Below are 56,841 nucleotides of genomic sequence, written 5' to 3'. Positions count from 1 at the left end.
CGTGTCCGGGTAGAACAGCGTGAGCGACAGGCCCTGGTCCACGTGCTGGGTGGCCACGGCGTACGTGTCGATGATCTTCTCCGGCCCGATCTCGTAGGCGTCCTGGAAGTATTCGAGGTTGTCGTTGTCCATGTAGGCAGCCGGGTAGTACACGCGCCCGAGCTTGCCTTCCTTGCGGATCTCGATCTTCGACACGATCGGGTGGATCGACGACGTGGAGTTGTTGATGTACGAAATCGAACCTGTGGGCGGCACCGCCTGCAGGTTCTGGTTGTACATGCCGTACTTCGCGACATCGGCCTTCAGCTGCTCCCAATCGGCCTGTGTAGGAATGTGGATGTCCGCGAACAGCTCCTTGACCCGGTCAAACTCGGGCGCCCACTCCTTCTCCGTGTACTTGTCGAAGTACACACCGCTGGCGTAGTCCGACTTCTCAAAGCCCTCGAAGACCTCCCCGCGCTCGCGCGCCAGCTCCATCGAGGCCCGGATCGCGTGGTAGGTCACGGTGTAGAAGTACATGTTCGTGAAGTCGAGCGCCTCGGGCGAACCGTAGAAGATCCGCTCGCGGCCGAGGTACCCATGCAGGTTCATCTGCCCCAGGCCGATGGCGTGCGACATGTCGTTGCCGCGCCTGATCGACGGCACCGAGTCGATGCTGGTCTGGTCCGACACGGACGTCAGTGCCCGGATCGCCGTGCGGATCGTGCGCGCGAAGTCGGGCGAATCCATTGTCTTGGCGATGTTGAGCGAACCGAGGTTACACGAGATGTCCTTGCCCACGTACTCGTAGGACAGGTCCAGGTTGTAGGTGGAGGCCTCTGAGACCTGCAGGATCTCCGAGCACAGGTTCGACATGGTGATGCGCCCGTCGATCGGATTGGCCCGGTTCACCGTGTCCTCAAACACAATGTAGGGATAGCCGGACTCGAACTGGATCTCCGCCAACGTCTGGAAGAAAGTGCGGGCGTTGATCTTCGTCTTCTTGATCCGTTTGTCATCCACCATCTCGTGGTACTTCTCGCTCACGGAGATCTCGGTAAACGGCACGCCGTACACCCGTTCCACGTCATACGGCGAGAACAGGTACATGTCCTGGTTCTGCTTGGCCAGCTCAAAGGTGATGTCCGGGATCACAACGCCGAGCGAGAGGGTCTTGATGCGGATCTTCTCATCCGCGTTCTCTCGCTTCGTGTCGAGGAAGCGCATGATGTCGGGGTGATGGGCGTGGAGGTACACCGCGCCCGCTCCCTGGCGGGCGCCCAGCTGGTTGGCGTAGGAGAACGAATCCTCGAGCAGCTTCATCACCGGGTTGACGCCGGAGGACTGGTTCTGGATCTTCTTGATCGGCGCGCCCTGTTCGCGCAGGTTGGACAGGTTGAGAGCGACGCCGCCGCCGCGCTTGGACAGCTGTAGCGAAGAGTTGATGGCCCGCGCGATGGACTCCATGTTGTCCTCCACGCGCAGCAGGAAGCAGGACACGAGCTCGCCGCGCGCCACCTTGCCGGCGTTGAGGAACGTGGGGGTGGCCGGCTGGAAGCGGCCGGTGATGATCTCCTCCATGAGGTCCATCGCCATCTGCTCATCCCCGCGCGCGAGGTAGAGGGCCACGATGCACACGCGGTCCTCGAAGCGCTCCAGGTAGCGTGTGCCGTCGAAGGTCTTCAGCGTGTAGGAGGTGTAGTACTTGAACGCTCCCAGGAAGGTGGGGAAGCGGAACTTGTGGGCGTAGCAGGCCTTGAACAACGACTTGATGAACGCGAAATCGTACTGTTCGATCACTTCCGCCTCGTAGTAGCCCTCGTCCACGAGATACTTCAGCTTTTCCTCCAGGTCATGGAAGTAGACCGTGTTCTTGTTGACGTGCTGAAGGAAGTACTGGCGGGCGGCCTGACGGTCGGCGTCGAACTGAATCTTCCCGTCGGCGTCGTAAAGATTGAGCTGGGCGTTGAGCGCGTGGTAGTCCAGCGCCGGGTCGAGGCTCTCCTCGCCCGTGTCCGTCAAAGTTGCGTCCAAAATTCTTCCAATCCTTTGCGAACCACATCGACATCCCGCGGGGTGCCGAGCAGTTCAAACCTGTACATGTGTGGGACCTTCGTTTTCGCGGAGATGATGTCCCCCGCGAGGCAGTAGGCATCGCCGAAGTTCGTGTTGCCTGCGGAGATGACCCCGCGAATGAGGGAGCGGTTCGCTTCGTCGTTCAAGAACTTGATCACCTGTTTCGGCACCGCACCCTTGGTGTTGCCGCCCCCGTAGGTGGGGGTGATGAGGACGTATTCCTCGGTGACGTGTAGGAACGGATCCTTCGCATATAAGGGAATGCGCTCGGCTGGGAAGCCGAGCTTATCCACGAAGCGCTTCGTGTTGTTGGTGACAGACGAGAAGTAGACGATGTGTACCATCGCACACCCGGCGCGTTCGGGGCGACCGTAGCCGCCCCGAACGGTTAGGCCGACACTTCCGCTGCGGCGGTAGCGAGCGCCTTGATCTTGTCCGGGCGGTAGCCCGACCAGTGGTCGCCACCCGCGAAAATGACGGGTGCCTGCTGGTAGCCCAATGCCTTCACGGTCGCCAGCGCGTCCGCGTCCTCGAGAAGATCGACCTCCTCGAATTCGAGGCCGTGCTTCTTCAGCGCCCGCTTGGTGGCGGTGCACTGCACGCACGAGGGCTTCGTGTAGACGGTAATGGCCATCGCATTTCTCCTACTGTGCTGATAGATCGATACGGGAATCAACACTACACCTAGTGGCCGACAAACGGTTGACCACTAGATCATGTGTTGGCGGCGTGTCGGGGCGCGCCCCGCGCCGGCATGCGGATTTCCCCTTGTGGGAAGCTTGGCCGACGTCACGCTACGCATAACATCACACTTCGCCTTACCCACGTGAGGCTCCACAGCCAACGACGACGACCCGCCTCCGCCAGCCACGCACCCATCGTCCCACCCGCCTCCGACAGTTTATTTTGTCCACGAATCCACCGGCCTGTGGATAAAGTTGTCCCCGTTATCCACGGTTGTGAGCAGTTCTATCCACGATTGTGGACAGGTGCCCGCTGTTGTGCGCTCCGATGTCCGAAAAGTCCGCTCTCCGGCGTCGGCGTGTCGTACATCCATCCCGGCGTGTCGGCGGCGTGTCTGCCCACGCCGTCCACCTGCACACTCGTCCACCTGCACACTCACCCCCCACCCCGCCTAGGGCTGATGTCCTTGAATAAGTCCATTTTTATGTGGAAAATGGGACGCATGGACACGACCTTCGAAGATCAACTACGCGACGCCGGGCTGCGCGTTACCCGCCCGCGCCTGTCTGTGCTCGAAGAACTCGAGGCCTGCCCGCATTCCACGGCCGATTCGGTCCGCCAGGGTGTCACCTCCCGGCTCGGCTCCGTGTCCACGCAGGCAATCTACGACGTCCTGCACGCCCTCACCGAGAAGGGCCTGCTGCGGGAGATCGAGCCGCACGGTTCGGTCCCGCTCTACGAGCTGGCCCGCCACGATAACCATCACCACCTCGTGTGCCGTGCGTGCCGCACGGTGGTAGACATCCCGTGCGTCGTCGGTTCGGCGCCGTGTCTGGAGCCCTGCGACACGCACGGTTTCGCCATTGACGAGGCCGAGGTGACGTTCTGGGGCTACTGCCCCGATTGCGAACAGGCCCGTATCGCACAAGCGGAATCAAACGCTCAATAGGCTACAATGGGCTTCGTCGAAAGGAAGCCCATGAACAAAATGAACGTCGAGTCGTTCAACCTCGACCACACGGCTGTCGCCGCGCCGTTCGTGCGCATTGCGGACGTGAAGAGGTTGCCACACGGCGATGTTCTCACCAAGTATGACGTGCGGTTCTGCCAGCCCAACGTGGCACACCTGGACATGGCCGCCGTCCATTCCATTGAGCATTCCTTCGCCGAATACGCCCGCAACCACGCCGATCACGTGGTCGACTTTTCGCCCATGGGCTGCCAGACCGGCTTCTACCTCATCCTCGCCGCTGAGCCCGACGTCGACGCCGCCATGTCCCTCATCGAGCGCACTTTCCGCGACATCCTGGCCGCCACCTCCGTGCCGGCCGCCAACGAGGTCCAGTGCGGCTGGGGCGCCCACCATTCGCTTGAGGCGGCCCAAGCCGCCGTCGCCAACATGCTCGCCCAGCGAGACCTGTGGGGAGAAGTATTCGCATGACCAGCATTAACGCCATCATCGTCGCGGCGATGGTCGAGGAGATGAAGCCGTTTAACGAACTCCTTCCCGACTTCACCACCTCGCCGATCGCCACCCCGTTCGGCTCGGCATTCCTGGCCCGCAAGGGCCGCTCTGCCCTCCTTTTCCTCACCACGGGCATCGGCTCTGCCTGCTCCGCCGGCCTCCTGTCCTGGGCGCTCGCCAAGTACGAGCCGCGGGTGATCGTGTCGGTGGGCTCGGCCGGCGGGCTCGATTCCGATATCGCGATCGGGGACATCGTGGTCGGCACTCGCTACGTGCACGGCAACGCGGACGCCACCGCGTTCGGCTACGCGCCCGGCCAGATCCCGGGCCAGCCGCGCTACTTCCAAAGCACGGAGGCGCTCGTCCTTGCCGCGCACGCCGCCAGCCAGGCGGACCGCCGCACGCACGCGGGCCTGGTCGTCTCCTCGGACTCGTTCGTCACCGAGGCCAACGTCAAGGACACGCGCGACAAGTTCCCGGGCGTCCTCTCCGCTGACATGGAATCTCACTCGCTGGCCCTCATCGCCCACGCCTTCGGCATCCCGTTCGCGTCCGTGCGTTCAATTTCCGACGTCGTCGGCGCCACTACTGCCAAGAAGCAGGCCCAGACCTTCAACGCCCAGCTCGACGACGTCGCCCTCGCAGCCGCCAAGACCGTGCTCAACTTGCTCTCCCACACGTCCGTGTTGGACATCGAACGCTCCGGGCACGGGCCAGCCCAGCATTTTTCCAAGGCGTCACTCCAGTGCGCGCTCTACCTCATGCTCGCCAACGCGCACGGCCTGAGCCCGGCCACGGGCGAACTACCCGAGGTGCTCGAGGCCGCAGACAAGCACCTGGACGCGCTCGACCCGTCCAAGCGCAAGGAGGCGCTCGGCCTCATGCTAGCCGGCTACCAGTTCGCCGCCGAGAAGCCGACCGCCCCCCTCACCGCCAAGGACTACGACACGCACCGTACCGACTTCATCACCCACTACTCGAGCTCCGGCGCCGGTTTCCTCTGGCCGCCCACATCCCAAACCGTGATCAAGCGATTCAACGGCTACTGGAATGATGCCCTCACGTCGATCGGCCTCAAGCCCCGCCGCGGTCGGAACCGCGGCGGGCTGAAGTTCACTACCGACGACTACCTGTTCGCCATCCGCTCCTACCTCATCGACGCCCAGCGCACGCGCCGCCAGCCCTCCTTCAACGCCTACAGTACGTGGCTGAAGGTCTCCGGGCAGGCCGGCAAGCTACCCTCCGGCGCCGCGATCCGGCAGCGCTTCGGCTCCTGGAAGGAAGCGCTCAACGCCGCCGCGATCGACACGGACTGAGCGATCGGCGTCGTGAACCTAAGCGACGTCGAGCTGGCGCAGCACGAACGCGAGCTCGCGAGCGCGCCGCTCCCACCGGGCGTAACGCCCGGAACCGCCGGCGTGGCCCGCGACCTTCTCGGTGTGCTGGAGGATGATCCCGGAATCGTCGGCCACCACCTCGCGTAGCTCCTGGACCCACTTGGTGGGCTCGAGGTAGGACACACGGACGTCATTGAGCGAGGTGACGGCAAGGATCGCGGGGTAGCGCTCGGCGCGAATGTTTTCGTACGGCGAGTAGGAGGCCATGTATTCGTAGACCTCCTTCGCCGTGATCGGGTTGCCCCACTCCTCCCATTCGCCGGCCGTCAGTGGCAGCTCGGGCTTGAGGATGGTGGTCAGGGCGTCGACGAACGGCACGCCCGCCAAGATCACTCGGTAGAGCTCGGGGGCCAAGTTGGTCACCGCGCCCATGAGCAGGCCGCCGGCGGAGCGGCCCTCCGCGGCAAGGCGCTCACCGTCCACGAGTCCCGTGTCGATGAGGTGGCGGGAGGCGGCCACGAAGTCGGAGAACGTGTTCTTCTTCTTGAGCAGCCGCCCGTCTTCGTACCACTGGCGGCCCATCTCACCGCCACCGCGGATGTGGGCCACGACGTAGACCACCCCACGGTCCAGGAGCGGCAGGCGCATGGGGGTGAAGTACGGGTCGTCGCAGATCTCGTAGGAGCCGTAGCCATAGATGAAGCCAGGGTTGTCGCCGGCGCGGTCGAGGTCGGCGCGGTGGGCGATGGTCAGCGGGATCTTCACCCCGTCCTCCGCTTCCGCCCATTCCCGATACTCGACGTAGGCCGCCGGGTCGTAGCCGGGCACTTCGAGGGTCTTGAGCGTGGTCAGCTCCTTATCCTTCACGTCCCAGTTGAGCCAGGTTTGCGGCTGGATGAGCGATTCGGCGACGACGTCGATCCCGGTCGTCTCCCACTCGTAGTTCGCGCTGATCTCCACGGTCATCGTCTCAGGGATCGGGAGCATGTACGGCTTGTCCCAGCCCTTGGCCGTGCGCTCGATGATCCGGATCTCGGTTCCGCCCTTGGCGCGCGTGTGCAGCGCCGCGAACGACTTGAACGCGGCGACCTCAAGGAAGCGCTCGCCGGCGGCCGGCTTGACGAGGCTCGTCCACTCGGCGACATCGCTGGGTCGGACCGGGGCGGTGGCCAGCTCAAAGCCAGGCTCTTCGGCGTTGTGGATGATGAGCAGCTCGTCGCCTGCCACCTCCGCCGTGTAGAACACGCCCTGCTCTCGCTCGCGCACGACGAAGCGCTCATCCGGGTCCGTGGTTGAGACCAGGTGGACCTCGGTCGTCTCGGTCGACGTCGACGTGATGACCAGCCACTTCCCATCCCGCGAGGAGTCACACCACAGGCCAAAGGACTCGTCGTCCTCGCGCAGGATCAGCTGGTCCTCGTCCGGGTTCGTCCCCACCCGGTGGAGCCAGATCTCGTGGTGGCGCCATGCCTCGTCCACCCTCGTGTAGAACACACCGCTGGAATCTGCGAGCCACGCCAGCCCGTAGCCGGCGCCCTCTACGGCGTCGTCCACCACCACGTCCCCGTAAATCTGGTGAATGCGCAGGTTGAAATGCTCGGCCCCGGTGGTGTCGACCGCGAGCGCGAACAGCCGCCCGTCCGGCGACACATCCCCCGAGCCGGTGGCGAAGTACTCCTCGTGGGCGCCGAGCTGGTTGCCGTCATACACGCAGGTCTCCCCCGCGAGCCGCGCGCCAGGCTTCGGGCGGGTCAGCTCCGCCTTCTCCGTCTGCTTGTCCGCGCCGTTGAGCGGCACACGGAACAGGCCACTGTATGGGCGGCCCTCCCATGTGCGGGTCCAGTACCAGTAGTCGCCCTGGCGGACCGGCACCGAGACGTCGGTCTCCTTCGTCCGCGCCGCGATCTCCGCCACGATCTGCTCGCGGAGCTCGGCCTGGTCCGCCGTGTTCTGGTCAAACCAGGCGTTCTCGGCGTCGATCAGGGAATGGGCCTTCTCCTCGTCCTCGCGTAGCCACTCGTAGTGGTCCGTGAAAGTGTGGCCGTGGAAAGTCCGCTCAAAGGGGATGCGCTCGGCGCGGGGTGCGCCCTCGTTGATGTTCATGACGCCATTCTAGGGGTTCGCCGGGCCGGGCTGTGACGAAGGCTCCACGAACGGCACTTTTCGTGCCCGATGAGTAGGGTGGGGTCCATGGAACATGACATCGTGGTACACGTGTGGTCCGACATCGCCTGCCCGTGGTGTTGGATCGGCAAGCACCGTCTGGAAAAAGGCATTGAGGAATCAGGGCAAAAGGTAGCCGTTGAGTACCACGCCTACCAGCTTCAGCCCGATGCCGCGGCGGCAGTCCCCTTCGCCACCTCCCTGTCGATGAAGGACTTCTCCGCCGACGAGGTCACCGAGGTGCTCACCTCCACCACCGAGCTCGCCGCCGACGAGGGCCTGGCGATTAACTGGAAGAACGTCACCGAGGTCAACACGTTCCTCGCACACCAGCTCGTCTACGCCGCCAAGGCCCGCGGCGAAACCCTCGAAGAAGCCGCACTCCTCGGGGCGCGGGCAGTGGAGCGCCTCTACTTCGCCCACTTCACCGAGTGCCGCAACCTCGCCGACACCGACACCCTCATCGAGATCGCCGCCGAACTCGGCCTCGACCCCGACGACGTCTCCGACGAACTCGAATCCGGCGAGCATTCCGACTCCGTACGCGCCGACATCGCCAGCGCCCGCTCACTCGGCATTGAGGGCGTGCCCTTCTACGTAGTGGGCGGGAAGTTCGGGATCTCTGGCGCCCAGCCCGCCGACGTGTACGCTGATGCGATCAAGCGCGCCGTGGCCGAAATGCAGGTGTCCCACGCGCAGGAAGTCCCGCTCGAACAGGGGTAGTAGCACGCGCGGCCAGCGGCCGCGCGTGCCCCGCTCCTAGGCGTGCAAGTTCGTCTGCTCGACCGCCAGGCGGTCGGCCAATTCATTCGCCGCGTCCCCGGAATGGCCCCTCACCCATTCCACGTCGGTACGCCCCGTGCGCGACTCATACAAATTCACCATCTTCTCAATCAGCTCCCGGTTGAGCACAGGCTTACCGTCCGCCTTCTTCCACCCGCGGCGGCGCCACCCCGGCGCCCACTCCGTCATCGCCTTAATCACATATGACGAATCCGAGCGCAGCAGCAGGTCCGCCTCCGGCCCCGCAAACTCCAGCGCCGAAATCATCGCCGTGAGCTCCATGATGTTGTTCGTAGTCTGATGCGCACCACCCGCAGCCGTGCGCCCCGAATACTGCTCCACCCACGCCCAACCGCCCGGGCCCGGATTCCCCGAGCACGAGCCGTCAGTCGCAATCACCAGGTCATAGCCCGCCTTGGGCCGTCCAATCTCAGTCATGCCCCCATCATAACGAGCGCCTCCGACAACTCTTCCCGCGCCCACCCGCAGGCGGCCGTGCAACCCCGCGCGCCCGTTGTCGTGAAACGCCAGCCCGCGCGTCGTCGGCACGCCCCCACAGTTCCAGCGCGCCGCGAACTCGGGTAACCTGGGGGTATCAAACTGAGGAAGGTACGATGCTCCAACTCGACGACTATAAGGACGCAATCAAACTCTCGGAGCCATTCCCCGAGCCCAAAGACGACACCCGCTCCACCTACGACCTGTTGATGACCGCCCTCGGCGGCCTCAACCACAAGCACTACACTGGCACCGGCTCCATCGCCCACCTCTCCACCGACGACGGCCTGCTGCGCTGGCTCCAAGCCGAACTCGCCCTGCGCGAACCCGGCCCGCTCAACCCCATCGCCTCCCGCGCAATCAACACCCTGCTCTACAGGCAGGTCGGCGAACACGGCCGCGTCGAAGCCAAGAACCTCCGCCGCATCCACGACCTGCTCCCCGAAAACGACTTCGACTCCTCCACCGAAACCGTCCTCTTCCGCGGCGACATGCGCCAACTCGTCATCGACGCCATCGTCAACACCGCCCTGCCCACCCTCACCGGGTGCCGCATCCCGCTCCATGGCTGCCTCGACTCCGTCCTCCACGCCCAAGCCGGCCCTTGGATGCGCAACGACTGCGCGACCATCATGGAACTACAGGGCACCGACGTCGAAGAGCCCGGCCAAGCCAAGGTCACGCGCGGCTACCGCCTCCCCGCCAAATACGTCATCCACACGGTGGGGCCCTCCGTGCGCGACGGGATCATCGCCGACGACGACGTCGACATCCTGTACAACTGCTACTGGAACGCGCTCGAGCTCACGCGGCAAATGCCCGACGTGAGCTCCATCGCCTTCCCTGCCATCGCCACCGGCTACAACGCCTTCCCTATCCGCAAGGCGGCCACCATCGCCCTCGACGCGGTCAACACCTGGATGGACAAGTACGGCCAATGCCTCGACCTCATCGTGTTCTCCGTGCACTCCGAGTCCGACGCGCTCACCTACGCTGACGTCATCAACACCTGGATTGACGACTAGGGCCGGGCGGCGAACAGAGAAAAGTGCGGGCCGGGTGGCCCGCACTTTTTCTGTCAGCCTCTTAGGCGGCGGCCTCCATGCGGTCCTTTTGGATAAAGCCGAACACGGTCAGCGCCGGCGGGTTTGGATCAGCCGATAATACCCCCGCCGAGTGGCTGCTACCCGGGGGCGCCGACACAACTCGTGAACCTGAGGCCCACCAGGCCCCTATAGCAATCGTCAGCCGATATATTCACGACTTCTGTCGGGCAGACCGGCGGGACCTTGGTGCGCGGCGCCGATAATCTGGTCAGCCGGGGCGGGCAAAGAAAAAGGCCGGTTTCCCGGCCTTGTTGGTGCTCGAGGGGGGAGTTGAACCCCCACGCCCTCACGGGCACACGGACCTGAACCGTGCGCGTCTGCCTATTCCGCCACTCGAGCAAGCGAAAGACAGCCTACACGCACATGCGCTCCCTCTCCAAGTCGCCGCCGCCGACTATGCCGCGTTTCTCACTTTCCATCTTCCGCCGCCGCACTCGGCCCCGGCCCCCGCCCCCGCCAGACCCACGTGTCCGCCAGCGCCCCACCCCACACCCCATGTCCGCCCACCGCGCACACCGCACTCCCAGGCTGATCCACTTGGATCTCAGAACGAGTAGCCTAGGAAATGAACTATCGATTCAGCTGCGTCGGTGACGGCGAGAGTGCGAAAGGATGACGATGGGCGCATTCGACAGGATTGAGCGCGGGATGGAGAACGCGGTCGAGAACGTGTTTTCGCGCGCGTTTCGCTCGGATCTGAAGCCGGTGGAGTTGGCATCGGGCTTGAAGAAGTCGATGGATGATCGGGCGGCGGCGGTCAGCCAGGAGCGCGTGGTGGTGCCGAACGAGTTTGAGATCCTGCTGTCGGAATCGGATTTCCACAAGTTGGAGGAGTGGGGTGAGGACGCGATGCGCGACGAGCTAACGGATATCGCCACGGCCCACGCCCGCAACCAGGCGTACACGTTCCTGGGCCCGATCAAGATCACGTTCAATTCCACCCCGGAGTTGTCGCGCGGCAAGCTCCTGGTGCGCGGCCGGTCGAAGCGCGGCCCGGCGGCCCCCGCTACCATGCCGGAGGCCTCGCCGGAGAACCCGATCATTGAGGTGGCGGGCGAGCGCTATTTGCTCACGGGCGCGGTCACGGTGATTGGCCGTGGATCATCGGCGGATATCACTGTTGACGACGCCGGTGTCTCCCGCCGCCACCTCGAGCTCCGCGTGACCCCGGGCGGGGTCATCGCCACGGACCTCGACACCACGAACGGCACGTACGTGGAGGGCCATCGGATCACGGCGGCCACTCTCCTGGATGGCAACACGATCACGATTGGCCGCACGCGCATCATGTTTTGGACGAGCCCGGAGATGCTATGAGTGCCCTGGTCATTGCGCTTTTCCGCTACGGGTTCCTCATTCTCCTGTGGCTGTTCGTCTTCGCTGTGGTGCTCACGGTGAAGAAGGACGTGCACGGCACGCGCGTCACGTCCCGCACCCCGGGCCGCGCTTTCAACCGCCCCGCCTCCCGAACGACGCCGCAGCCCCGCCGTTCGTCCACCCCCGCGCCTAGCGCCTTAGCGCACCCGCACCTGGTGGTGAGCGGAGGATCCCTAGCCGGCAGCACGATCCCGCTGTCGGGTTCGATCACGGTGGGCCGCTCCCCGGATTCGGCGCTCGTCCTTGACGACGGCTACACCTCGGCCCGCCACGCCCATTTCTACACGGATGGCCACGATTGGTACGTGGAGGATCTGAATTCGACGAACGGCACGTGGGTGGGTGGCACCCGCATTTATGAGCCGACCCGCCTGGGCTTTGGCACGCCCGTGACCATCGGTAAGACAACCCTGGAGTTACGCCAGTGAGCATTTCTTTCCGCTGCGCAGCAGCTTCCGACGTCGGCCTGATTCGCAAGTCCAATCAGGATGCCGGTTATGCCTCCACGAATCTCATCGTGTTGGCTGACGGGATGGGCGGAGCGGCTGGTGGCGATGTCGCGTCGTCAGTGGTGGTGGCGCACTTGGCGGAGGTGGATGATAGCCATCAGGCCGAGGACCTCCTGCCTCTGCTGACGGCAACGCTCGAGGACGCGCACGCGGACCTCATTCAGCGCTCGGCGGAGACGACGTCGCTGGCGGGCCTTGGCACCACGTGCATCGCGATTTTACGCGCGGGCAACAAACTCGGCATGGTCCATATTGGCGATTCGCGTGCGTACCTCCTGCGGGAGGGCACGCTGACTCAGGTCACGCATGACCACACGTTGGTCCAGTACCTCGTGGATCAGGGGGAGATCACGCCGGAGGAGGCGGAGAATCACCCGAAGCGCAACGTGATCATGCGCAACATCGGCGACACCCCGGAGCCGCTGGAGATCGACCGTTCGATCCGCGAGGCCATCCCTGGCGACCGCTGGTTGCTGTGTTCGGATGGTCTGTTCGGCGTTGTGTCGAAGGAGCGCATCGCGAAGACCCTCACCGATTACCGCGACCTGGAGGCGTGCGCGAACCGCCTGGTGGACCTGGCGCTGGCCGCCGGCGCGCCCGATAACGTCACGGTGGTGTTGGCCGATGTTGTCGACGACGACGTCGCCCCGGCCCCGCCCCTCATCGTGGGTTCGGCGGCGGTCGATGCGCATAAGCCGACGCGTGGCACGGCGTCGGCGGCGGGGAAGCTGGCGCGGTGGACGCCGGGTGAGACGGATGAGGCGGGCGAGGTCGAACCGGAGCGACGTAGCCCGTGGGCGCGGATTGCGGCCACGATCGCGGTGCTCGGCATTTTTGCGGGCTCCCTGTTTGGCGCGTATGCGTGGACCCAGACCCAGTATTACGTGACGCAAGCGGGCGGGAAGGTGGCGATTTTCCAGGGCGTGCCGCAAAAGCTCGGCCCGCTCACCCTGTCCCATTTGCATGAGAAGACGGACGTTGAGGTGGTGAGCCTTAAGGCGGTGGCCCAGGCGCGTATTGCCGAGCCGATCACGCGCGGGTCGTTGGAGGAGGCGCGGACGGTCGTCGCGGATTTGTCGGCGCAGGTGCGCGAGCCGGACCCGATCGTCGGCGAGCGCCCAACCCCTGAGCCGTCCGCGTTCCCGACGACGGGCACGGAGCCTTCGCGCGATCCGTCCGGAGATCCGTCCGGCCAGACACCGGCCCCGACGACGACGCCCGCCCCGACCAGCGGCACCACGGTCCCGGCCCCCACGGACCCACGGGAGGAGAGGCAATGAGCGTGGTGACTCAGAAGACCGCCCGGACGGGCCGTTTCCGCGAGCTCCTTCTCCTGATCCTGGCGCTGGCGGCGTGCCTGCAGGCGTGGGTGATCGTGCACCACAGCGTGAGCGTGGAGGAGGTCTCGGCGCTTCCAGAGAATTTCTGGATGGTGGCGGGCGCGGCCGCCAGCCTCATTTTCGTGGCTCACCTCGTGATCCGTTGGCGGGCGCCGTGGGCGGACCCGGTGTTTTTCCCAATCGCGGTGACCCTCACGGGCCTGGGCCTGGTGATGATTCACCGGATTGACTATTCGCTGGTTGCCAAGGGGAACGCTCCGCTTGTGGGCGGGCAGTTCATGTTGGCGGGCGTGGGCGTGGTGCTCATGGTGGCCACGGCCGTGGTGGTCCACCATCGGGCGCTGCGCCGCTTCACGTTCATTTCGCTCGCGCTCGGCACGATCCTGTTGCTTTTGCCGATGGTGCCGGGCCTTGGCGTGTCGATTTACGGCGCCCGCATTTGGATTCAGGTGGCCGGTTTTTCCTACCAGCCGGCCGAGCTGGCCAAGATCTTCTTCGCGGTGTTTTTCGCGGGCTACCTGGTCAGCCAGCGCGACAACCTGGCGCTTGCCGGCAAGAAAGTGCTGGGCATCCAATTGCCGCGTGCACGCCACTTCGGCCCCCTGCTCGTGGGTTGGATGGGCTGCATGGGCATCCTCGCGATGGAGAAGGATTTCGGCACGGCTCTCCTCTTCTTTGGCCTGTTCGTGGCGATGCTTTATGTGGCCACCGAGCGCGTGTCGTGGATCGTGATCGGCGGGATCCTCACCACGATCGGCGTGTATTTCCTCGTCCAGATCATGCCGCACATTCAGGCCCGCTTCGACATCTGGCTCCACGCCCTCGACCCAGAGGTTTACAACGCCAAGTACGGCTCGTGGCAGATTGTCCAGGGTTGGTTCGGGATGGCGTCGGGCGGGTTGCTCGGCACGGGCCTCGGCCGCGGGTATCCTGGCAACACGTTCGCCGCGAACTCCGACCTCATCGTGGCGTCCTTCGGGGAGGAGCTGGGCCTCATGGGCCTGCTCGCAATCTTCTCGATCTACCTCCTCCTTGTTCAGCGCGCGTTCAAAACCGCGCTCGACCTCCGCGACGGCTTCGGCAAACTCCTCGCCTCCGGCCTCGGCTTCACCGTGGGCTTGCAGTGCTTTATCGTGGCCGGCGGCGTCACGGGCATTATCCCGCTGACGGGCCTCGCGATCCCGTTCCTTTCCCTCGGCGGCTCGGCGCTGCTGACGAACTGGATCATCATCGGCCTGCTCATCCGCATGTCCGATGCCGCCCGCCGCCCCGCGTTGCCCTCCTCCGCGCCGTTGCCGTCGCTGCCCGATTCTCCCGACGACGACTGGCCCAATTCCGACTGGCCCTCCGCCTCGCGTAACACCGAGGCTTCCGACGACGCCGGCGCGCCCGGCGGTCCTGCCGATAGCGCTTCCGACGCCGACCGCTACCCCACAGAGGTGGTCCGATGAATCCGCCGCTACGCAAGCTATCGGTCGTCGTGACGATCATGTTTTTGACACTCATGGCGGCGGCGACGTCGTTGCAGTTCTTCCGAGCGCCCTCGTTGAATGCGGACGCACGCAACGCCCGCACGCTATATAAGGAGTATGGGGTCAAGCGCGGCCCGATCATCGTGGCGGGTGAGGCGATCACGGGGATCGAGAAGATCGACTCTCCTTATAATTACCTGCGCACCTACCTGCAGCCGGAGCTGTATGCGCCGGTCACGGGTTATTTTTCGGTGATTCATAACGCGATCACTGGGATCGAGCGGGCGGAGAACGGGATCCTGGGCGGATCCGATTCGCAGCTGGCCACCCAGCACTTGCAGGAGTTGCTGACGGACGCGGACCCGGAGGGCGGGGCCGTCTCGCTCACCATTAACCCGGCTGCGCAGCAGGCCGCGTGGGATGCACTTGGGGACAGGCAGGGCGCCGTCGTCGCGATCGAGCCGTCCACGGGGAAGATCCTCGCGCTTGTCTCGAAACCCACGTTCAACCCGAACCAGATCGCCTCGCACAACCGCGAGGAGGCGACCACCGCGTGGGAGACCCTCAACGCGGACCCGGCCAAACCCCTGCTCAACCGGGCGATCGGGGACGACCTCTACGCACCCGGCTCAGTGTTCAAGCTCATTACCGCTGCTGCCATGATCGAGAACGGGCTGACCGCTGACTCCGGCGTCGAGGCCCCCTACACCTACTCTCCGCCCGGCACGTCGCACGAGATCTACAACCCCGGCCAGCGCCAGTGCGGGGACGGCTCGGGCACGGTGCCGTTGCGCGTGGCGTTCACCCAGTCGTGCAACACGGCCTTCGCGATCGGCGGCCTGAACCTGGGCGCGGAGAAGATGCGCGCCATGGCCGAGGCGTTCGGCTTCGGGCAGGACCTCGACATCCCGCTGTCCGTCCGCCCCTCACAGTTTCCCGAGCCGGCCGACGACGCCGCTCTCGCCATGGACTCCTTCGGCCAGCGCGACATCCTCGCATCACCAATGCAGATGGCTATGGTCGCGGCGGCGGTGGCCAACGACGGGCGCCTCATGACCCCCTACCTCGTGGACCAGACGTTCACCGCGGACCTCGGGGTACTGTCCACCACCGCGCCCACCACGTTCTCCAACCCGATCTCGAAGAGCACCGCCGAGCAGATGCGGTCGATGATGATCGACGTCGTAAACAAGGGCACCGGGTCGTACGCCGCGCTGAACTACGTGCAAGTGGCGGGCAAGACAGGCTCGGCCGAGGTCGGCGCCGGGGTGGAGCCGCACGCGTGGTTCGCCGGGTTCGACGCGACGGACGATCCGAAGGTGGCGGTGGCCGCGCTCGTCGTGAACGGGGGCGACGGCGGGTCCAACGCCGGGCCGGTCGCACGGGCCGTCATCGACGCGGTGGTGGGCCAATGAACTGTAATCGTTTCGTGACCTCACTAGTTGGCAATCACGCGCCGATGTGGGGCAGTATGTTTGAAGGTGTGAGGGAAAGGAAAGTTCGGCATGGCTGACGTACCCCGTATCCTCGGCGACCGCTATGAGGTCGGCGACCTGATCGGCCGCGGAGGCATGGCTCAGGTGCACTTGGGCTACGACACGCGGCTTTCGCGCACGGTCGCCATCAAGGTGTTGCGCACCGACCACGCCCAGGATCCCACCTTCATCGCGCGCTTCCGGCGCGAGGCGCAGTCCGCCGCCGCCCTCAACCATCCCTCGATCGTGGCCGTGTATGACACGGGCGAAGAGACCGTCATTTCCGAATCCGGTCGCACCCTCTCGCTTCCCTACATCGTCATGGAGTACGTCAAGGGCCGCACCGTCTCCCAGCTGCTGAGCAACGGGGACGCCCTGCCTATTGACGAGGCGGTGCAGATTGTCGTCGGGATCCTGTCGGCGCTCGAGTACTCGCACCGGGAGGGCATCGTTCACCGCGACATCAAGCCGGGCAACATCATGTTGACCCCGGACGGCAAGGTCAAGGTGATGGACTTCGGCATCGCGCGGGCCGTGGCCGATTCGTCGGCCACGATGACGCAGACAAACTCGGTGGTGGGCACCGCCCAGTACCTGTCGCCGGAGCAGGCGCGTGGCGAGGTTGTCGACGCCCGATCTGACCTGTATTCCACCGGCTGCGTCCTGTTCGAGCTGCTCACCGGTCAACCGCCGTTCCGTGGGGACTCCGCGGTGGCGGTCGCCTACCAGCACGTGTCCCAGCAACCGCCGGCGCCCACGTCGATCGCGCCGGACATCCCCGAGTCGCTCGACAGGGTGGTGACGAAGTCGCTGGCCAAGCGCCGCGAGGACCGCTACCAGAGCGCGGCCGACATGCGGGCCGACCTCCTGTCCGCCATCCGTGGCGGGGAGGTGAGTGCTCCGGCCGTCGGCTCGTGGCAGACCCAGGTGATGTCCGCACCCACGCAGGTTTCGACGCCGCCCACGCAGGTCTCAACGCCGCCCACGCAGGTCGCGTCCGTGCCGCCGTCGCAGGTGACGAAGACGTCCACGCAGACCTCGATCCCGCCCGCCGAGGAGCGCTCGCGGAACACGCTTTTCATCGTGCTCGGCATTATTTTGACCATCCTCGCCATGTCCGGAATCGGGTACGCGATCTACAACGCCAACCGCGCCCCCGAGGAGCCGACCGCCACGGTCGCGCAGACCACCGTGCCGGATCTGACCGGCATGAACGAAAGCCAGGTGCGGGCCGCGCTCGAGGAGCGCAACCTCGTGCTCAACGTGGGCGACCCGGTCGAGGATGACAAGATCCCCGAGGGGATCTACGTCTCCTCCAACCCGCCGATCGCCGGCACGGTCAACGAGGGCGACACGGTCACCGTCCACTTCTCCTCCGGCGTCGGCTCGGTGAAGGTTCCCGACGTCGCCAACGGCGTCTACACCCAGGACCAGGCGAAGGAGATCCTAGAGAACGCAGGCCTGCGGGTGGGGCGGGTCGACATCGAGGACGTGCCCGGGCTGGCGAAGGACACAGTGTCCGCCACCTCGCCCGAGGCCGGCAACACCGTCAAGCGCGGTAGCCAGGTCAACCTGGTGGTCGCGTCCGGTGACGTGGTGCTGACGGATGTGCGCGGGATGAACATCGACGACGCCGAAGCCCTCCTCGCCAACGACCTGCGGATTCAGTCGATCTCGATCTCCGAGGTGGAAACCGACCAGGCCGAGCCCGGCACCGTGCTATCCATGAATCCGGCCGCCGGGAAGGTGCCATACAACCAGCGCGTCGAACTGGTGATCGCCAAGGAGATTGTGGCGCCCCCCACCACGGAGCCAAGCGAGCAACCGAGTCAGGATCCGAGTGAGCAACCCACTGATCCGGCACCGACGGACGAATCGAGCAAATAGGAATCAGCGCGGCCAAGCAAAGCTTGGCCGCGCTACTTTCTTGGCGTGAAACTGGGCGAGGCGGACCCCGCCGGGGTCACTCGCCGACCGTGTTATCCACTAAGTGAGTGTTTTCCATGACCCACGGGTAGGCATACTCAAACAGCAGGTAGACCACGCCAAAGATCAGGGCAAGGGCCTCCAGGACCTTCAGCCATGTCGGGCCCGGAAGCATGCGCCAAATCGCTCCGTACATTAGTTCGCTCCTTCCACCGCGGGGGTCGCCGGGTCAACAAGCTCCTTCGGCAGGCCATCCTCACGCTTCGTCCAGTAATCGAACTCGGCGTGGACAATCCAGCGTTCATTCGACACGAAAGGCGGGTGGCACGTGGTGATCGTCAGCAGGCGGCGCGTGGCCTCCGACACCGGCATGCCATTCTTCAGCGAATCAAGTGCCATGAACGGGTCCGGCGCGATCGTCCACACGTCCGTGGGCGACACGATCTCATCCGCGATGATCTTGTATACGTAGAAGGCGTCCGCGGTCTCCACCACCACGGCATCGCCCTCCTTCAAGTTCTGCACGTTCATCATCGGCGCGCCGTACGTCTGCCGGTGGGCCGCCGTCGAGAAATTACCCACCTCGCCCGGGAACGCCGTATCCGTATACCTGCCGAACGAACCCTTATCGAGCACCGTGGTCAAGTCCGTGCCGTTCTGGATCGTGTAAGCATACTCGTAGCCAAATGCCGGGATACGCATGATGCCGATCGTCTCACCCACCCCCATGGGCCCCGACCACTCCGGCGGCGGGCCCGGCTGCGGCTCCGCAATCCCGTCGTCAGCAACCTCGCCGTACTCCTGACGCAACGTGACAATCGCGGCCTGCTGCTCACGGTTCGCTTCAATATCCGTCCACCAGATCTGCCACACAATGAACAGCCCAATGACGAGCCCAGCAGTGATCATCAGTTCCCCAATGACACCAAGGATACGGCCGAACAGGGATGGTTTACGCCGTGCTTGGTCCGCCTTCATATCATCTCCTCGAATTGACTGGCTCAAGCATAGTGTATTTCATCCCTCCCACCTTCCCCAGATGCGAAAACTAACCCTGTGGATGATTCCCGTTTTTCCTTTTATCCGTATAGGATTTGGGGGTACGTTCCGCATAGAAGGATGAGCGATGCCCGAATCGAAGAAGCGCAAGAAGGTCGTTGAGCGCAGGATTGCCCAGCAGCACGCCCAGGAGAACCGCAAGGCCGCGGCCCCCGAACAGTCCCCGCGCTGGTGGGTTCCCGTCATGGTCGGCCTCGCCGTGCTCGGCCTGATCATCATCGTCATCGCCTACATCACCGGCGGTCGCTTCCCGATCCCCGGTCTGTCGAACGGTAACATCAACATCTTCGTGGGCATCGGCTTCATGCTGGTGGGCTTCCTCATGACGATGGGCTGGAAGTAGCGCGCTCACTGACCGCCCAGCCCGGCGCAGGCGTCGGGGGTTACTAACTGGTAAGTCTGGGCCCACAAAGCTCGGTTTTCAGCACGGAACCTTTCAGATTCACGAGTTAGCTTCACGCCCGCCTAAATAACATTCATGTAATTCTCCACAGGCCAAGCCACAGCTGAGGACAACTCGAATTACACTCATGTAATTCTCCACAGGGTAAACCACACCTGGGGATAGATGAGGCTAAAAATGCAGGGGAGGTAACGCGGCGTCGTTGCCGCTAAATCCACAGAACGAGGGCCGTCAGCACCGGCACCAGCAGGCCGGCGGCGACCTCAAGAACAGTGCGCTTACGCCTCGCCGGGAAGCTCTCGCGGATGGATATCCACGCCCAGGTCAGCAGCGCGCCCACGATCAGCCCGCCCACGTGCGACTCCCACGAGATCCCTGGAACCACAAAGCTGTAGACGAGGTTAACGCCCAGGATCGTGAAGATTCCCGACATGTTCGCATCCACCTTGCGCGAGAGAATGACGAGCGCGCCAAACAACCCGAAGATCGCGCCGGACGCACCCACCGCGCCCACGTTCCACCCTCCGGTCAAGTTCGCCACCCCATACACCGCGGCGTTACCCGCGATCGCGGACAAGAAGTAGAGCGCCAGGTACCTCACCCTGCCGAGCGCCGGCTCGAGCACCCGCCCGAGCAGCCACAGGGCATACATGTTGAGCACCAAATGCCAAAAGCCGCTGTGGAGGAAGGCGGACGTAATGAAACGGTACGGCTGCACCTGTGCGAGCGGAGGGTAGAACATGAGCTCCACCCCCACCTGGGGTTGCAGCCGCTCCACAAGAGCCATGATCCCACACGCCACGATGAGCACGGTCGTGGCAGGGGCAGGATTACGACGCCGAACGGCCATCCGCCTCCGGAAACCGGGAATTTCGCGATTGTGGTCCGACATCCCGGACCTTTCGGCGTCGTACATCTGCTAGTCGGCGACCGTCACCGAGTTAATGACCACGTCCTCCACCGGGCGGTCCATCGGGCCGGTCTCAACGGCGGCGATGGAGTCGACGACAGCCTGCGAGTCGGCGTCGTTGACCTTGCCGAAGATGGTGTGCTTGCCCTGCAGCCACGTGGTGGGGGCAACCGTGATGAAGAACTGCGAGCCGTTCGTGCCGCGGCCGCCCTGCTTGCCGGCATTGGCCATGGCGAGCACGTAGGGTTCGGTGAAGTTGAGCTCGGGGGCGATTTCGTCGTCGAAACGGTAGCCCGGGCCGCCGGTGCCGGTGCCGAGCGGGTCGCCGCCCTGGATCATGAAGCCGGCGATGACGCGGTGAAAAATGACGCCGTCGTACAGCGGGTCAGTGGTGGGTTCGCCCGTGCGGGGGTTGAGCCACTCGCGCTTGCCGGTGGCAAGCTCGGTGAAGTTCGCGACCGTCTCCGGAGCGTGCTCCGGGTAGAGGTCAATCTTGATGTCTCCGTAATTTGTATGCAGTGTTGCTTCCATAGGGCTAATCCTCCCACACCCGCGCAGGTCGGGCCGGTTTTCTCCACGCATTCATTTGGGTACACCGCTATCGGCGAAATTTACTCTGTCAACGAAAAGGGGCCCTGTTTGCCGAGGTAATTCGGCTAGCGTCCTGCGAAACGGAGCTCTACGTGGAAAGATAAGGGTTACGCGCGGCACAACGCCGTCCAGCAGTGGAGGTAAACATGTCTTTGTTCAAGAAGAAGAGCACGAAGGAGAAGGTGGCCGACCAGGTTGAGCCGCTGGCCGAGCGTGCGGCAGAGGTTGGTAGCCAGCTTGGCTCCCTCGTGAAGGATTCGGTGCGAGCCGCGGTCAATTGGGCGGAGCCGCTTGCCGCCGACGCGTACGAGAAGGCCGCGCCCTACGTCAAGGACGCTTACGACAAGGCTAACGACGCCGCCCCCGACGCGTACGAGAAGGCCGCGCCCTACGTCAAGGACGCTTACGACAAGGCTAACGACGCCGCTCACGACGCCGCGGAGAAGGCCCGCCCGCTCGTCGCCGATGCGACCAGCCGGTATGAGGAGACGTCGGCGCTGGTGCGGGAGGACTACCTGCCGCGTGCCAAGCGTGCTGCTCACGCCGCCCTCGAAGAGGCAAAGTCCGGTTCTGGCGACCTGGCCACGCGCGCGAACGCTGTGGTCGCGGCGTCGAAGAAGGAGCTGGCCAAGCCGGAGAAGAAGCGTGGCCTGCGCAAGTGGGTTGGCTTCCTGGCCGTTGCTGGCGCGGGCGCCGTTGCAGCGTACGTGGCGTGGGCGCGCTCGAAGCCGGTGCAGGACCCGTGGGCCGAAGCCTACTGGGAGGACGTCTCGGTGCCCACGGATGAGTCGGCTGCCAAGCCGGAGGATTCCGAGACCCCTGCGAAGGATAAGGTCGAGGAGCAGGCCGCCGCTCATGAGGTCATCCAGGAGGAGGTCTCGGAGGCGGAGCTCAAGGAAGAGGAGCTGAAGGAGAAGGTGGCCAAGACTCGCGAGGAGGAGGCCGCTGAGGCAGCGGGCCTCATCGACGAGGACAAGGAAGACTAGTCCGAGCCAGATTCCGGTCAGCTAGCCGCTGACGGGGATTGAGACACAGCCTATCTGTTGGGGGCGGGGTGCGATACGCACCCCGCCCCCAGATGTTTCGGCCGCGCTGAATGGCCCGGGATCCTGGGTTTGTCGTGCTTAGTGCGTGGACGCCTTCAATTACCGAGACGCCGTTTCCATGGGTATCCAACTCGATATCCGAAAAACGATGATGGTGGCTTTTCGTTGATATTTAGCGGAATTCATTTGTGGAGCCTACGGGACTCGAACCCGTAACCCCCTGCTTGCAAAGCAGGTGCGCTACCAATTGCGCCAAGGCCCCTTAAAGATCAACCGGGTCGGTCACTTGCTGCCACGTGGCTTGACGCTGCATGTTCTTCTGAACCTGGAGGAACACGATGTAGCCTCCCAGGCCGGCCAAACATACCAGAGCAAACCTCTTCATCGTGACCTTCCTCGATTAACGAGTGGGCGTACGTGGACTCGAACCACGGACCTCCACATTATCAGTGTGGCGCTCTAACCGACTGAGCTATACGCCCCGTTCCTAACGGATGCCGAATTAGGTTAACTCATTCTCCCGCACTTCTCCAAACCGGATATGACCTGAGCGCTCGACGTCACATTTCTGCCGCCGCGTCCGCCAACCGCTGGCCGGCCCACCGAGCCGCCCGCGAGCGAGCCACCCGGGCTACTCGTCAGTGACAGTGATTCCGAGCCCGCCGACCAGCATAGCCACCACGTTGTAGAGCAGTGCCATGACCGTGCCGAACAGGGTCATGAGCACGACCTCAATAACGCCCACCACCACGGCGAACGAGACGACGCGCCCGAACTGCATGAACTGACCCAGCTCGAGCAGCGGCGCCGAGTTCAGCGTCACGAGCAGCTCGTCGATACGCGCCCACACGTGCATGGCGTCAAGCGTGAACCACAGGAGGATCGCGGCGATGACGATCATGATGCCCACACCCACCGACACGAGGAAGGACAGCTTGAGCGCTGACAGCGGGTCGATGCGCGAGATAGTCATGCGGACGCGGCTGATGCCAACGTCCAGCCGCTCCTCCGCCGCGTCGACGCTATCGGGGGTATGCGTGGTCTCGGTCATGAGAGATCTCCGTCGTTGATGTTGCTACTGGTATGACGCTACCGCTTTTTGCGCGCCCGCTCACCCTTCTTGGGGCTGATTGTCGATCTGGTCCGACGACGCCGTTGCCCCGCCCGCGTCCACAGGCGCGGCCACGTCCTCATCGGCTGCGACCGAGTCGCCGGATCCGACCGTCTCGCCCAAGGCGACAGTGTCCGCGGAATCGGCGGAATCCGAGCTGTCAGCGCTGTCAACGCTGTCCGACTCGAAGACGGGCGCCATCGCGAGCACGCGGTCGCCGCTATCGGGGCGGACGAAACGCACGCCCTGGGTGTTGCGTCCGGTGAGGTTGACTTCGTCCACGCGCGAGCGGACCACCTTGCCGCCCTCCATGATCACCACGACCTCGTCCCCGGGCTTGGTGATGAGCGCGCCCACCAGCTCGCCGCGGTTTTCAGCCACCTTGGCCACACGGATGCCGAGGCCGCCGCGGTTCTGGGGCCTGTACTGGTCTTCGCTGGTGCGCTTGGCGAAGCCGCCGTCGGTGATGACGAAGACTTCCGAGTCCTCGCGCACCACTTCCATGGCGAGCAGCGAGTCGCCGTCGCGGAACTTCATGCCGCGCACGCCCGCAGTGGCGCGGCCCATGGGCCGGAGCGAGGAGTCGTCGGCTGTGAAGCGTAGCGACTGACCCTGGCGGGACACGAGGATGAGCTCGTCGCCTTCGTTGATGAGCTGGGCGGAGACCACCTGGTCGGTGGAGCCGTCCACGTGTTCGCGCAGGTTGATGGCGATGAGGCCGCCGGTGCGGGCCGAGTCGTAGTCGGCCAGCTTGGTCTTCTTCACCATGCCGTCCTCTGTGGCGAGCACCAGGTAGTCGGCTTGGTCGTAGGTGCGCAGCGTGAAGGCGGAGGCGATCTCTTCGCCCGGCTGCAACGCGAGCACGTTCGCCACGTGCTGGCCCTTCGATTCGCGCGAGCCCTCGGGGATCTCGTATCCCTTGACCCGGTAGACCCGGCCGAGGTTCGTGAAGAACAGGTGCCAATCATGTGTTGAGGCGATCCCCATGTGCTCCACGACGTCGTCACTGCGCAGCGTCGTCCCCTTGACGCCCTTGCCGCCGCGGCGCTGGGCGCGGTACTCGGAGACCTTGGTGCGCTTGATGAAGCCCGAGCGGGTCACGGTCACCACTATCTCTTCCTCGGGGATGAGGTCCTCCACGGTCATTTCGCCGTCGAAGGGGAGGATGATGGTGCGGCGGTCGTCGCCGTAGCGGTCCACCACCTCGTTCAGTTCCTCGGAGATGATCGCGCGCTGGCGGGCGGGCTTGGCCAGGATGTCGCGGTAGTCCTCGCACAGGGCGAGCTTCTCGTCCCGCTCCTCGACGATCTTCTGCCGCTCGAGGGCGGCCAGGCGTCGCAGCTGCATGGCGAGGATATGGTCGGCCTGGATCTCGTTGATCGCGAGCAGTTCGATGAGCCCGGTGCGGGCCTCCTCCACCGTGGGCGAACGCCGGATGAGGGCAATGACCTCGTCCAGCATGTCGAGCGCCTTGACCAGGCCCTCGAGGATCATGAGGCGCTCTTCGGCCTTGCGCAGGCGATAGGCGGTGCGTCGGCTGATGACCTCTACCTGGTGCTGCACCCAGTAGTGGATGAATCCGTCAAGCGAGAGGGTGCGCGGCACGCCGTCGACCAGCGCGAGCATGTTGGCCGAGAAGTTGTTCTGCAGCTGGGTGTGCTTGTAGAGGTTGTTGAGCACCACCTTCGGCACGGCGTCCCGCTTGAGCACGACCACGATGCGCTGGCCCGCGCGGCCCGAGGACTCGTCGCGGATGTCGGCGATGCCGGACAGCCGCCCGTCCTTGACGCCCTCCACCATGCGGTCAAGCAGGCGGTCGGGGTTGACCTGGTAGGGCAGGTCGGAGATGACGAGCGACGTGCGGCCGTTGACCTCGTCAATCTCCACCTTCGCGCGCTGGGTGATCGTGCCGCGGCCTGTGCGGTACATATCCGCGATGCCCTTGGTGCCCAGGATCGTGGCGCCGGTGGGGAAGTCGGGGCCGGAGATACGCATCATGAGGTTGGCGAGCAGCTCGTCGCGCGTGGCGTCCGGGTGCTCGAGGTACCACTGGGCTCCCGCGGCGATCTCGCGCAGGTTGTGCGGCGGGATCGAGGTTGCCATGCCCACCGCGATGCCCTCCGAACCATTGATCAACAGGTTCGGGATGCGGGAGGTCAGCACCACGGGCTCTTGGACGGAACCGTCGAAGTTGGGCTGGAAATCGACCGTATCCTCGTTGATATCGCGGACCATCTCGACAGCCAGGGGAGCCATCCGCGCCTCGGTGTACCTCGGCGCGGCCGCACCCAAGTCACCCGCGGTACCGAAGTTACCCTGGCCGGCCACCAGCGGGTAGCGCAGGTTCCACGGCTGGACCATGCGGACCATCGTGTCGTAGATGGCGGCGTCACCGTGCGGGTGGTAGTGACCCATGACGTCGCCGACGATCTTCACCGACTTCGAGAACGCCGAATCGGGCCGGTAGCCGCCATCCCACATCGCGTAGATGACGCGGCGGTGGACGGGTTTCATGCCGTCGCGCACATCGGGCAGGGCGCGCCCCACAATGACCGACATGGCGTAGTCAAGGTAGGAGGTCTCCATCTCGCGCTGGAGGTCGACATCCTTGATGCTGCCGTGTTCAAAGTTCACAGTATTCTCACTCACGATTAATCCTTAGATGTCGAGGAATCGCACGTCACGGGCGTTGCGCTGGATGAAGCTACGGCGCGAACCCACGTCCTCACCCATGAGGATAGAGAAGGCCTCGTCCGTGGCGGCGGCCTCCCCGATGTTGACCCGCTTGAGCGTGCGGGTTTCGGGATTCATCGTGGTGTCCCACAGCTCCGAATCATTCATCTCGCCCAGGCCCTTATAGCGCTGAATGCCCTGGCCCTCGGCCTTGGGTAGCTTCTTGCCGGCGGCCATGCCTTCCTTCAGCACCGCGTCGCGTTCGGCGTCGGAAAACACATACTGGTGCGTGGCATTCGTCCACTTGATACGGTACAGCGGCGGCATCGCCAGGTAGATGTAGCCGGCCTCGATGAGCGGGCGCATGTAGCGGTAGACGAGGGTGAGCAGCAGGGTGGCGATGTGCTGGCCGTCCACGTCGGCGTCGGCCATAAAGACGATCTTGTGGTAACGCAGCTTGTCGATGTCGAACTCCTCGCCCACGCCCGTGCCGAACGCGGTGATGAGGTTCTGGATCGAGTCGGAGCTGAGCGCCCGGTCGAGCCGCGCCTTTTCCACGTTGAGGATCTTGCCGCGGATCGGCATGATCGCCTGGTGGCGAGGGTCGCGGCCGTTGACGGCCGAGCCGCCCGCCGAATCACCCTCCACAATGAAGATTTCGCACTCTTCGGGGTTACGCGACGTGCAGTCCTTGAGCTTGCCCGGCATCGACGCCGACTCCAGCACCGACTTGCGACGCGTCGCCTCGCGCGCCTTCCGCGCTGCGATGCGCGCCTGGTAGGCCTGCGTGGCCTTGCGGATGATTTCCTTCGCCTCCGACGGGTTCATGTCCAACCAGTCGGAGATGTGGGCGTACGTCTGCTGCTGGACGAAGGTGCGGGCTTCCGTGTTGCCCAACTTCGTCTTCGTCTGGCCCTCGAACTGCGGCTCGCCAAGCTTGACGGAGATGACGACGGCAAGGCCCTCGCGGATGTCATCGCCCGAGAGGTTCGGGTCCTTCTCCTTGAGCAGGCCCTTGTCACGCGCGTACTTGTTGATCACCGAGGTCAGCGCCGTGCGGAATCCCTCCTCGTGCGTGCCGCCTTCGGTGGTGTTGATCGTGTTAGCGAAGGTGTGGAGGGTCTCGGAATACGACGCGGTCCACTGCATGGCCACCTCCACCGAGATCTTCTTCTCCTCGTCCTCAGACTCGAAGTAGATCGGGTCGGTGTGAACGGGTTCGACCTTCTTGGTCTTGACGATGTGGCGCACGTAGTCGAGCAGGCCGCCGTCGTAATGGTAGGAGACCTCGAGGTGCGGGCGCTCCTCCGCCGCGAGCGAGTCCTCCGTGCCCACGACCTCCTCGCCCTCCGGAACGGCCTGCGGCCGCTCGTCGATCAGGGTGATGCGCAGGCCCTTGTTGAGGAACGCCATCTGCTGCAGGCGGTGGCGCAGGGTCTCGAAGTCGAACGTGGTGGTTTCGAAGATGTCGCCGTTGGGCCAGAAAGTCTGCGTGGTGCCGGTTTCGGTGGTGGGCTCACCCTTCTCCAAGGGCGCCACGGGCACGCCGTTTTCGTAGGAAATCCGCCAGACGTAGCCGTCGCGCCGGACCTCGGTATCCATGCGCGTCGACAGCGCGTTGACCACCGACACGCCCACACCGTGCAGACCGCCTGACACGGCGTAGCCGCCGTTGCCGAACTTGCCACCCGCGTGCAGCACGGTCATGACCACCTGGACGGCTGGCAGGCCCTCCGTGGGGTGAATATCCACCGGGATACCGCGGCCGTTATCGGCCACCCGGCACCCGCCGTTCTCCAGCAGGGTAATTTCGATGTGATCGCAGTAGCCGGCGAGCGCCTCGTCCACCGAGTTGTCAACCACTTCGTAGACCAGGTGGTGCAGGCCGCGTTCGCCGGTGGAGCCGATGTACATGCCCGGGCGCTTCCGGACGGCCTCGAGCCCCTCAAGGACGGTGATGTTCGACGCGTCGTACGACTGGTCCTCCGAGACCGCGCCGATCCGATTATTTTCAGCCACGCTTGGCAACTCCTCTACCTGTGGTCTACATCTCTAAATAAGCCCTAGGATCGCCTGGAAGGCATTGAGGCCCGTTTGGGTAGGTATCTACACCATGAGACCAAAAACCAATTATAGCGCGTTTTGGACGCAAAATCTCGCCACATGTCCTCCCACAGAGGTTCGAAACTCGTGAGCGTGGCCCGTGGACATCTTTCCGACGACGCCGTCCCCCGGCAACCGCCTCTTCACCCGTAGGTGTCCCGCGGTCCGCGCCCTGGCACCGAGTAGCGCCCGTGCTTCCACGAGCGCGCGAACGGCCCGCCCACCACGATCTCTTTCACGACGCCGGGGCCCAGCTCCTCCTCCAACCGCTTGTCGAGGAAGGCCGACAGCGCGCGCATCTGCGTCTGCCACGACGTCGACCCCGCCCGCAGCGTCAGCACCCCGTCCTCGAAGCTCTCCACCTGGCAGTTGTTCGCGATTGCCTCCCCGACGATATCCGGCCAGCGCGCCGCCATCGATCCAATCTCCAGCTGTGTGCCCCACCCCCGGGTTTTCACGAGGTGGTCAAACACGATGCCGAGCGGCTTCGGGTCCCGCTTCGAGGGCCGCGAGCCGGAACCAACGTCTTGCCCGGGGATGGGGACCACCACGTCCTCCCCGATTTGCTCGGCCTCCCGCTCAATCCGCGCCGCCATCCGCACACGCACCCAGCCCTGGGCCTCGGCCATGAGCCGTGCCCGCTCGAGTGCCTCGAGAGGCAGCTCGTCACCGTACTTTTCCGCCGCCGCGCGCTTGGCCTGCGCGATCCTATCCATCGCTGCCCACGCTATCCGCGCCACCGTCCACGTCACGTCCCACGTCAGCGTCCGTCACGACGCCGCCCGGCGCGCCTTCGCCGCCAGTACGGCCGCCGTCGTCGAGCCGCGTCGCCTTCCCGCGGGTCACCGCAAACCGGATCCCGCCGAGTGGCGGCAGGTCGTCTCCCACGGCGGCGGTGACGAACACCTGCTCGGCGTTGGCGATGATCTGGGCCAGCCGCAGCCGGCGCCGGGAGTCAAGTTCGGCGAAGACGTCGTCGAGGATAAGGATCGGCTCCTCGTGCTCGGCCCAGTCCCCGGACTCGTGCCCGCGCAGCAGGGCCCACGAGCCGAGCCGCAGCGCCAGCGCATACGACCACGACTCCCCGTGCGACGCGAATCCCTTCGCCGGCAACGTGCCGAGTGAAAGCTCAAGTTCGTCACGGTGCGGCCCCACCAGGTTCACCCCACGTTCGATCTCCGCCCCGTGCCACTCGCGCAACGTCTCGCGCAGCTTCGCCTCGACGGCCGCCGCGTCCCGCAGCTCCGTTTCGTGTTTCACGACACCGTCCGCCAGCTCGGTGCCGTCCTCTCCCGCGAGCTGTGCGGCGGTGGGAAGGGCCCAGTTCCGGCGTTCGTCGAGATTAGCGGCGTAGTCGATGCGGGCGACGTCATTGCCACCCGACACGTCGGCGTAGTAGCTCGCCACGTGCGGGCGCAGGCCAGCGATGATCTCGGCGCGGGCGGCGATGATCTGCGCACCGTAGCGGGCGAGCTGGTCGTCCCACACCTCGAGCGAGGATTCGTCGACCACCCCGCCGCGCCGCCGCGTTTTTTGTAGGGCCTTGAGCAGCGCGCCGCGCTGGCGGAGCACCCGCTCGTACTCGGCCTTGACCGAGGCCAAACGTGGACGGAACTGGATCATGAGGTTGTCGAGGAATCGGCGCCGATCCGCGGGATCTCCCTTGACCAGGCTCAAGTCCTCCGGGGCGAACACCACGGTCCGCACGATCCCCAAAAGGTCCGCCGGGCGGGCGTTGCCCCGGTTGATCCGGGCGCGGTTGGCCTTGCCGGTGATAATCTCCACCTCGACCATCGTCTCCGACTCCCCGCGCCGCACCTTAGCGCGCACGACCCCGGCGCCCGCGCCCTGCCGCACGAGCGCGGCGTCGGCAGCCACCCGGTGCGACGAAAACGTGGCCAGGTACCCGATGGCCTCCACCAGGTTCGTCTTGCCCTGGCCGTTCTCACCCACGAAGGTCACCACTCCGGGCTCGAACTCGAGCACGACCTCGCGGTAGGACCGGAAGTCGTTGAGGGCCAGATCGGAGATGTACACCTAGTTTTGGCCGAAAGTCCGAATCGGCATGAGGAGCAGGCGGAAGTCGTCCTCCACGTTGCCATCCTTGTCCTGGGAGGTCACCACCGCCGGCTTGGTGGGGTGGGTGAACGACAGGCGCACGGTCGGCTCGTCAATCACCGCGAAACCTTCCTGCAGGAAGATCGGGTTGAAGGCCATCTTGATGTCCTCGCCCTCGAGCGTGGCGGGCAGGACTTCGGAGACCTGAGCGTTGTCGCCCTGGCCGGCCTCGAGCATGACCTCGCCCTCGGAGAATGACAGGCGCACGGCCGCATTCTTCTCCGTCACCAGACGCGAGCGCTTGATCGCGTCGAGGATCTCCAGGCGGTCGAGCTCGACGTGACCGTTGACCTCGGTGGGGAACAGCGAGCGGACCTGCGGGTATTCGCCATCGATGAGCTGGATCGTGTTCTGGCGGTTGCCGGCCGAGAAGCCGATGAGCGCGCCCATCCCCTCATCCTGGAGCGAGATCTCCACGTCCGACACGGTGCCGAGCGCCTTCGCGACGTCGAGCAGGCGCGAGGCGCGCACGAGGATGCGGGTGGAGTAGTCGGAGTGCACCGGGGCCCACGCCAAATCGCGGATCGCGAGCCGGTAGCGGTCGGTGGCCATGAGGGAAATCTGGTCGCCCTCGATCTCGATGCACACGGAAACGAGCATGGGTAGCGTGTCGTCATTCGAGGCAGCGATGGTCACCTGCGAGACGGCCTTCTCCCACTCCGCGCCATCCACCTTGCCGATCACCGGCGGCATCGCCGGCAGGTCGGCGTAGTCCTCTGCGGCCATGGTCTTGAGAGTAAAGTGCGAGCGGCCGCAGGAAATGTCAAACTTCCCGCCGTCCCTCTCGATTTCGATCGGCTGATTGGGCAGGGAGCGCGAGATCTCGGCGAGCAGCTTGCCGTTGACCAGCACCTCGCCCGGCACCATCACGTTCGCCGTGTTGATAGTAATTTGCGAGGAAATGTCCGAATCGCGTGCGCCCATCGTGACCGTGCCGTCCTCCTCGGCCACGATGTGAATGCCGGCAAGGACGGCGTTGGCCGGCCGGGAGGGGATCGTGCGCGATGCCCAGGTCACGGCGTCAGTAAATTCCTTATGATCGACGCTAAATTTCACCGTCAAACCTACTTTCTATTATCTGGCTCCTACTTTAGCGATCCGACCCCGCGTGCGCCCATTCGTTCGAGCAGTCGGTGGCCAAGGTCGTCATTTCGGAAGTTCATGGGTAGTAGATGTAGTAGCCTTTGTGGATTTCGTGGATAAGTCCATCTTCGCTCGATCCCTCGCGCTTTCATCCCTGTGGATATCTGTGGGATTACCCTGTGCCTATCTTGGCGCCGGTGTGGATGGGACACTTTTGAGTGTCATATGCTCGCAGTTTTCGGCCACTTCTCCACACGTTTCGAGCAGAAACTGGCTCGGTTAATCACACATGATGTGGACAGCGAGCGGCGAGCGCAGCTACCTGTTCTCGGATAGCTGGGCCTGTTCCTTGGCCGCCTGCTTGATGCGCGAGGTCAGCTCGGCGACCTGGTTGTAGATCTCCTGCTTTTCCGCCATGAGGCTCTCGACCTTGCGCAGTGCGTTGAGCACAGTGGTATGGTCGCGGCGGTTGAAGGACTCGGCGATCTTCGGCAACGACAGGTCGGTCATTTCCCGGCACATGTACATCGCGATGTGGCGTGGCTGGGTGAGTGAGCGGGTCCTCGTGGGCGACTTCAGGTCCTCGGCCGTGATCCCAAAATAGGAGGCCACCTGGTTCATGATGAGCGCCGCAGTCACGGTGAACGAGCTCGGGTCGCTCATCATGTCCTTCAGCGCGCTTTCGGCCACGTCGAGCGTGACCGGCATATTGAAAAGTCCGGCAAATGCGGTCACGCGCCGCAGTGAGCCCTCCATCTCGCGCACGTTCGTGGTGATGCGCGAGGCAATGAATTCGAGCACGTCGCGTGGGACCATGAGCTTTTCGGAAGCTGCCTTCTTCTCCAGGATCGCGATTCGGGTCTCGAGGTTCGGCAGGTCGATGTTCGCCACGATTCCTGACGCAAAGCGCGAGATCATGCGCTCCTCGAAGCCGTCGAGCAGCCGGGGCGCCACGTCGGAGGTGATGACGATCTGCTTGTTCGCAGTCGCCAGCGCGTTAAAGGTATTGAAGAACTCCTCGAGCGTGCCCTCCTTGTGGGAGAGGAACTGGATGTCGTCGATGAGCAGGATGTCCACCGATCGGAAGAGGTTCTTAAAATTGTGACCCTCTTTGCGCATCATGGCGTTGATGAACATGTTCGTGAATTCTTCTGAGCTCGTGTACAGCACGCGCGATCCGGGGAAGAGGCTGAGGAAGTAGTTGCCGATCGCGTGAAGGAGGTGGGTTTTGCCCATGCCCGAGTCGGAGTAGAGGAACAGGGGGTTGTAGGTGGAACCCGGCGCCTCCGCGACCGCGAGGGCAGTGGCGTGCGCGAAGCGGTTTGACTCGCCAATCACGAAGTTGTCAAACGTGTAGCGCGGGTTGAGGTTCGCGATCGACTGGTCCTGATTCTTCTCGATCCGCGGCAGCATTGTGCCCAGCCCGGACGGGATGTGATGCACCGGTTCGGCTTCGGCGGGCTTGTCAGCGACGTCGTGCGAGGAGGGTCCGAACAGGTCCGGCGACGACGGGCTGCCAGTTGCATCCTCAAAGTCCGTCACGGGCGGGAAACCGTGCGCCACCTGGAGGTTCGATGATTCTTGTTGGGTTCCCGACGCCGGCATCCCGGTTGCGCCCGGACCTGCGGGATCGGCTGGGGCGTCGTTGTCGACCACATGGAGCTGGCGCTCGGGGGCCTGCCACTGCGGGACGGGCTGGTTCGGTGTGGTTTGCTGTTCGGTGAGCGAGGGGTCTACGGAGATGACCAGGCGCACGGACCGCCCGAGGATGGCCGAGAGCTGGTTTTCCATGATGGTGGACACGTGCTCGGCAATCCAATTTTTCACAAACTCGGAGCCGACGCCGATCATGAAGATGTCGTCCACAGTGGCGAGAGGGTGTGCGAGGCGCACAAAGGCCGCCTGGGAGTCGGAGAGGTCGCCCTGGGCGCGGAGGAGCTCACTGGCCGCTGTCCATGCATCGCGTGCAGGTGAGCCGTCCATCATTTCTCCGATCACTATTTTTTCTGGGACTCTTCATAGTAGAGGATAAAATGTGGAAAGTCAGATTAGTTATCCACAGGCTTGTGCACACGTGTGGATATTACACTGTTGTAATTCACAGGCCCAAATGGCGTGTTCACGCGCGAAAGTTTTAACCTTTAGGGGAAGGAAAAATGTGGATGATATTAATAAATGGAATTACTCCAGTCTGGGCATTCTTGGGGTCTTGAGATATCCATCACCGCCCCGCGCGCGTTCCTTGACCTTTCGGCTAATTCTTCAGTAAATTCGATAAGTCATGTGTGCTTTGCACACGCGCTCCGCATGGAGTGTTTTCGTTATCCGATCTAGTTTAGGTGGTCACCCATGACTACGAAGCGCACTTTCCAGCCGAACAACCGTCGTCGCGCCAAGACCCACGGTTTCCGCAAGCGCATGTCCACTCGCGCCGGACGCGCCGTCCTCGCCGCACGTCGCCGTAAGGGTCGCGCCAAGCTCTCTGCGTAAATGCTCTCTGCAGCGAACCGACTGCGCAGGCCGGAGGACTTCCGCTTCGCCTTCCGCTCGGGGTTACGCAGCGCAAACAGATACGTCGTCGTTCACGTCGTGAAGGGCGAACCGCAAGCCGGCCCTCGGGTCGGCTTCACTGTTAGTAAGAAGGTGGGCAACGCCGTCGTACGAAACAAGGTACGCCGGCGTCTTCGCCATATTATGAGGGACCACCTCGACGTCGGTGCGGAGCTCGTCGTCGTGCGCGCGCTACCCGCCGCGGCGGAGGCGAGCTACGAGGAGCTGACCCGGGCCGTCGTCGTGCAACTCGAACGTGCGGGGGTGACGCGTGGCTAAGGGCGTCTCTCGCGCGCTGCAAGCCGGCATCCGCTGGTACCAGCGCAGCATTTCCGCAGGTCAGCCCAGGCGGTGTCGGTACCAGCCGACATGCTCGGCCTACGCTTTCGAATCAATTGAAGTTCACGGCGCGATTAAAGGTACACTTTTAAGTATCTGGCGGTTGCTGCGGTGTAATCAATGGTCGAAGGGCGGGGTGGACTGGGTTCCCGAAAAGGGAAAGTGGCCCACCAAGCCGTTAGGCTACAAAGAACTCATCGCACTGCGCGAACAGCAAGAACACGACCATCAGGCAGATAGCCATGGCGATGGTCACGACGCTTAGGAGCGTATAGGTGGATACCATCCTCTTCCCCCTCATGTGGGTCATTTCCTACATCATGTACGGGATTCACACCGCACTGACCGCGATCGGGATGCAGGCGGGCGCCGGGCCCGCGTGGGTACTGTCGATCGTGGGCCTCACGATCATCATCCGCATCCTCATCATCCCGCTGTTTAATAAGCAGACCAGGGCCTCGCGCGCATCGCAGGAGCTCGCACCCGAGATCCGCAAGATCCAGAAGAAGTACAAGGGGCGTACCGACCAGGTCTCCCAGCAGCGCCAGCAGGAAGAAATGATGGCGCTCTACCGCGACCACGGCACGTCGCCGTTTTCGGCCTGCCTCCCGGCGCTCATCCAGATGCCGATCTTCTTCTCCCTTTTCCGCCTGCTCTACGCGGTTTTGCCGATTTCCACCGTCTCGTACCAGCGCCCGTCGATTGGCCCGATCAACCAGGCCGTGGCCCAGGAGATCGGCGAGTCTACGGTCTTCGGCGCCCCGCTCGTGTCCTCGATCTCGACGGCGAACAGCTTTTCCCTGCCCACGAACGTCATCGTGGTGGCCGTGGTGCTCATCGCCCTCATGATGGCCACCCTGTTCTTCTCGCAGAAGCAGATCATGACGAAGAACCTGCCCGAGGACTCGCAGGACCCGGACAACCCGGCATACAAGATGCAGAAGTATATGCTTTACGGCATGCCGTTGATCTACCTGTTCTCCGGCTCGGTTTTCCAGGTGGGCGTGCTCGTGTACTGGCTGACCGGAAACATTTGGAACATTGGCCAGCAGACTTGGCTTATCACCAAGAACCCCGCGCCCGGCTCGCCGGCCTATAAGGCCCGCCAGGAGCGGCTGCGCGCCAAGCGCATCGCCAAGGGCCTGCCGCCGGAGGAAGAAGAGTCGGCCACCGAAGTGTCGGTGGGTCAGCGCGAACAGCCCCTCGGCAAAAAGCGCTCCAAGAAGGCCGCAGCGAAGGGCGTTGAGCCCGCCGCCGACGTCGTGAACGGCGCCGCCGCCGACATCGCCGAAGAAGAGTATGAGATTCGGGGACTCGACGGACTCACCGACGCCGAGCGCGCCCAGAAGCGCTACGAGCGGCGGATGGCCGAGCGGCAGCGGTCGAAGACCAAGAAGAACAAGAAGCAGCAGGCCAAGCAGCGCCAGCAGAACCAAAAGAAGCGCAATTTTTAGGGGATAAAGATGAGCGAAGATACTTCCAAGCTTGATCAAGAAGGCGACATCGCTGCAGACTACCTCGAGGAGCTGCTCGACATCGCGGACCTCGACGGGGACATCGAGATCGGTGTCGAGGCCGACCGCGCCTCCGTGGCGATCGTGTCTGACGACGGCGGGGACCGCCGGCTCAAGCGCCTCATCGGCCGCAAGGGCGAGGCACTCGATTCGCTACAGGAGCTGACCCGCCTGGCGGTCCAGCAGGAGACCGGCGAGCGTTCGCGCCTCATGCTCGACATCCTTGGCTACCGCGACAGCCACCGCCGCCACATCGCGGAGATCGCACAGCGCGCGGTGGACCGCGTGGAGGAAACCGGAGAGCCCTACTCGATGAAGCCGATGAACCCGTTCGAGCGCAAGGTGGTCCACGACGTCGTGGCCGCCGCCGGGCTTGTGTCTGATTCGTCGGGCGTGGGCCAGGACCGCCACGTGGTCATCACCCTTCCCGATGATGATTACGACGACGACTACTCTGGCGACAGTGCTGAGAGTGCGGAAAGTGCCGACAGCGGGGAGAGCGCGGAGAGCGCCGAGTCCGCGGACGAGTAAGCAACGCTGATGCGGGGGCTGGCTGCGGCTGGCCCCCGTTTCTGTAGGTAGTGGTAGAAGAGGGAGCGTGTAGAGATGTCGGATGCGAGGAAGTCCGGGTGGGAGCCGGCGAGTGCGCGTGTTGACGTGGTGAGAGTGGAGCCCACGCCGGAGGGCGGCGCAGGTCACTTTGGTGTTCGCGAGTGGGAGCGGCTCGTTCGCTTCGGAGAACTGCTCGTGGAGCAGGGTGAGCTGCGCGGCCTCATTGGGCCGCGGGAGCTGGACCGCTTGTGGTCGCGCCACCTGCTGAACTCGACTGCCGTGTCGGAGTTCGTGCCCAACGGGATGAGGATCGCGGACGTAGGGGCGGGAGCCGGATTTCCTGGAATGGTTCTCGCTATCATTCGCCCTGACCTTGACGTCGACCTCATCGAACCCATGGAACGACGCACCGACTGGCTCCAGTTCGTCACCGATGAACTGGCGTTGGAGAACGTGAACGTCATCCGCGCCAGAGCCGAAGATCTACCGAAGACATATGCCGTGGACGTCGTGACCGCCCGCGCAGTCGCCGCCCTCAAGAAGCTACTCCGCTGGACGCTACCACTACTCAAGCCCGGCGGACGGCTTGTCGCACTCAAGGGGCAGCGGGCCGAGATTGAAGTAGCCGAGGCCGAGAAGCAACTCAGGAAATACCGGGCACAGTCTGCGCGAACGATGGACGTGGATGTGTGGGGAACTGACGAGGGCACAAGGGTAGTTGAGGTCGTCAAGATGAAGTAGTGAGCGGTTCAGGCTTTGTAGTCGGAGTCTGGCCGTCAGCGCGATGCTTCACGTGAAACAGTGTCGCGAGTAGCGAATGCTGCGCGAATGTTTCACTTGAAACATCGGGCATTTGGTTTCGTCTGCGGTAGAGACGCCGGTTCTTAAGGCTGTGAAACTTCATTTCGCCGCCCCGGTGTCGCCACCTGCGGTTCGGGTCGTTCTTTATTTACTTTCTGGCACCTCCGCACTTCCGTTTCACGTGAAACATCGCAGCCGGCCGAGCTATCTGGCTCCCCACGGTTCTAATGCCGTGTCGTACCGAAGGAATTAAGCGTTTCACGTGAAACAGCAAATATGTCTGTGACAGCCTTCCCTCCATTCGACTGCAATGCAGGTATTTGAACTTACAGCCATGCGTTTAACCTGAGGCACTACGGGCGGTTATAACGCCGTGCCTCCGCTGGCACTTCACGTCGTGCGCTGTTTCACCGTTTCATGTTTCACGTGAAACACCGCTCTGGAGCTTCTGTCTGCGGAAGTGTCGCCGGGACGTTCGGCAGGGAGTGTCATTTTTCCGGTCCTTCGTAGTTACTTCGGGCGCTGCTCGGGACAGGTCCTTCGGTAGCTTCCTTTAGATTTCCGTTTCACGTGAAACGTCATAGTCTTTTGAGGCGGCTTAGTCTGCAATTCCTCGTAACGTGCCGTCGCTCTTCGGTTGTTGAACGCTTCATTTAAAAATTTTCGAATTGAGTAAACTATATCGTTCCCGCCAACGTATAGCACAAGACAGTTGGGAACCGAATAGTGTTTCACGTGAAACGGTTGATAGGCCCTGTGGACATCACAAGTGCTGTAGAGAGGCGCGACTGTTTCACGTGAAACGCGGTCAGTTTGATGGAGAAATTAAGCAGTCAACGTTCGTGCGCGGGGCCGATGTTTCACGTGAAACAACGCTCGAAAGAAGTTCAGAAGCGCGATTGTCGGGGCACTCCGATAGAATGAACTCCTAACAACCCGAGGAGCAGAAGTGGCAGATCCCAGACGTCAAGCCGAGCGTCGCCGCGGCACTGAGCCCGTCAAGCGTACTTTTGAAGAGCAATTCACGGAAGCGGCATCCCCAGTGGGTGCAGAACTCCTCCGTGACAGGAAGACACTGCGAGGACTTCGCGGAAAAAAGCTTCCCAAGCCCGAGCAGACCAGAATCATTGCGGTCGCAAATCAAAAGGGCGGCGTCGGAAAGACGACCACGGCGGTGAACATCGCTGCGGGACTCGCGCTCGGTGGTCTCAAGGTGCTGGTCATTGACGCGGATCCCCAGGGCAACGCCTCGACGGCTCTTGGAACTCCGCACACGCCCGGCACCGAGTCGCTGTATGAAGTCATGATGGGCCAGAAACCTCTCGATGAGGTCACCTACCAATGCCCGGACATCGTCAACCTGCAAGTGGTTCCATCGACGATCGATCTTTCGTCGGTCGAGGTCTCACTCATCATGGAATTCCGACGGGAATACCGCCTCAAGGAAGCGATAGAAGCCGCTAACCCGGACGTCGACTACATCATCATCGACTGCCCGCCCAGCCTCGGGCTCCTCACGCTGAACTCCCTCATCGCCGCTCGCGAGGTGCTGATCCCCATCCAGGCGGAGTACTACGCACTGGAGGGCCTGACCCAGCTGGTCAACACCATCAACATGATCAAGGAATCAGCGAACCCGGAGCTGCACATCTCCTCGATCCTGCTCACTATGTTCGACAAGCGCACCAACCTGTCACAGGACGTCGCTGCCGATGTGCGCGAGCACTTCCCGGAGCAAACCCTCACGGTCGAGATCCCTCGCAACGTGAAGATCTCCGAGGCGCCCAGCTTCGAGCAGACCGTGCTCACGTATGACCCGCGTTCGGCCGGAGGCGTCGCCTACCTCGCCGCCGCCCACGAGATCGCCAACCGGAGGTAAGAATGGCTGACAAGAGAAGAGCACTCGGACGCGGACTCGGCGCGCTGTTCCCCGAGGAACAAAAGGAAACGCGCAGTCGGGCCACGGACGTTTTCTTCAGCTCGCCCATCGCGAAGGAGACGACAAGCGCCGACACTTCGGACAATTCGGACACTGTGGTGTCTGAGGCAGATACGGTGAAGGAATCCGGCGAAACGAAGCCGGCAACTGCCCGGAAGACCACGGCAAAAAAGACAACCGCGAAGAAGGCCGCTTCGGAGGCCAGTTCTTCGGAGGATTCCATGCTGTCCGAAAATGCAGCCAAGGAAGGCGCCGGCCTGGAAATCTCGCTCGACTTGGCGGCAGGTTCGGGAACAGAAACCGCAAGCGAGCCGGGTGTGCCCGCCAAGGGCAAGGGCCGGGCTGGTGGAACCCCCACGGGCATGGGCATGCCTGACCTGGCCACCGCTGCTACTGCTGACACCGCTGATCCCAACGGGCTGCTCCCCGTCCCGGGCGCCACCTTCGGCGACATTCCCGTCGACGCCATCATTCCCAACACCCGCCAGCCGCGCGAAGTCTTCGACGAGGACGATCTCCAAGAGCTCGCAGACTCGATTGCGGAGGTCGGGGTGCTGCAGCCGATAGTCGTGCGCGGGCTCGCGGAGCACCACCCAGACAACCCGGACGCGCAATACGAGCTCATCATGGGCGAACGTCGTTGGCGAGCTTCGCAGCGGGCGGGCAAGGACACCGTCCCCGCGATCGTCCGTCACACCGACGACGCCGACCTCCTGCGCGACGCCCTCCTCGAAAACCTCCACCGGGCAAACCTCAACGCCCTGGAAGAAGCGGCTGCCTACCAGCAGCTCCTCGAGGACTTCCGGTGCACGCAGGAAGAACTCTCCCGGCGAATTGCTCGCTCGCGCCCGCAGATCTCCAACACGCTACGCCTGCTCAAGCTACCCCCGCTCGTCCAGCGTCGGGTGGCGGCCGGCGTTCTCTCGGCGGGACACGCCCGCGCCCTGCTCGGGCTCACGGATCCCGCGGCGATGGAGCGCCTCGCCCAGCGTATCGTAGCGGAGGGCCTCTCCGTTCGGCAGGTCGAGGAAACCGTGGCGATCGGGGAGGACTACGCCCCCGCACGTGCACGGGGTCCCCGCCGCGGCCGTTACGCGGAAGAGCTCAATGAGCTCGCGGGCCGCCTCTCGGACCGGTTCAACACCCGGGTCAAGGTCAACATGGGCTTGACCAAGGGGCGGATCGCCATCGAATTCGCGACGATCGAAGACCTGAACCGGATCCTCGACAACCTCTCTGAGGGTGCCGTGGCAGTCGAGGCAGAGAGCGGTGCGGCGCAACAAGCCTGAGATCTGCCAGCGCAACATGTGCGGCGAACCGGGTGAAACTCATGACTCCCGCGTCGTCGCTGACGGCACTCGCCAGCGTTGCTTGCGTGGCCAGCGCCCGCCCTACTCCTGGGCGGCGTCGGCGGAGTGCGCGGCCGTTGTGAGGATGTCGAGGTAGACGTCGTCGAGCGTGCGGCCCTGGCGGCGCGCCAGCGCGGCCGCGCCCTGCGGGAAGATCGAGGTCTCGCTCATGCCGGGGGTGATGTTGACGTCGAGGAACCAGGCCTGGCCCTCGGCGTCGACCATGACATCCGTGCGCGACAGGTGGCGCAGCCCGAGCGTACGGTGCACGGCCTCGGCCATCTCGCTGACCACGTGCGTCACCTTGTCCTCCTCGTCCGCAATGAGGTACTCCACCCGGCCGGGGTTGTATCGCGCGTCGTAGTCGTAGGGGCCGGACGCCCGGACTTCCACCGGCGGCAGCGCCCGTGGGCCCTCCCCAAGGTCGGCGACGCCGACGCCGAATTCACGCCCCGCGATGTGCTGCTGGATGAGGGCCACATCCCCGTACGCGAAACAGTCCACCATCGCGCCCGGCAGCGCCGCGCGGTCAGACACGATCGACAGGCCCATCGAGGACCCAGCTTTGGTGGGCTTCACCACCAGGGGGAAATCGAAGCGGTGCTCCACCAGGTTCAAAATGTTGCCCACGCCCACCTCGCGGAACAGGCTCTGCGGAAGCGCGAGCGAATCGGGCACCCGCAGCCCGGCGCGCGCCAGCACCGACGCGGCCACCGACTTGTCCGAGGCCAGCCGGCATCCGAAGGCTTCTGAGCCGACGAACGGGTACCCGGCCAACACCAGCAGGTCCTGCAGCGAGCCGTCCTCGCCGATGGATCCGTGCACGAGCGGCCACACGACGTCGGGCTCGATCGCGTCCAGGCGCTGGAGGAGCTGGGCGTCGACGTCGAGAACCTTGACCTGGATCCCGGAGTTCCGCAGCGAATCGGCCACGCGGCGGCCGGAGTGGAGCGAGATCTCACGTTCGTGGGTGAGGCCACCGGCGAGCACAGCTACTGTCATCGGGCCCATCATTACCTACCTTAGGTTCGAGTTCGGCGTTTCCACGCCGGAGTTGGTGTGACGATTGGGGTTGCCGAACATCTGAACGGTGTCGAGTTCGGCCTCGAGCACGGTGGACAGGCGCCGCACGCCCTCCTTTATCCGCTCCGGGGTGGGGTAGCAGAAGGATAGGCGCATGTGGTCGCGCCCCTGCCCGTCCGCGTAAAATGCTGTGCCGGACACGTAGGCCACGAGATTGGTGGTGGCGCGCGGAAGCATCGCCTTGGCGTCGATCCCGTCGGGTACCTTCACCCACGTGTAGAACCCGCCCTCGGGCACGTTCCACGAGCATTGCGGCAGGTACTTCGCCAGCGCGCCCGTCATCGCATCCCGCCGCTCGCGGTACATCGAGCGGTAGGACTTGATCTGCGCCATCCAGTCGTACGTGCGCAGGTATTCGGAGATCGACAGTTGGCCCATCTTCGTGGGCGACAGCACCGCGTTCTCATTCGCCAGCACCAGTCGCTGAATGACGGCGTGCGACGCCAGCGCCCAACCCACGCGATACCCGGGCGCGAAGGTCTTGGAAAACGAGCCGAGATAGATTACCCCGTCGGGGTTGAAGGTCTGCAGCGGGGTCATCGTCACGTCGTCGAAACCGAGCATCCCATACGGGTTGTCCTCGAGGATGAGCACGTGGTGGCGCTTACAGATCTCCACGATCTGCGGGCGGCGCTCCAGCGACATCGACACGCCCGCCGGGTTGTGGAAATTCGGCACGGTGTAGAGGAACTTGACCTCACGGCCCTCGTTCTCTAGCTTGGTCAGCGTCTCCTCGAGCGCCTCCGGGATCAGCCCGTCCTTATCGAGCGGCACGTGCACCACGTTGGCCTGGTAGGCGCGGAACACACCGAGCGCGCCCACGTAACTGGGTGCCTCGGCCACGATCACGTCGCCCGGGTTGATGAAGATCTGCGTGATGAGGTCCAGCGCCTGCTGCGAGCCGGTGGTCACCACGATGTCGTCGGGGTGGGCGCGAATACCTTCTGGGCGCATGATCTCAACGATCATCTCCCGTAGCTCTTCCTCACCCTGGCCGCCACCGTATTGCAGCACCTGCGTGCCGCGTTCGCGGATGAGCTTGGCAGACATTTCCGCCAGGAAGTCGAGCGGGAGGCCCTCGATGTTCGGCATGCCGCCGGCGAGCGAGACGACCTCCGGGCGGTTCGCCACTGCGAACAGCGAGCGGGTCTCGGACTGGCGCATGCCAAGTGCCCGGTCCGCGTAACGGTCAAACCACGGATCCAGGCGCGTGCCCGATCCCGTGGCGGCTAGTTTGCTCGCGATGCGCTCGTTCATCTCATTCCTCTCCCACGCCGACGCTACCACTTTGCCTCCCACCCGCGCAGAATTGTCCACAGGCTACCCAACGACGCCGGCCTGCCGGCTTGCGCCCAACGGCCCGCTGGCGTCACAAGCGCTTGTTAACCGACGACGCCGGCCCGCCGGTCAGCCGGCCAGTGCCTCCAGGTAGGCTTCGGCGTCGAGCGCGGCCTTGCAGCCCATGCCCGCGGCGGTGATCGCCTGCTGGTAGTGGGAGTCGACGACGTCGCCGCACGCGAACACGCCCGGCACGCTCGTTGCGGTGCTGGGCTCGGCCACGGTGATGTAGCCCTTGTCGTCGAGCGCGATCTGGCCCTTGATGAACTCGGTGCGCGGCTCGTGGCCGATCGCCACGAACAGGCCAGTCACGGGTAGCTCGCGGGTCTCGCCCGTCACGGTGTCACGCAGGGTGAGGGAATCAAGCTTGGCTGAGCCGTTAATCGATTCAACCACGGAGTTCCAATGCATCTTCACCTTGTCGTTGGCGAGCAGGCGGTCGGCCATAATCTGCGAGGCGCGCAGTTCGTCGCGGCGGTGAATGACGTGAACCGTGGTGCCGAAGCGCGAGAGGAATTGGGCCTCGGTCACGGCCGAATCGCCGCCGCCGACCACCGCGATCTCCTGGTTACGGAAGAAGAACCCGTCGCACGTGGCGCAGTAGGACACGCCCTTGCCCGACAGCTCCTCCTCGCCGGGCAGGCCCAACTTCTTGTACTCCGAACCGAGCGCGAGGATGACGGTCTTGGCCTGGTAGGTCTCCTCGTCGGTGACGACCTCCTTGACCTCGCCCTCGAGCGTCATGGACTCCGCGTCCTCGTAGCGCACGTCCGCGCCGAAGCGCTCCGCCTGCTCCTGGAGCTTCTCCATGAGGTCCGGGCCGAGGATGCCCTCGGGCCAGCCGGGGAAGTTCTCCACCTCGGTGGTCTGCATGAGCGCGCCACCAGCGCTGACAGCGCCAGCGATGACGACGGGCTTGAGGCCGGCGCGGGCCGTGTAAATGGCGGCGGTCCATCCGGCGGGGCCGGAGCCGACGATGACGACGTCGTGAATAGTCACTCTTCCTCGTTTCTACTTCACATGAATTTCGGACACGATCATTTGCGGTTCACCCGCGCTGTTGAGGGGCAGCTCGGTCATCCAGATGACGAATGACGTGCCGGTGAGCGGCTCGCTTAGCGTGAACGTGGTGCTGCCATCCGCGGGCCCTTCGGCGAGGACCTTGCCTGCCGAGGGTGCATCCTTAACGGTGTCGCGGATCTGAATATTCCCGCCGGTGTTGCCCACGGTGTCGATCGTGACCTCGGCGACTGTGGCCTCCTGCTCGAGCTCTACATAGAGGCCAATACCGGACATAGTGTACATATCGGGCGAGCCGTACGTCCACGACTCCCACTCCGTCTCCGGGTTGCCATCCACGGCGAGCGGCACGATGCTCGGGTTGTCCAGCGTGGCCGGGTCTGTGCCGCGCAGCAGGCCGGCGTCGGGGCTGACCAGCTCGGCCGCGGCAATGGCGGGCGCCACGGTAGGGGTGGGGCTCGGCTCGGCGGTAGGTTCGGCCGTGGCCGAGGGCTCCTCCGTGGAGGGCACGTTCGTGTCCGGATCGACCAGCGTCACCGGGGCGACCGGCGCCGTCAGCGTCTTCAATCCCAACCAACCAAAGAAAACGATGCCGACCGCGAACAGCGGCAGCACCACCTTCGACACGTCGAACTTTTTCTCCCGCTCGCGCTCGTACTCGGTGAGTGCGGGCTTTGGCGTGGGCTTGGTAGCAGACTTTGCTAAGGGAGCGCCGGCGGGCTTCGGATCGGGTCTCGCGGCGGGCTCAGCCGCGCGCGCCGCCATGGCCGTGCGCGTGATGCGCTCCGGCTCGGTGACCTCACCCTCAAGCACGCTCACACGCTTCGGGCCAGACTTCGCCTCGGGCACGACGCTCTCGGGCTCGCGGTCAACCTGCGACTTGTCGCCCTCGTCAACGACGTCGGCCTCCATCTCGGCTGCCGACTCTTCCGCTGGCATGACGGCAGTCTGGGCCTCCTCGGGGGAGAAGGCCTCGGTGGCCGGGCCCTCGGGTTCATGGGAAAGGTCGGGCCACGCGATTGGCGAGGAAAGCTTGGCATCCCCGTCCAGGCCGAGCGCGTCGTCGACCACCTGCGCCGCCTCGGCCTTCGTTTCGGCAGGCTGGTGCACGGGTTCGGGCTCTGCAGCCGCAGGCTCCTCGATGTCGGCCGCGGCGCCTTCTGCCCCAGCGTCTTCTGCCTCGTTCTCGATGTCGGCCGCGACTATCTCGATCGTGGCCGGCTCGCCCGCAAGTTCCTCCGCGGGCTCGTCCGCCGTCTCTACGGCGCCCACGCCCTCAGCGCCTACCTCTTCTTCGTGCGCATCAATCGCCTCGGGCTTGAGCGCCGGCCACTGCGGGCGCGTCTTCGGTGCCGTGACGGGCGGAATGCCGTCAGCCGCGGTGGCGGCGTCGTTGGCCTTCCCAGGCAAAGCCGCCACGTCGATCGCGTGCCAGGGCACGAGCGAGCGGGTGAGGTCGGCGGGCGAGGTGGCACCCTGGCCCTCGGACTCGCGCGTGAGCAGGGAGTCGAGCACGGGAGGCAGATCGAGCTGGCGGGCCTCATAGATGGCCGAGTCGTGCTCGGAGGGCTCGGGGAAGTCGTGGCCGAGCAGTAACGACGCGCACAGCACGCTCAGCCCTCGCGCCTCGTCGCGGTCGAGGTCGGCGCGGTCCTTCGACGTGTCAGCCCCGGCCAGCGCGCCGAAAACCCCCAACCCGTCCACGATCACGTCGCCCTCGGGCGTGAGGAAGATGGTCCTGCCCGTGCAATGCAGGTGGCGCACGCCGCGCCGGGCGGCGGTGGCGATCGCGCTCGCGGCCTCGCCAATAATGGAGGCCACCTGCTCGGGTGGCAGCGGCGTGCCGATCAGGTGCTGGGAGACGGGACTGCCCGGCGGGATCTCCGTGATGATCGCCAGGTCCTCCGAATCCACCTGCACGATCGACACGAGGTGCGGGTCCGCCACGAGGGAGGCGCGGTGGGCGGCGTCGATCGTGGGTTGGGCGCGCGGGGAGTCGGGGTCAACGACGATGGCGCGCACGTGCCGCGACAGCACCACGTCGAGCGCCACCCACACACTCGCCTGATCGCTCGGCTGATGCTCGTACGGGTACAGCAGATCGAACCGGTCGGCGATGCGCTGACCAGCCTGCGCGTATGTGTTCACGTCTCACTCCCTCGTCAATCTTTGCCAAAGTCTACCGCGACCGTGTCACGATCGCCTTGATGCCGCCACGAAATCGTCCGGCTGCACGGGCTTGGAACGGCGGCCATCGCGCACTGACTTCACCAGGCCGATAAGGAACACGAGGCCCACGGCCCCGGCGATCACCACGGTGCCCACGTTCTCCCAGTCCGCCCGCACCCGCACGCGCAGCACGTCCTTAGCGCCGACCACCGTGCCGTCCGCGTTCGTCACCGTCACCTCCACGTCCAGGTTGCCCGAGCCGTGAGCCTCCACCGGCACCGAGACCGTGGTGGTCGACGACCCCGGCAGTGTCACCTCCACCGGCGACGGTGCGCGCAGGCGGATGTCCGGCACATCGAGGTGAACGGTTACGGTCACCGGCTGATGGAAGCCGTTCGTCACCTGCACGGGTAGTGCCGAACTTTCCGAGATGAGGTTGATCGTGGAGGTAGTGGAGACGTGGATCGTCTCGAGCTGGGCGGGCGTGGGCGCGATCGTGCGGATGAGGGCTTCGCGCCCGGACGGGTTTCCGCGCCACGACACGGAGGTCAGCTCCTGCGCCGCGGTGGTGGCGGCGGCCACCTTGGCATCGGCGTCGGGGAAGATCGCGGCCACGGCGCTGAAGGCGGCCAGTGCGTGGTCGATCGCGGTGACCTCCCCGCGCGTGAGCGCGCCGGAAGGTTCGGTGTCGGGCTCGGTGAGGACGCGCTCGGTGTCGTCCGGCTCGAGGCCAATGAGAGCTTTGACCGACGACGCCGTCACCCAGCTTGCGTCCAGCACTGCGGCCACAGCCGCGCGGGCGGCGTCGCTCGCCCCCCGGGGCACGGCGAGGACGTAGGGGCGCGGATCGTTGGGGCGCTGGCGGTGGTGGACGGCGGAAAGGGCGACCGCGACCTGGCGGGTGTCGAGCGTGTCGAGGGCGACGTCGTCGCGGCCGATCACCTGCAACTCGCCGGAAAGCACGTCGGAAGCGAGGGAATTGGTGACCAGCAGCGGCTCACCCTGGAAGGTGGTGACGGCCGAGGGGGTGTAGGTGAGCGTGTCGGCGGGCGCGTAGTCGGCGTCGGGGACAAGGACGGTCATGCCCAGGTCGTGGGCGAAGGCGATGTCGTTGGCGGTGGGAGACGAGGCGGGCAGGAACACGGTGTTCGTGGCGAGCTCGCGCGCTTGCTGCTCGCGGTCGAGGGCGGACAGCGCGGAGATGTCCGCGTCATAGGCCGGCAGGGCGAGGAGGGTGGCGCGGTCCGTGCTTACCGGCAGCTCCCGGTCCACGGCCAGCGTGACGCCCGCGATGTCCCAGGCATCCACCTGCTTCGTGACGTCGGGGAGGAGGGCGTCGGTGTCGGAATCGGTGGCGGGGGCGTCAAGGAGCAGGTTGATCGGCTCGGAGCTGATCGCCGAGACGGGCACCACCGCTGTGGCCGGGAACGGGGTGAGCTCGGCGGAGGAGGCCACCACAATCATCGTGCGGTCAAAGCCGACCGGGCCGTCGTCAGTGGACAGCTCGATCTCAATGCCGCGCGGGCCCCACGTGAACTCGCCGGTGGGCCAGGGCAGCTCGGTGTCGGGAAAGCTGAGACGCAGCGTGATGGTCTGGCCGGGGGCGACGCTGCGGGAGATATCGGTGCGGGCGACGTCCCAAGAAGGGGTGACGTCGGCCATCCAGCGATGCACCGAGAACTCGGAGACCGCGGTGGTGGCCTGCGCGCGCAGGTCGGCAGAGGTCAGGGTGAGCGGGGCGGTGCCCGTGTTCGTCACGTCCACCGACACCACCAGGTCCTGGCCCGCCTCCAGGACGGCGGGGGCGTCGGAGATGGTGACGGCGGGCTGCGCGGAGTCGGCTTCGGCGCTCGCGGTCTCGGAGCTGGTGCCCTGGGCGCCGGGCCGGGCGTCCGTCGTCGCGAAGGCGGGCCCGGAGGCAGACAGCGCACCGGGTATACCCACCACGAGCGCGGCGACCAGCGCCGCCACTAGGCGTTTCATTCGCGGCCCCCGTACAGGATCGCGCGGGCCATGCCCACAATGCGGCGTTCGTTGGGGTAGACCAGGCGGGTGGCGACCTTGTCGATGCGCACCCACTCCACGTCCTCAGCCTCCTGGTCCGGGTCGTTATCCACGGTCAGCTCGCCGGAGAGCGCCTCGAGGAGGAAGTGGTGGACGACCTTGTGCACGCGCTTGTCAGTGGAGGAAAACCAGTAGTCGATGGAGGCCAGGTGCATGAGGGCGCGGCCGAAGATACCGGTTTCCTCGCTGACCTCGCGCACGGCCGCCTGCTCGGGCGTCTCGTCGCCCTCGAGGTGGCCCTTCGGCAGGCACCACTCGAGGCGCCCGCCGCGATTACGCCGGGCGATGACGGCAACGTAGGCCTGGCCGCCTTTGACCGAGACGATGACGCCGCCCGCGGACGTCTCGTTGACGACCGGCAGGTTGTGGATACGAACCACTGGTCGTCTGCGGCGCGACCCCCTGGGAGGAGGGGCCGGGAATCTTCTTGACATCTTATTTCTACTGTAGTGATCTAGGTCGAGGAAAGTGCTCACGCACCCGGTTTTCTGGCACTCTTAAGGAGTGACTGAACGCGATACCACTTCCTTGACGACGACGGACGCCGGCACGAACCAGCGCGCCCGGCTTCTCGTGCAGGGACACCGATCCCTGTCCGATCTGCCTGAGGCAATTCTTGAACTAGGATCTATTTTCGCACGTTCCGGGCACGAATTGGCCCTCGTTGGCGGGCCAGTTCGAGATGCCTTCCTGGGCCGCGCTATTCACGACTTTGATTTGACGACGTCGGCGCGTCCCGATGAGACGATGGCCCTGCTCGGCGAGTGGGGCGACAAGGTGTGGGACATCGGCAAGGACTTCGGCACGATCGGCGCGGCGCGCTCCGGGCTGGTCGTGGAGGTCACCACCTACCGCACCGAAACCTACGATCCGGCCTCCCGCAAGCCCGAGGTGGACTACGGCGACACGCTGGAGGGCGACCTCACGCGGCGCGACTTCACGGTCAACGCAATGGCGGTGCGCCTGCCCGAGCTGGCGCTCGTGGACCCGTGCGGCGGCCTGGATGATTTGATCGACGGCGTGCTCGAAACCCCGGCCCCGGCCCGGCAGTCCTTCGACGACGACCCGCTACGCATCATGCGCGCCTGCCGTTTCGCCTCCCAGCTGGACTTCGACGTATCCGAGGAGGTCATGGGCGCGATGGCTGACATGGCCGCCCGCCTGGAGATCGTCTCCGCTGAGCGCGTGCAGGCCGAACTCGAGCGCCTCATGATCGGCGCCAACCCGCGCAAGGGCCTGGAACTCATGGTGGAGACGGGCGTGTGCGACGTCGTGCTCCCCGAATTCTCCGCGCTCCGCGAGACCGTGGACGAGCACGGGCGCCACAAGGACGTCTACGAGCACACCCTCACCGTGCTCGATCGCGCGATCGCGCTTGAGACCGACGACGACGGCCCCGTCCCCGCCCCCGACTTCGTGTTGCGCTTCGCCGCGATCATGCACGACGTCGGCAAACCCGCCACCCGCCGATTCGAGCCCGGCGGCGCGGTGTCCTTCCACGCCCACGACATCGTGGGGGCGAAGATGACCCGCAAGCGCATGAATCACCTGCGCTTCCCCAAGGTGGTGACGAAGGACGTCTCCGCTCTGGTCGCCCTTCACCTGCGCTTCCACGGGTACGGCGAGCAGAAGTGGACGGACGCCGCCGTGCGTCGGTACGTCACCGACGCCGGCCCGCTACTCGAGCGCCTCAACCGGCTCACCCGCGCCGACTGCACTACCCGCAACCGGCGCAAGGCCGCGTGGCTGTCCGCCGGGATGGATGACCTCGAGGCGCGCATCGTTGAGCTGAAGAAGCAAGAGGAGATCGACGCGATCCGCCCCGACCTCGACGGCCAGCAGATCATGGATCTGCTCGGCCTCAAGCCCGGCCGCGAGGTCGGCCAGGCGCGCTCTTACCTCCTGGCCCTGCGCGTGGAGGAGGGGCCGCTCGGGCAGGAGGAGGCCACGCGCCGTTTGCTGGCCTGGTGGGCCGAGCGGGGCGAGGAGTAGTGGCTGGCCCGAGCCGAGAGAAAAGCGCGGGCCGGGACGCCGGCGTCGTGGGCGAGGAGCTCGAAGCGCTCGGTGAGGCGCGCGGGAAGCCGGCCGAAGAGCTGGGCGGCGAGAAGCCGGGGATGCTCGAGCAACTGCGCCAGTGCGCGCAATATCCGAAGTACCGCAAGCTGCTGGTGATCCGGATCGTGTCGCAGACCGGCGACGGGGTGTTCCAGGTCGGGCTCGCCACGCTGTTCTTCTTTAATCCGCAAAACGCGACGACAGCGGCCGGGGTGGCCGCGGCCTTCGCGGTGCTACTCCTGCCGTTCACGGTGGTCGGGCCGTTCGCCGGCACGTTGCTGGACCGGTGGAGCCGGCGCCAGGTGTTGTTCGGCGCGAATCTCATCCGGATGGCGCTCGCGGTGGTGTTGGCCGCGCTTATCTTCGCGGCCCCGACGCACTGGCTGGTCTACGTGCTGGCGCTGGTGACATTGGGGGTCAACCGCTTCTTGCTGTCGGGGCTGTCGGCCGGACAGCCGCATACGCTGCCGAAGCACCTGCTGGTGATGGCGAACTCCATCACGCCCACGCTAGGTTCGGTGGCGGCGGCGCTCGGCTCGGGCCTGGGACTGCTGCTCAGCCTCGTTTCGGCCGAGTCGATGCGCAACGCGATGGCGCTCATGATGGCCGCGGTCATCTTCGCAATGGCCGCGATACTCGCGCTGCGGCTCGGCCGCGACGAACTCGGCCCCGAGGCCCGCCCGACCACCACGCTCGGGACGGACCTGGCCGGCGTCGTGCGGCGGATGTGGGACGGGGTCGTGTACCTCACCCGCCGCGGCACGCCCATGTACGGGCTGACCGTCATGGCCACCCACCGCTTCCTCTACGGAGTCAACTTCATCGCGCTGCTCCTCATCTCGCGCAACCTGCTGGCCGATCCGCACGACGCCGGCGCCGGGCTCGCGATGTTCGCTCTGGTGGCGGGGGTGTCGATAGTGGGCAACGGGCTGGCGATCGTGGCAACGCCCACCGTGTATCAGTGGATCTCGCCGGCGGCGTGGATCGTGGTGTGCCTGGGGATCTCGGCAGTGTCGCAGACGCTGCTGGTGGCCACATACAAGATGCCGCTGCTGTACGTGTCGGCGGTGCTGCTGGGGCTAGGCGTGCAGGGGGCCAAGATCGCGGTGGACACGATCGTGCAGGCCGACACCGCAGATTCTTTCCGCGGGCGGGCCTTCTCCCTCTACGACATGATGTACAACGCCGCGTTCGTGGGCGCGGCCGGGCTGGCCGCCGTCGCGCTACCGGACACCGGCTGGGAGCCCTCCGTGTTTGCGGTGCTCACCGTGGTCTACATCCTGCTCGCCGGCTGGTACTGGTACATGGTCAGCCGGATCGGCAACGCCCCGCGCGAGGCGTAGGCGGCGGTTGGCCGGGCGGCCTGACACAACTCGTGAACCTGAGGCATACCAGGCCCCTATAGCGATCGGTAGCCGGTATATTCACGACTTCTGCCAGGCGCAGTGCTGGGCACTGGGCGCGAGGGGCGTGAGGGGTGTCGTGATGGGGACCTTCCCCGCGAGTGTCGGAGGAAGGTGAGATGATGAAGTCATGACGAACGAAGACCTTCCCCGCGAGCTCCCCGAGGAGGAGCCGCCGGCGCCGCCGGTGCAGATTGAGGACCGCGAAACGAGCGGCCTCATGATTCTCGTGGTGCTCGCGCTCATGACAGTGCTGGGGATCGGCCTCAACGCCATCTCCTCGGTGTTCACGCCGATCTTCCTGGCGCTCACGCTCGTGCTGGCCGTGCGCCCGATCGGGCAGAAGATGATCAAGCACGGCCTGCCGTCGTGGCTGGCGGCCACCGTGGTCATCACGGTGCTCGCGCTCATCGTGTTCGGGATGCTCGGGGTCACGATCCTGCTGCTCACGCCCGTGCCGCAGACGCTGATGAACTACTCCATCAACTTCGAGAACACGATGGACCAGGCCACTGAACTGCTCACCCGGCTGGGGTTTGAGAACGTGGAGCTGTCAAACTTCTTCGACCAGATCAACTTCAACTCGGTGGTCAGCCTGGCGTGGGAGCTGGTGGACAAAATGTCGTCGGTGGGCGGGCTCATCGCGATCGTGGGAGTCGCTGCGTTCTTCATTACCATCGACACCACGATCACCTCCGGGCGTGTGGCCATCATCAACAAGCGCCACGCCAACATCGGCCGGGCCATGTCCGACTTCGAGCGGCGCGTGCGCTCCTACTGGGTGGTCTCCACCCTGTTCGGCCTGATCGTGGCGGTGATCGACGGCTTCGCCCTCCAGGTGATGGGCGTGCCGCTGGCGTGGACATGGGCGTACTGGGCGTTCGTCACCAACTACATTCCCAACATCGGCTTCGTTATCGGCGTCATCCCGCCCATGCTCATGGCGCAACTCGACCAGGGCTGGCAGGCGATGGTGTGGGTGCTCGTGTTGTACTCGATCATCAACGTGGCGATCCAGACCTTCATCCAGCCCAAGTTCACGGGTGACGTGGTGGGGCTTTCGCCCACGGTCACCTTCATCTCGCTGGCGTTGTGGACCGTGGTGGTGGGCATCCTCGGCTCGATCCTTGCGGTGCCGCTCACATTGTTCTTTAAGGCTCTGCTAGTAGACTCCGATCCACGCGCCCGCTGGCTCGATGCCTACCTCATCTCCGAGCAACACATCGTGCGAAAAGACAGGCAGGGAGCGTACGCCGTCCCCACTCCCAAGGAGCGGCGGCGGAAAATGAAACGTTCGCGGCCCACGCGCGCGAAGAACTGAGAGGCAGCGATGGCAGGAAAAGAGAAGAAGGCGAAGGCAAAAGGCCGCGGTTATCCACGCGAGGGCCTGGGGCCGATTCGCCGCTGGATCCCGTCGTGGCGCTTCTTCCTCGGCACGTTCTTCGCTCTGACCGCGCTGGGGATCGGCGCCCTCGCCGGCCTGTACGTCACCACGAACATCCCCGAGGTGGACGACTTCGCGCTCGCGCAGACCACGAAGGTCTACTACTCCGATGGCGCCACGGAGCTCGGATCGTTCTCAGAGCTCAACCGCTCCTCGGTGTCCCTGGCCGACGTGTCGGAGCACCTCCAGCACGCCGTCATCGCCTCGGAGGATTCGTCGTTCTACGAGAACTCGGGCGTGGACCTGCGCGGCATCGCGCGCGCCCTGTGGAACAACATCCAGGGCAAGCCCACCCAGGGCGGGTCCACCCTCACCCAGCAGTACGTGGAGCGCTACTACACAGGCACCACCACCTCGCTGTTCGGCAAGCTCAAGGAAGCGATCCTCGCGCTGAAGATTGACAGTCAGCAGTCGAAGGAAACGATCCTTGAAAACTACCTCAACACCATCTACTTTGGGCGCGGCGCCTACGGCATCGAGGCGGCAGCGCAGGCCTACTTCGGCGTGCCGGCCAAGGACCTGACGCTGTCCCAATCCGCAACGCTCGCCGGCATCATCCCCGCACCCTCGGCGTGGGATCCGGCCGTCAGCCCGGAGCGGGCCGAACAGCGCTTCGAGCGCGTCATCGCCCGCATGGTCTCCGAACGGTGGATCACGCAAGAAGAGGCGGATACGGCGTCGTTCCCGGAAGTGCTCGAACCGAGCAAGGACAACGCGTATGCGGGAACGGACGGGTACCTGCTCGCGGCCGCGCGCAACGAACTGGTGGACAACGGGTTCACGGAGGAAGAACTGGCCACCGGCGGCTACCGGATCGTCACCACGATCGACGCGGCCAAGCAGCAGGCCGCCGTGGAGGCCGTGGCGAACCTGCCACAGGACAAGCCCGATAACTACTACGTGGGCCTCATCTCGGTCGATCCGCGCAACGGGGAGATCTACGCGATGTACGGCGGCAAGGACTACCTGGAGCGCCAGCGCAACTCGGCGCTACAGGACCGGGCGCAGGCCGGGTCCACGTTCAAGGCCTTCGCGGTAGCGGCCGCGATGGACGCCGGCATCTCTCCGCTCGAGCGCTACGATTCGCCGGCCACCTACACGATCGCCAATCCCGGTGGCACCGACCTGACGTTCAACAATGTGGACGGGCGCAGCTACTACAGCGTGCCGCTGACGAACATGACCGCGCAGTCGCTCAACACCGGCTTCATCAAGCTGAATGAGGAGATCGGCCCGAACAAGACGCGGGACATGGCGGTCAAGCTCGGCCTGCCGGAGGACACCCCGGGTCTGGATAACGGGGTGGGCAACGTGCTCGGTTCGGCCTCCCCGCGAGCGGTGGACATGGCCACGGCGTTTAGTACGATCGCCAACGGCGGGGAGAAGACCACCCCGCACATCGTGCGCGAAGTCTTCCAGGGCGAAAACCGGATCTACACGGGCAACACCGTTGGTGAGCGGGCGATCAGCGAGGAGACGGCCCAGCTGTCCACCTACGTCCTCGAAAACACGCTCAAGTACGGTGGCACGGCCGCCAACGCGGCGCTGCCTGGCCGCGAGGCGGCCGGTAAGACGGGCACGTCCACCGGCCCGAAGTCGGCGTGGTTCGCCGCCTACGTCCCGCAGATGGTCACGGTGGTCAACATGTACGCCGTGGGTGAGGACGGCTCAGAGGCCGTGCTCGAACCGTTCGGTGGGGTCTATCAGGTGGCCGGCGGCGATTTCCCCGCCCAGGTGTGGCACGACTACATGGCGACGGCCACCGCGGATATGGACGTGGAGTACTTCCCGAACGTCGACACCCTGATTGGCCAGCTGACACCGAAGCGCACCCCGGCGCCCGCGCCCGAGCCCAGCGAGGAGCCTTCCGAGGAGCCGAGCGAGGAGCCGAGCACCGAGGCCCCCACCACCGAGGCTCCAACCCAGGCCCCCAGCACCCCGGCTCCCACGGAGGCGCCAAGCGAGGAGCCGAGCGCGCCCCCCAGCCCGGAGCCGGAGCCCGATCCGTCGTCAGAACCTGCCGACGGCTAGGGGGCCGGCACCGGGCGCGAAGCGAGACGCCGGGTCTGGGCCGTTGGGTGTGAGGTGCCCGGGCGGCGTCGCGCGCGACCGCCGGGCATCCACATGTGGCGCATTGCGCAGTGGCCTAAGCGCGCGGATGGGCTAGAATTGGTCTTTGTCTGTCTATGACAGAGCATGAACCCTCCTGTCACGGAAGGACCGTGACCGTTGAGACCAAAGGAGGTGGGTAGACATGCGTAGTTACGAGATGATGATCATCCTCGACCCGGAAGTGGACGAGCGCACCCTCCAGCCCACGCTGGACAAGATGCTCGCCGTCGTCCCGGCTGAGGGCGGATCCCTCGACAACGTGGACATCATGGGCAAGCGTCGCCTCGCCTATGACATTAACAAGAAGAGCGAAGGCATCTACGTCGTCGTGTACATGACGGCCGAGCCGGACACCGCCAAGGAACTCGATCGCCAGCTGGGCCTGAACGAAACCGTCATGCGCACCAAGCTGCTCCGTTACGAGCCCAAGGCCGCGGCGGCAGCCGAGTAAGAAGGAGAAGGACATGGCAGGCGAACCGATTATTACCGTCGTCGGGAATCTCACCGCAGATCCGGAACTCAAGTATGTTGGCTCGGGTACGCCAGTCGCTTCCTTCACGGTCGCTTCGACCCCGCGTACCTACAACCGCAACACCAACGAATGGGAAGACGGCGAAGCCCTCTTCATTCGTTGCTCGGTGTGGCGCGAATACGCAGAGAACGTCACCGAATCCCTGTCGAAGGGCATGCGCGTGGTCGTTCAGGGCAGGCTCCAGATCCGCAACTACCAGCGCCAGGACGGCTCGCAAGGCACGTCCGTGGAAATGCAGGTAGATGAGGTCGGCCCGTCGCTGCGCTACGCCACGGCTCAGGTCACCAAGACCAACCGCTCCGGCGGCGGTCAGGGTGGATACAACCAGGGCGGCGGTTACCAGGGCGGCTTGGGCCAGCAACGCGGTCAAGCATCCTACAACGCGCCTCAGGGCGGCTCGGGCCAGGACCCGTGGTCGCAGGCGCCAAGCGGATCGGCATTCGACGACAACCCGCCGTTCTGATCCACCATTGTTAACCGGCCAGCGGGCAGTGCTCGCCGCCGGAATGTTCACAGATAAAGAGGAATTCAATCATGGTCGCAAAGCCTGTTTTGCGTAAGCCCAAGAAGAAGTCAAACCCGCTGAAGGCTGCGAAGATCGAGCACGTCGATTACAAGGACACCGCCACGCTTCGCAAGTTCATCTCCGACCGTGGAAAGATTCGCGCTCGCCGCGTCACCGGTGTTTCCACCCAGGAGCAGCGCCAGATCGCCCGCGCCGTGAAGAACGCTCGCGAGATGGCTCTTCTTCCGTTCTCGAGCTCGAACCGCTGAGGAAGGGGATAAATAAATGAAGGTCATCCTGACTCACGAAGTTGAAAAGCTCGGCCAGCCGGGCGACGTGGTCACCGTCAAGGACGGTTACGGCCGCAACTACCTGATCCCGCGCGGCTACGCCACGGCGTGGACCAAGGGCGCTCAGCGTCAGATCGATCAGATCAACGAGGCCCGCCGCCGCCGCGCCACCGAGGATCTCGAGTCGGCACGCGAGTCGCGCGACGCGCTCGAGACCGCCACCCTGCAGATCGCCAAGACCGCCGGCGCGAACGGCCGCCTCTTCGGCGCCGTCACCACCGCCGACGTGGCCGCTGCTGCCGCTGCCGTCACCGGCAAGCCGGTGGACCGCCGCCAGGTGCACCTGGTGTCGGCCATCAAGTCGGTGGGCGAGTACACAGGTTCGGTGAAGCTGGGCGAGGAGATCGTGGCCAACGTGAAGATCAACGTGGTCGCCGAGTAATCCGATCAGCACGCGGCTGAAGCCGCACAGGGGGCGGGGCGCGGGAGCGCCCC

The 56,841-nt window shown here is 64.7% G+C and carries 52 protein-coding genes and 3 tRNA genes (1 of these 55 only partly in view); 29 read left to right on the top strand and 26 right to left on the bottom strand.

All coding sequences use genetic code 11. The features are described from left to right. The 3 genes in view from nrdE to nrdH are tightly spaced (at most 44 nt apart) and all read right to left on the bottom strand, a layout consistent with a single transcriptional unit that may run on beyond the window. Positions 1–2,013, bottom strand: the 5' portion of a protein-coding gene (nrdE, locus tag HMPREF3167_RS06715; protein ID WP_070446173.1) for a class 1b ribonucleoside-diphosphate reductase subunit alpha. 135 nt of this gene lie to the left of the window's left edge; only the first 2,013 of its 2,148 coding nucleotides appear in the window; it begins with the start codon at positions 2,011–2,013; the stop codon falls past the left edge of the window. Continuing rightward, on the bottom strand, positions 1,998–2,399 hold the full coding sequence (gene nrdI, locus HMPREF3167_RS06710) for a class Ib ribonucleoside-diphosphate reductase assembly flavoprotein NrdI (RefSeq protein WP_068538913.1): 402 nt from the start codon (positions 2,397–2,399) through the stop codon (positions 1,998–2,000). The genes nrdE and nrdI overlap by 16 nt, the downstream gene beginning before the upstream one ends. Positions 2,400–2,443: 44 nt before the next feature. Continuing rightward, positions 2,444–2,689, bottom strand: coding sequence for a glutaredoxin-like protein NrdH (gene nrdH / locus HMPREF3167_RS06705; protein ID WP_062612817.1), 246 nt, complete (start codon positions 2,687–2,689; stop codon positions 2,444–2,446). Between the two features lie 552 nt (positions 2,690–3,241). Here nrdH and HMPREF3167_RS06700 point away from each other — a divergent pair. The 3 genes from HMPREF3167_RS06700 to mtnN are packed head-to-tail and all read left to right on the top strand — an operon-like array spanning position 3,242 to position 5,520. After that, a complete protein-coding gene (locus HMPREF3167_RS06700) occupies positions 3,242–3,688 on the top strand; it encodes a Fur family transcriptional regulator (protein WP_070446172.1) in 447 nt (148 codons plus the stop codon). 30 nt (positions 3,689–3,718) lie between these two features. After that, a complete protein-coding gene (locus HMPREF3167_RS06695) occupies positions 3,719–4,180 on the top strand; it encodes an S-ribosylhomocysteine lyase (RefSeq protein WP_082661095.1) in 462 nt (153 codons plus the stop codon). Further along, positions 4,177–5,520 carry a 5'-methylthioadenosine/S-adenosylhomocysteine nucleosidase gene (gene mtnN / locus HMPREF3167_RS06690; RefSeq protein WP_062612824.1) on the top strand — a complete coding sequence of 448 codons (1,344 nt, stop codon included), beginning with the start codon at positions 4,177–4,179 and terminating at the stop codon, positions 5,518–5,520. The genes HMPREF3167_RS06695 and mtnN overlap by 4 nt, the downstream gene beginning before the upstream one ends. Before the next feature lie 18 nt (positions 5,521–5,538). Here the strand turns inward: mtnN and HMPREF3167_RS06685 are convergent, their stop codons facing one another. Continuing rightward, positions 5,539–7,644, bottom strand: a complete 2,106-nt coding sequence (locus HMPREF3167_RS06685; RefSeq protein WP_070446170.1) for a S9 family peptidase — start codon at positions 7,642–7,644, stop codon at positions 5,539–5,541. An 87-nt stretch (positions 7,645–7,731) separates the two neighbouring features. Between HMPREF3167_RS06685 and HMPREF3167_RS06680 the strand changes: the two genes are divergently transcribed. Then, the gene (locus tag HMPREF3167_RS06680; RefSeq protein WP_070446168.1) at positions 7,732–8,427 is read left to right on the top strand and encodes a DsbA family oxidoreductase; all 696 of its coding nucleotides are present in this window, start codon (positions 7,732–7,734) and stop codon (positions 8,425–8,427) included. Positions 8,428–8,463: 36 nt separating this feature from the next. On the opposite strand, the gene HMPREF3167_RS06675 is transcribed toward HMPREF3167_RS06680, so the two are convergent. After that, positions 8,464–8,925 carry a ribonuclease H family protein gene (locus tag HMPREF3167_RS06675; RefSeq protein WP_062612829.1) on the bottom strand — a complete coding sequence of 154 codons (462 nt, stop codon included), beginning with the start codon at positions 8,923–8,925 and terminating at the stop codon, positions 8,464–8,466. Positions 8,926–9,101: 176 nt separating this feature from the next. Between HMPREF3167_RS06675 and HMPREF3167_RS06670 the strand changes: the two genes are divergently transcribed. Continuing rightward, positions 9,102–10,010 carry a macro domain-containing protein gene (locus HMPREF3167_RS06670; RefSeq protein ID WP_062612831.1) on the top strand — a complete coding sequence of 303 codons (909 nt, stop codon included), beginning with the start codon at positions 9,102–9,104 and terminating at the stop codon, positions 10,008–10,010. Positions 10,011–10,343: 333 nt separating this feature from the next. Here the strand turns inward: HMPREF3167_RS06670 and HMPREF3167_RS06665 are convergent. Continuing rightward, a tRNA-Leu gene (locus HMPREF3167_RS06665) sits at positions 10,344–10,430 on the bottom strand. 279 nt (positions 10,431–10,709) lie between these two features. Here HMPREF3167_RS06665 and HMPREF3167_RS06660 point away from each other — a divergent pair. The 6 genes from HMPREF3167_RS06660 to pknB all read left to right on the top strand — a co-directional run bounded on the left by HMPREF3167_RS06660 (position 10,710) and on the right by pknB (position 18,151). After that, a complete protein-coding gene (locus tag HMPREF3167_RS06660; protein WP_062612833.1) occupies positions 10,710–11,408 on the top strand; it encodes an FhaA domain-containing protein in 699 nt (232 codons plus the stop codon). After that, the gene (locus HMPREF3167_RS06655) at positions 11,405–11,896 is read left to right on the top strand and encodes an FHA domain-containing protein FhaB/FipA (protein ID WP_062612835.1); all 492 of its coding nucleotides are present in this window, start codon (positions 11,405–11,407) and stop codon (positions 11,894–11,896) included. The genes HMPREF3167_RS06660 and HMPREF3167_RS06655 overlap by 4 nt, the downstream gene beginning before the upstream one ends. Next, the gene (locus HMPREF3167_RS06650; protein WP_068538916.1) at positions 11,893–13,257 is read left to right on the top strand and encodes a PP2C family protein-serine/threonine phosphatase; all 1,365 of its coding nucleotides are present in this window, start codon (positions 11,893–11,895) and stop codon (positions 13,255–13,257) included. The genes HMPREF3167_RS06655 and HMPREF3167_RS06650 overlap by 4 nt, the downstream gene beginning before the upstream one ends. After that, a complete protein-coding gene (locus HMPREF3167_RS06645) occupies positions 13,254–14,768 on the top strand; it encodes an FtsW/RodA/SpoVE family cell cycle protein (protein WP_070446166.1) in 1,515 nt (504 codons plus the stop codon). Before HMPREF3167_RS06650 ends, HMPREF3167_RS06645 begins: the two co-directional genes overlap by 4 nt. Continuing rightward, positions 14,765–16,204: a penicillin-binding transpeptidase domain-containing protein gene (locus HMPREF3167_RS06640; RefSeq protein ID WP_062612840.1), complete on the top strand. Its 1,440-nt coding sequence runs from the start codon at positions 14,765–14,767 to the stop codon at positions 16,202–16,204. Before HMPREF3167_RS06645 ends, HMPREF3167_RS06640 begins: the two co-directional genes overlap by 4 nt. 90 nt (positions 16,205–16,294) lie before the next feature. Then, positions 16,295–18,151 (top strand): Stk1 family PASTA domain-containing Ser/Thr kinase, encoded by a 1,857-nt coding sequence (gene pknB / locus HMPREF3167_RS06635; RefSeq protein ID WP_070446164.1) that lies wholly within the window; start codon positions 16,295–16,297, stop codon positions 18,149–18,151. Between the two features lie 76 nt (positions 18,152–18,227). On the opposite strand, the gene HMPREF3167_RS09860 is transcribed toward pknB, so the two are convergent. Further along, on the bottom strand, positions 18,228–18,386 hold the full coding sequence (locus HMPREF3167_RS09860) for a hypothetical protein (RefSeq protein ID WP_162839026.1): 159 nt from the start codon (positions 18,384–18,386) through the stop codon (positions 18,228–18,230). After that, complete coding sequence (locus HMPREF3167_RS06630; RefSeq protein ID WP_070446162.1) at positions 18,386–19,168, bottom strand: class E sortase; 783 nt, start codon at positions 19,166–19,168, stop codon at positions 18,386–18,388. Before HMPREF3167_RS06630 ends, HMPREF3167_RS09860 begins: the two co-directional genes overlap by 1 nt. A 148-nt stretch (positions 19,169–19,316) precedes the next feature. Between HMPREF3167_RS06630 and HMPREF3167_RS06625 the strand changes: the two genes are divergently transcribed. Continuing rightward, complete coding sequence (locus HMPREF3167_RS06625; protein WP_062612846.1) at positions 19,317–19,592, top strand: cell division protein CrgA; 276 nt, start codon at positions 19,317–19,319, stop codon at positions 19,590–19,592. A 268-nt stretch (positions 19,593–19,860) separates the two neighbouring features. On the opposite strand, the gene HMPREF3167_RS06620 is transcribed toward HMPREF3167_RS06625, so the two are convergent. Beyond that, a complete protein-coding gene (locus HMPREF3167_RS06620) occupies positions 19,861–20,502 on the bottom strand; it encodes a rhomboid family intramembrane serine protease (RefSeq protein WP_068538949.1) in 642 nt (213 codons plus the stop codon). Between the two features lie 69 nt (positions 20,503–20,571). Further along, on the bottom strand, positions 20,572–21,093 hold the full coding sequence (locus tag HMPREF3167_RS06615) for a peptidylprolyl isomerase (RefSeq protein ID WP_062612849.1): 522 nt from the start codon (positions 21,091–21,093) through the stop codon (positions 20,572–20,574). Between the two features lie 206 nt (positions 21,094–21,299). Between HMPREF3167_RS06615 and HMPREF3167_RS06610 the strand changes: the two genes are divergently transcribed. Beyond that, positions 21,300–22,139 carry a hypothetical protein gene (locus tag HMPREF3167_RS06610; RefSeq protein WP_070446160.1) on the top strand — a complete coding sequence of 280 codons (840 nt, stop codon included), beginning with the start codon at positions 21,300–21,302 and terminating at the stop codon, positions 22,137–22,139. Between the two features lie 249 nt (positions 22,140–22,388). Here the strand turns inward: HMPREF3167_RS06610 and HMPREF3167_RS06605 are convergent. The 10 genes from HMPREF3167_RS06605 to dnaA all read right to left on the bottom strand — a co-directional run bounded on the left by HMPREF3167_RS06605 (position 22,389) and on the right by dnaA (position 33,285). Next, positions 22,389–22,461 (bottom strand) — tRNA-Ala (locus HMPREF3167_RS06605). After that, entirely contained in the window at positions 22,462–22,584 is a 123-nt protein-coding gene (locus HMPREF3167_RS09980) for a DLW-39 family protein (protein ID WP_210382915.1), read from the bottom strand. It lies immediately after the preceding tRNA gene. Between the two features lie 23 nt (positions 22,585–22,607). Beyond that, positions 22,608–22,681 (bottom strand) — tRNA-Ile (locus tag HMPREF3167_RS06600). Between the two features lie 149 nt (positions 22,682–22,830). Further along, positions 22,831–23,250 carry a DUF3566 domain-containing protein gene (locus tag HMPREF3167_RS06595; RefSeq protein WP_062612853.1) on the bottom strand — a complete coding sequence of 140 codons (420 nt, stop codon included), beginning with the start codon at positions 23,248–23,250 and terminating at the stop codon, positions 22,831–22,833. Positions 23,251–23,310: 60 nt separating this feature from the next. Continuing rightward, complete coding sequence (gene gyrA / locus HMPREF3167_RS06590; protein ID WP_371440125.1) at positions 23,311–25,962, bottom strand: DNA gyrase subunit A; 2,652 nt, start codon at positions 25,960–25,962, stop codon at positions 23,311–23,313. Between the two features lie 6 nt (positions 25,963–25,968). Then, a complete protein-coding gene (gene gyrB, locus HMPREF3167_RS06585) occupies positions 25,969–28,002 on the bottom strand; it encodes a DNA topoisomerase (ATP-hydrolyzing) subunit B (protein ID WP_068538920.1) in 2,034 nt (677 codons plus the stop codon). 227 nt (positions 28,003–28,229) lie between these two features. Next, the gene (locus tag HMPREF3167_RS06580; RefSeq protein ID WP_062612857.1) at positions 28,230–28,802 is read right to left on the bottom strand and encodes a DciA family protein; all 573 of its coding nucleotides are present in this window, start codon (positions 28,800–28,802) and stop codon (positions 28,230–28,232) included. Next, positions 28,795–30,123 carry a DNA replication/repair protein RecF gene (recF, locus tag HMPREF3167_RS06575; RefSeq protein WP_070446157.1) on the bottom strand — a complete coding sequence of 443 codons (1,329 nt, stop codon included), beginning with the start codon at positions 30,121–30,123 and terminating at the stop codon, positions 28,795–28,797. The genes HMPREF3167_RS06580 and recF overlap by 8 nt, the downstream gene beginning before the upstream one ends. Beyond that, positions 30,124–31,260, bottom strand: a complete 1,137-nt coding sequence (gene dnaN / locus HMPREF3167_RS06570; RefSeq protein WP_062613149.1) for a DNA polymerase III subunit beta — start codon at positions 31,258–31,260, stop codon at positions 30,124–30,126. A 345-nt stretch (positions 31,261–31,605) separates the two neighbouring features. Further along, on the bottom strand, positions 31,606–33,285 hold the full coding sequence (dnaA, locus tag HMPREF3167_RS06565; RefSeq protein ID WP_246783050.1) for a chromosomal replication initiator protein DnaA: 1,680 nt from the start codon (positions 33,283–33,285) through the stop codon (positions 31,606–31,608). A 351-nt stretch (positions 33,286–33,636) separates the two neighbouring features. Between dnaA and rpmH the strand changes: the two genes are divergently transcribed. The 8 genes from rpmH to HMPREF3167_RS06535 all read left to right on the top strand — a co-directional run bounded on the left by rpmH (position 33,637) and on the right by HMPREF3167_RS06535 (position 40,271). Then, complete coding sequence (gene rpmH / locus HMPREF3167_RS09465) at positions 33,637–33,777, top strand: 50S ribosomal protein L34 (RefSeq protein ID WP_024963111.1); 141 nt, start codon at positions 33,637–33,639, stop codon at positions 33,775–33,777. Continuing rightward, positions 33,778–34,116, top strand: a complete 339-nt coding sequence (rnpA, locus tag HMPREF3167_RS06560; protein WP_068538923.1) for a ribonuclease P protein component — start codon at positions 33,778–33,780, stop codon at positions 34,114–34,116. Next, complete coding sequence (gene yidD, locus HMPREF3167_RS09460) at positions 34,109–34,441, top strand: membrane protein insertion efficiency factor YidD (RefSeq protein WP_083281110.1); 333 nt, start codon at positions 34,109–34,111, stop codon at positions 34,439–34,441. Before rnpA ends, yidD begins: the two co-directional genes overlap by 8 nt. Before the next feature lie 10 nt (positions 34,442–34,451). After that, positions 34,452–35,630: a membrane protein insertase YidC gene (gene yidC / locus HMPREF3167_RS06555; protein ID WP_068538924.1), complete on the top strand. Its 1,179-nt coding sequence runs from the start codon at positions 34,452–34,454 to the stop codon at positions 35,628–35,630. Positions 35,631–35,639: 9 nt separating this feature from the next. After that, entirely contained in the window at positions 35,640–36,221 is a 582-nt protein-coding gene (locus tag HMPREF3167_RS06550; RefSeq protein ID WP_062612867.1) for a Jag family protein, read from the top strand. A gap of 75 nt (positions 36,222–36,296) precedes the next feature. Further along, entirely contained in the window at positions 36,297–36,983 is a 687-nt protein-coding gene (rsmG, locus tag HMPREF3167_RS06545) for a 16S rRNA (guanine(527)-N(7))-methyltransferase RsmG (RefSeq protein ID WP_070446155.1), read from the top strand. 1,102 nt (positions 36,984–38,085) lie between these two features. Then, a complete protein-coding gene (locus HMPREF3167_RS06540; protein WP_068538927.1) occupies positions 38,086–38,922 on the top strand; it encodes a ParA family protein in 837 nt (278 codons plus the stop codon). Between the two features lie 158 nt (positions 38,923–39,080). Beyond that, a complete protein-coding gene (locus HMPREF3167_RS06535) occupies positions 39,081–40,271 on the top strand; it encodes a ParB/RepB/Spo0J family partition protein (protein ID WP_371440124.1) in 1,191 nt (396 codons plus the stop codon). 102 nt (positions 40,272–40,373) lie between these two features. Here HMPREF3167_RS06535 and HMPREF3167_RS06530 read toward each other — a convergent pair whose 3' ends face one another. From HMPREF3167_RS06530 to HMPREF3167_RS06505, 6 genes are all read right to left on the bottom strand, one after another. Continuing rightward, positions 40,374–41,345 (bottom strand): D-alanine--D-alanine ligase family protein, encoded by a 972-nt coding sequence (locus tag HMPREF3167_RS06530; protein ID WP_070446151.1) that lies wholly within the window; start codon positions 41,343–41,345, stop codon positions 40,374–40,376. A gap of 3 nt (positions 41,346–41,348) precedes the next feature. Next, positions 41,349–42,671, bottom strand: coding sequence for an aminotransferase-like domain-containing protein (locus HMPREF3167_RS06525; RefSeq protein WP_062612877.1), 1,323 nt, complete (start codon positions 42,669–42,671; stop codon positions 41,349–41,351). A 150-nt stretch (positions 42,672–42,821) separates the two neighbouring features. Then, positions 42,822–43,751, bottom strand: coding sequence for a thioredoxin-disulfide reductase (gene trxB / locus HMPREF3167_RS06520; RefSeq protein ID WP_062612879.1), 930 nt, complete (start codon positions 43,749–43,751; stop codon positions 42,822–42,824). A 12-nt stretch (positions 43,752–43,763) separates the two neighbouring features. After that, positions 43,764–45,920 (bottom strand): protein kinase family protein, encoded by a 2,157-nt coding sequence (locus tag HMPREF3167_RS06515; RefSeq protein ID WP_070446150.1) that lies wholly within the window; start codon positions 45,918–45,920, stop codon positions 43,764–43,766. A 45-nt stretch (positions 45,921–45,965) separates the two neighbouring features. Further along, positions 45,966–47,924, bottom strand: a complete 1,959-nt coding sequence (locus tag HMPREF3167_RS06510; RefSeq protein ID WP_143602081.1) for a DUF6049 family protein — start codon at positions 47,922–47,924, stop codon at positions 45,966–45,968. After that, on the bottom strand, positions 47,921–48,439 hold the full coding sequence (locus tag HMPREF3167_RS06505; protein WP_082661100.1) for an NUDIX hydrolase: 519 nt from the start codon (positions 48,437–48,439) through the stop codon (positions 47,921–47,923). The genes HMPREF3167_RS06510 and HMPREF3167_RS06505 overlap by 4 nt, the downstream gene beginning before the upstream one ends. Before the next feature lie 70 nt (positions 48,440–48,509). Here HMPREF3167_RS06505 and HMPREF3167_RS06500 point away from each other — a divergent pair, with 70 nt between their 5' ends. The 8 genes from HMPREF3167_RS06500 (at position 48,510) to rplI (ending at position 56,788) form a co-directional block, all read left to right on the top strand. Continuing rightward, complete coding sequence (locus HMPREF3167_RS06500) at positions 48,510–49,997, top strand: CCA tRNA nucleotidyltransferase (protein ID WP_083281109.1); 1,488 nt, start codon at positions 48,510–48,512, stop codon at positions 49,995–49,997. After that, complete coding sequence (locus HMPREF3167_RS06495) at positions 49,997–51,403, top strand: MFS transporter (protein ID WP_246825745.1); 1,407 nt, start codon at positions 49,997–49,999, stop codon at positions 51,401–51,403. Before HMPREF3167_RS06500 ends, HMPREF3167_RS06495 begins: the two co-directional genes overlap by 1 nt. 190 nt (positions 51,404–51,593) lie before the next feature. Then, positions 51,594–52,784: an AI-2E family transporter gene (locus HMPREF3167_RS06490; RefSeq protein ID WP_062612894.1), complete on the top strand. Its 1,191-nt coding sequence runs from the start codon at positions 51,594–51,596 to the stop codon at positions 52,782–52,784. 9 nt (positions 52,785–52,793) lie between these two features. Continuing rightward, positions 52,794–54,938, top strand: coding sequence for a transglycosylase domain-containing protein (locus HMPREF3167_RS06485; protein WP_062612896.1), 2,145 nt, complete (start codon positions 52,794–52,796; stop codon positions 54,936–54,938). A 223-nt stretch (positions 54,939–55,161) separates the two neighbouring features. Next, positions 55,162–55,470 carry a 30S ribosomal protein S6 gene (rpsF, locus tag HMPREF3167_RS06480; protein WP_062612898.1) on the top strand — a complete coding sequence of 103 codons (309 nt, stop codon included), beginning with the start codon at positions 55,162–55,164 and terminating at the stop codon, positions 55,468–55,470. Between the two features lie 13 nt (positions 55,471–55,483). Then, positions 55,484–56,014, top strand: coding sequence for a single-stranded DNA-binding protein (locus HMPREF3167_RS06475; protein WP_062612900.1), 531 nt, complete (start codon positions 55,484–55,486; stop codon positions 56,012–56,014). A gap of 71 nt (positions 56,015–56,085) precedes the next feature. Next, positions 56,086–56,325 (top strand): 30S ribosomal protein S18, encoded by a 240-nt coding sequence (gene rpsR / locus HMPREF3167_RS06470; protein ID WP_038101734.1) that lies wholly within the window; start codon positions 56,086–56,088, stop codon positions 56,323–56,325. Between the two features lie 16 nt (positions 56,326–56,341). After that, on the top strand, positions 56,342–56,788 hold the full coding sequence (gene rplI, locus HMPREF3167_RS06465; protein ID WP_062612902.1) for a 50S ribosomal protein L9: 447 nt from the start codon (positions 56,342–56,344) through the stop codon (positions 56,786–56,788). The last annotated feature ends 53 nt before the right edge of the window (positions 56,789–56,841 follow it).

Origin of the sequence: Trueperella sp. HMSC08B05 (assembly GCF_001808405.1) — a bacterium.
Classification (GTDB): Bacteria; Actinomycetota; Actinomycetes; order Actinomycetales; family Actinomycetaceae; genus Trueperella; species Trueperella bernardiae.
This window is presented reverse-complemented; position numbering and strand designations above follow the sequence as displayed.

What these genes read in the sequence shown, in the direction of transcription:
- HMPREF3167_RS06685 (WP_070446170.1), bottom strand. Translation starts at nt 7,644, where the DNA reads ATGAACATCAACGAGGGCGCACCCCGCGCCGAGCGCATCCCCTTTGAG.
- HMPREF3167_RS06525 (WP_062612877.1), bottom strand. Translation starts at nt 42,671, where the DNA reads ATGAACGAGCGCATCGCGAGCAAACTAGCCGCCACGGGATCGGGCACG.
- HMPREF3167_RS06485 (WP_062612896.1), top strand. Translation starts at nt 52,794, where the DNA reads ATGGCAGGAAAAGAGAAGAAGGCGAAGGCAAAAGGCCGCGGTTATCCA.
- rplI (WP_062612902.1), top strand. Translation starts at nt 56,342, where the DNA reads ATGAAGGTCATCCTGACTCACGAAGTTGAAAAGCTCGGCCAGCCGGGC.
- rpsF (WP_062612898.1), top strand. Translation starts at nt 55,162, where the DNA reads ATGCGTAGTTACGAGATGATGATCATCCTCGACCCGGAAGTGGACGAG.
- HMPREF3167_RS06490 (WP_062612894.1), top strand. Translation starts at nt 51,594, where the DNA reads ATGACGAACGAAGACCTTCCCCGCGAGCTCCCCGAGGAGGAGCCGCCG.
- HMPREF3167_RS06580 (WP_062612857.1), bottom strand. Translation starts at nt 28,802, where the DNA reads ATGGATAGGATCGCGCAGGCCAAGCGCGCGGCGGCGGAAAAGTACGGT.
- nrdI (WP_068538913.1), bottom strand. Translation starts at nt 2,399, where the DNA reads ATGGTACACATCGTCTACTTCTCGTCTGTCACCAACAACACGAAGCGC.
- rnpA (WP_068538923.1), top strand. Translation starts at nt 33,778, where the DNA reads ATGCTCTCTGCAGCGAACCGACTGCGCAGGCCGGAGGACTTCCGCTTC.
- HMPREF3167_RS06475 (WP_062612900.1), top strand. Translation starts at nt 55,484, where the DNA reads ATGGCAGGCGAACCGATTATTACCGTCGTCGGGAATCTCACCGCAGAT.
- rpsR (WP_038101734.1), top strand. Translation starts at nt 56,086, where the DNA reads ATGGTCGCAAAGCCTGTTTTGCGTAAGCCCAAGAAGAAGTCAAACCCG.
- HMPREF3167_RS06645 (WP_070446166.1), top strand. Translation starts at nt 13,254, where the DNA reads ATGAGCGTGGTGACTCAGAAGACCGCCCGGACGGGCCGTTTCCGCGAG.
- HMPREF3167_RS06655 (WP_062612835.1), top strand. Translation starts at nt 11,405, where the DNA reads ATGAGTGCCCTGGTCATTGCGCTTTTCCGCTACGGGTTCCTCATTCTC.
- HMPREF3167_RS06680 (WP_070446168.1), top strand. Translation starts at nt 7,732, where the DNA reads ATGGAACATGACATCGTGGTACACGTGTGGTCCGACATCGCCTGCCCG.
- HMPREF3167_RS06550 (WP_062612867.1), top strand. Translation starts at nt 35,640, where the DNA reads ATGAGCGAAGATACTTCCAAGCTTGATCAAGAAGGCGACATCGCTGCA.
- HMPREF3167_RS06510 (WP_143602081.1), bottom strand. Translation starts at nt 47,924, where the DNA reads ATGAAACGCCTAGTGGCGGCGCTGGTCGCCGCGCTCGTGGTGGGTATA.
- rsmG (WP_070446155.1), top strand. Translation starts at nt 36,297, where the DNA reads ATGTCGGATGCGAGGAAGTCCGGGTGGGAGCCGGCGAGTGCGCGTGTT.
- HMPREF3167_RS06660 (WP_062612833.1), top strand. Translation starts at nt 10,710, where the DNA reads ATGGGCGCATTCGACAGGATTGAGCGCGGGATGGAGAACGCGGTCGAG.
- HMPREF3167_RS06695 (WP_082661095.1), top strand. Translation starts at nt 3,719, where the DNA reads ATGAACAAAATGAACGTCGAGTCGTTCAACCTCGACCACACGGCTGTC.
- rpmH (WP_024963111.1), top strand. Translation starts at nt 33,637, where the DNA reads ATGACTACGAAGCGCACTTTCCAGCCGAACAACCGTCGTCGCGCCAAG.
- HMPREF3167_RS06640 (WP_062612840.1), top strand. Translation starts at nt 14,765, where the DNA reads ATGAATCCGCCGCTACGCAAGCTATCGGTCGTCGTGACGATCATGTTT.
- HMPREF3167_RS06595 (WP_062612853.1), bottom strand. Translation starts at nt 23,250, where the DNA reads ATGACCGAGACCACGCATACCCCCGATAGCGTCGACGCGGCGGAGGAG.
- mtnN (WP_062612824.1), top strand. Translation starts at nt 4,177, where the DNA reads ATGACCAGCATTAACGCCATCATCGTCGCGGCGATGGTCGAGGAGATG.
- HMPREF3167_RS06700 (WP_070446172.1), top strand. Translation starts at nt 3,242, where the DNA reads ATGGACACGACCTTCGAAGATCAACTACGCGACGCCGGGCTGCGCGTT.
- HMPREF3167_RS06620 (WP_068538949.1), bottom strand. Translation starts at nt 20,502, where the DNA reads ATGGCCGTTCGGCGTCGTAATCCTGCCCCTGCCACGACCGTGCTCATC.
- HMPREF3167_RS06505 (WP_082661100.1), bottom strand. Translation starts at nt 48,439, where the DNA reads ATGTCAAGAAGATTCCCGGCCCCTCCTCCCAGGGGGTCGCGCCGCAGA.
- HMPREF3167_RS06625 (WP_062612846.1), top strand. Translation starts at nt 19,317, where the DNA reads ATGCCCGAATCGAAGAAGCGCAAGAAGGTCGTTGAGCGCAGGATTGCC.
- HMPREF3167_RS06675 (WP_062612829.1), bottom strand. Translation starts at nt 8,925, where the DNA reads ATGACTGAGATTGGACGGCCCAAGGCGGGCTATGACCTGGTGATTGCG.
- HMPREF3167_RS09860 (WP_162839026.1), bottom strand. Translation starts at nt 18,386, where the DNA reads ATGTACGGAGCGATTTGGCGCATGCTTCCGGGCCCGACATGGCTGAAG.
- pknB (WP_070446164.1), top strand. Translation starts at nt 16,295, where the DNA reads ATGGCTGACGTACCCCGTATCCTCGGCGACCGCTATGAGGTCGGCGAC.
- HMPREF3167_RS06670 (WP_062612831.1), top strand. Translation starts at nt 9,102, where the DNA reads ATGCTCCAACTCGACGACTATAAGGACGCAATCAAACTCTCGGAGCCA.
- HMPREF3167_RS06630 (WP_070446162.1), bottom strand. Translation starts at nt 19,168, where the DNA reads ATGAAGGCGGACCAAGCACGGCGTAAACCATCCCTGTTCGGCCGTATC.
- HMPREF3167_RS06615 (WP_062612849.1), bottom strand. Translation starts at nt 21,093, where the DNA reads ATGGAAGCAACACTGCATACAAATTACGGAGACATCAAGATTGACCTC.
- HMPREF3167_RS06610 (WP_070446160.1), top strand. Translation starts at nt 21,300, where the DNA reads ATGTCTTTGTTCAAGAAGAAGAGCACGAAGGAGAAGGTGGCCGACCAG.
- HMPREF3167_RS06530 (WP_070446151.1), bottom strand. Translation starts at nt 41,345, where the DNA reads ATGATGGGCCCGATGACAGTAGCTGTGCTCGCCGGTGGCCTCACCCAC.
- nrdH (WP_062612817.1), bottom strand. Translation starts at nt 2,689, where the DNA reads ATGGCCATTACCGTCTACACGAAGCCCTCGTGCGTGCAGTGCACCGCC.
- HMPREF3167_RS09980 (WP_210382915.1), bottom strand. Translation starts at nt 22,584, where the DNA reads ATGAAGAGGTTTGCTCTGGTATGTTTGGCCGGCCTGGGAGGCTACATC.